General features: G+C 71.9%; 52 protein-coding genes and 1 pseudogene. 19 read left to right on the top strand and 34 right to left on the bottom strand.

The genetic code is table 11. The features are described 5' to 3' along the window. Window positions 1-4 precede the first annotated feature (4 nt). The 3 genes from ACZ3KP_RS36515 (at window position 5) to ACZ3KP_RS36505 (ending at window position 2,270) form a co-directional block, all read left to right on the top strand. A complete protein-coding gene (locus tag ACZ3KP_RS36515) occupies window positions 5-1,045 on the top strand; it encodes a hypothetical protein (RefSeq protein ID WP_467504947.1) in 1,041 nt (346 codons plus the stop codon). 63 nt (window positions 1,046-1,108) lie between these two features. Then, the gene (locus ACZ3KP_RS36510) at window positions 1,109-1,534 is read left to right on the top strand and encodes an SsgA family sporulation/cell division regulator (RefSeq protein ID WP_358982085.1); all 426 of its coding nucleotides are present in this window, start codon (window positions 1,109-1,111) and stop codon (window positions 1,532-1,534) included. Between the two features lie 67 nt (window positions 1,535-1,601). Next, window positions 1,602-2,270: a DUF2238 domain-containing protein gene (locus ACZ3KP_RS36505; protein WP_467504945.1), complete on the top strand. Its 669-nt coding sequence runs from the start codon at window positions 1,602-1,604 to the stop codon at window positions 2,268-2,270. Here the strand turns inward: ACZ3KP_RS36505 and ACZ3KP_RS36500 are convergent. The 5 genes from ACZ3KP_RS36500 to ACZ3KP_RS36480 form a co-directional block, all read right to left on the bottom strand. After that, a complete protein-coding gene (locus tag ACZ3KP_RS36500; protein WP_467504943.1) occupies window positions 2,255-2,740 on the bottom strand; it encodes a DUF6328 family protein in 486 nt (161 codons plus the stop codon). The genes ACZ3KP_RS36505 and ACZ3KP_RS36500 overlap by 16 nt on opposite strands. Before the next feature lie 82 nt (window positions 2,741-2,822). Continuing rightward, window positions 2,823-3,806, bottom strand: a complete 984-nt coding sequence (locus ACZ3KP_RS36495) for an aldo/keto reductase (RefSeq protein ID WP_467504941.1) — start codon at window positions 3,804-3,806, stop codon at window positions 2,823-2,825. A 59-nt stretch (window positions 3,807-3,865) separates the two neighbouring features. After that, the gene (locus ACZ3KP_RS36490; RefSeq protein WP_467504940.1) at window positions 3,866-4,453 is read right to left on the bottom strand and encodes a TetR/AcrR family transcriptional regulator; all 588 of its coding nucleotides are present in this window, start codon (window positions 4,451-4,453) and stop codon (window positions 3,866-3,868) included. Beyond that, complete coding sequence (locus ACZ3KP_RS36485) at window positions 4,450-5,964, bottom strand: MFS transporter (RefSeq protein ID WP_467504939.1); 1,515 nt, start codon at window positions 5,962-5,964, stop codon at window positions 4,450-4,452. Before ACZ3KP_RS36485 ends, ACZ3KP_RS36490 begins: the two co-directional genes overlap by 4 nt. A gap of 98 nt (window positions 5,965-6,062) precedes the next feature. Beyond that, the gene (locus tag ACZ3KP_RS36480) at window positions 6,063-7,253 is read right to left on the bottom strand and encodes an FAD-dependent monooxygenase (protein ID WP_467504937.1); all 1,191 of its coding nucleotides are present in this window, start codon (window positions 7,251-7,253) and stop codon (window positions 6,063-6,065) included. Between the two features lie 345 nt (window positions 7,254-7,598). Here ACZ3KP_RS36480 and melC1 point away from each other — a divergent pair, with 345 nt between their 5' ends. Next, the gene (gene melC1 / locus ACZ3KP_RS36475) at window positions 7,599-8,012 is read left to right on the top strand and encodes an apotyrosinase chaperone MelC1 (protein ID WP_467504936.1); all 414 of its coding nucleotides are present in this window, start codon (window positions 7,599-7,601) and stop codon (window positions 8,010-8,012) included. 36 nt (window positions 8,013-8,048) lie between these two features. Beyond that, window positions 8,049-8,879, top strand: a complete 831-nt coding sequence (gene melC2 / locus ACZ3KP_RS36470; protein WP_467504934.1) for a tyrosinase MelC2 — start codon at window positions 8,049-8,051, stop codon at window positions 8,877-8,879. Window positions 8,880-8,892: 13 nt separating this feature from the next. Here melC2 and ACZ3KP_RS36465 read toward each other — a convergent pair whose 3' ends face one another. Both ACZ3KP_RS36465 and ACZ3KP_RS36460 read right to left on the bottom strand, forming a co-directional pair. Next, a complete protein-coding gene (locus ACZ3KP_RS36465; RefSeq protein ID WP_467504932.1) occupies window positions 8,893-9,597 on the bottom strand; it encodes a ribonuclease H family protein in 705 nt (234 codons plus the stop codon). A gap of 47 nt (window positions 9,598-9,644) precedes the next feature. Further along, window positions 9,645-10,439: a VOC family protein gene (locus ACZ3KP_RS36460; RefSeq protein ID WP_467504931.1), complete on the bottom strand. Its 795-nt coding sequence runs from the start codon at window positions 10,437-10,439 to the stop codon at window positions 9,645-9,647. Between the two features lie 199 nt (window positions 10,440-10,638). Between ACZ3KP_RS36460 and ACZ3KP_RS36455 the strand changes: the two genes are divergently transcribed. The 4 genes from ACZ3KP_RS36455 (at window position 10,639) to ACZ3KP_RS36440 (ending at window position 15,329) form a co-directional block, all read left to right on the top strand. Next, entirely contained in the window at window positions 10,639-11,646 is a 1,008-nt protein-coding gene (locus tag ACZ3KP_RS36455) for a zinc-binding alcohol dehydrogenase family protein (protein ID WP_467505048.1), read from the top strand. A gap of 228 nt (window positions 11,647-11,874) precedes the next feature. Further along, a complete protein-coding gene (locus ACZ3KP_RS36450) occupies window positions 11,875-13,317 on the top strand; it encodes a family 2B encapsulin nanocompartment shell protein (RefSeq protein WP_467504929.1) in 1,443 nt (480 codons plus the stop codon). Window positions 13,318-13,334: 17 nt separating this feature from the next. Then, window positions 13,335-14,387 (top strand): family 2 encapsulin nanocompartment cargo protein terpene cyclase, encoded by a 1,053-nt coding sequence (locus ACZ3KP_RS36445; protein WP_467504927.1) that lies wholly within the window; start codon window positions 13,335-13,337, stop codon window positions 14,385-14,387. 57 nt (window positions 14,388-14,444) lie between these two features. Then, window positions 14,445-15,329: a geranyl diphosphate 2-C-methyltransferase gene (locus ACZ3KP_RS36440; RefSeq protein WP_132894044.1), complete on the top strand. Its 885-nt coding sequence runs from the start codon at window positions 14,445-14,447 to the stop codon at window positions 15,327-15,329. Between the two features lie 54 nt (window positions 15,330-15,383). Here ACZ3KP_RS36440 and ACZ3KP_RS36435 read toward each other — a convergent pair whose 3' ends face one another. Both ACZ3KP_RS36435 and ACZ3KP_RS36430 read right to left on the bottom strand, forming a co-directional pair. Beyond that, a complete protein-coding gene (locus tag ACZ3KP_RS36435; RefSeq protein WP_132894046.1) occupies window positions 15,384-15,866 on the bottom strand; it encodes a VOC family protein in 483 nt (160 codons plus the stop codon). Between the two features lie 105 nt (window positions 15,867-15,971). Continuing rightward, window positions 15,972-16,325: a helix-turn-helix domain-containing protein gene (locus ACZ3KP_RS36430; protein WP_358982100.1), complete on the bottom strand. Its 354-nt coding sequence runs from the start codon at window positions 16,323-16,325 to the stop codon at window positions 15,972-15,974. A 47-nt stretch (window positions 16,326-16,372) separates the two neighbouring features. Here ACZ3KP_RS36430 and ACZ3KP_RS36425 point away from each other — a divergent pair, with 47 nt between their 5' ends. Together ACZ3KP_RS36425 and ACZ3KP_RS36420 are read left to right on the top strand one after the other, a co-directional pair. After that, window positions 16,373-17,194, top strand: a complete 822-nt coding sequence (locus ACZ3KP_RS36425) for a class I SAM-dependent methyltransferase (protein ID WP_467505046.1) — start codon at window positions 16,373-16,375, stop codon at window positions 17,192-17,194. A gap of 204 nt (window positions 17,195-17,398) precedes the next feature. Continuing rightward, window positions 17,399-18,283 (top strand): RNA polymerase sigma factor SigF, encoded by an 885-nt coding sequence (locus ACZ3KP_RS36420; RefSeq protein ID WP_358982103.1) that lies wholly within the window; start codon window positions 17,399-17,401, stop codon window positions 18,281-18,283. An 89-nt stretch (window positions 18,284-18,372) separates the two neighbouring features. Here ACZ3KP_RS36420 and ACZ3KP_RS36415 read toward each other — a convergent pair whose 3' ends face one another. Next, the gene (locus ACZ3KP_RS36415; protein WP_467504923.1) at window positions 18,373-18,825 is read right to left on the bottom strand and encodes an ATP-binding protein; all 453 of its coding nucleotides are present in this window, start codon (window positions 18,823-18,825) and stop codon (window positions 18,373-18,375) included. Window positions 18,826-18,967: 142 nt separating this feature from the next. After that, a complete protein-coding gene (locus ACZ3KP_RS36410; RefSeq protein ID WP_467504922.1) occupies window positions 18,968-20,323 on the bottom strand; it encodes a DUF6777 domain-containing protein in 1,356 nt (451 codons plus the stop codon). Between the two features lie 178 nt (window positions 20,324-20,501). Here ACZ3KP_RS36410 and ACZ3KP_RS36405 point away from each other — a divergent pair, with 178 nt between their 5' ends. Beyond that, entirely contained in the window at window positions 20,502-21,800 is a 1,299-nt protein-coding gene (locus ACZ3KP_RS36405; RefSeq protein WP_467504920.1) for a streptophobe family protein, read from the top strand. 15 nt (window positions 21,801-21,815) lie between these two features. On the opposite strand, the gene ACZ3KP_RS36400 is transcribed toward ACZ3KP_RS36405, so the two are convergent. The 4 genes from ACZ3KP_RS36400 to mgrA all read right to left on the bottom strand — a co-directional run bounded on the left by ACZ3KP_RS36400 (window position 21,816) and on the right by mgrA (window position 26,511). Then, the gene (locus ACZ3KP_RS36400) at window positions 21,816-22,361 is read right to left on the bottom strand and encodes a hypothetical protein (RefSeq protein ID WP_467504918.1); all 546 of its coding nucleotides are present in this window, start codon (window positions 22,359-22,361) and stop codon (window positions 21,816-21,818) included. Between the two features lie 8 nt (window positions 22,362-22,369). After that, window positions 22,370-24,709, bottom strand: a complete 2,340-nt coding sequence (locus ACZ3KP_RS36395; RefSeq protein ID WP_467504916.1) for an FHA domain-containing protein — start codon at window positions 24,707-24,709, stop codon at window positions 22,370-22,372. Between the two features lie 67 nt (window positions 24,710-24,776). Beyond that, window positions 24,777-25,187, bottom strand: coding sequence for a hypothetical protein (locus ACZ3KP_RS36390; protein ID WP_132894060.1), 411 nt, complete (start codon window positions 25,185-25,187; stop codon window positions 24,777-24,779). A gap of 331 nt (window positions 25,188-25,518) precedes the next feature. Then, window positions 25,519-26,511: an L-glyceraldehyde 3-phosphate reductase gene (mgrA, locus tag ACZ3KP_RS36385; RefSeq protein WP_467504914.1), complete on the bottom strand. Its 993-nt coding sequence runs from the start codon at window positions 26,509-26,511 to the stop codon at window positions 25,519-25,521. Window positions 26,512-26,622: 111 nt separating this feature from the next. Here mgrA and ACZ3KP_RS36380 point away from each other — a divergent pair, with 111 nt between their 5' ends. Further along, a complete protein-coding gene (locus ACZ3KP_RS36380; RefSeq protein ID WP_467504912.1) occupies window positions 26,623-27,501 on the top strand; it encodes a LysR family transcriptional regulator in 879 nt (292 codons plus the stop codon). A gap of 45 nt (window positions 27,502-27,546) precedes the next feature. Continuing rightward, window positions 27,547-28,062 (top strand): mycothiol transferase, encoded by a 516-nt coding sequence (locus tag ACZ3KP_RS36375; RefSeq protein WP_132894065.1) that lies wholly within the window; start codon window positions 27,547-27,549, stop codon window positions 28,060-28,062. On the opposite strand, the gene ACZ3KP_RS36370 is transcribed toward ACZ3KP_RS36375, so the two are convergent. The 5 genes from ACZ3KP_RS36370 to ACZ3KP_RS36350 all read right to left on the bottom strand — a co-directional run bounded on the left by ACZ3KP_RS36370 (window position 28,044) and on the right by ACZ3KP_RS36350 (window position 31,963). Further along, window positions 28,044-29,114, bottom strand: a complete 1,071-nt coding sequence (locus tag ACZ3KP_RS36370) for an adenosine deaminase (RefSeq protein ID WP_467504910.1) — start codon at window positions 29,112-29,114, stop codon at window positions 28,044-28,046. The genes ACZ3KP_RS36375 and ACZ3KP_RS36370 overlap by 19 nt on opposite strands. Window positions 29,115-29,151: 37 nt before the next feature. Then, complete coding sequence (locus ACZ3KP_RS36365) at window positions 29,152-29,544, bottom strand: VOC family protein (protein ID WP_467504908.1); 393 nt, start codon at window positions 29,542-29,544, stop codon at window positions 29,152-29,154. Between the two features lie 94 nt (window positions 29,545-29,638). Then, window positions 29,639-30,571 (bottom strand): M56 family metallopeptidase, encoded by a 933-nt coding sequence (locus ACZ3KP_RS36360; protein ID WP_467504906.1) that lies wholly within the window; start codon window positions 30,569-30,571, stop codon window positions 29,639-29,641. Continuing rightward, window positions 30,568-30,951 carry a BlaI/MecI/CopY family transcriptional regulator gene (locus tag ACZ3KP_RS36355; RefSeq protein ID WP_132894072.1) on the bottom strand — a complete coding sequence of 128 codons (384 nt, stop codon included), beginning with the start codon at window positions 30,949-30,951 and terminating at the stop codon, window positions 30,568-30,570. Before ACZ3KP_RS36355 ends, ACZ3KP_RS36360 begins: the two co-directional genes overlap by 4 nt. A gap of 109 nt (window positions 30,952-31,060) precedes the next feature. After that, on the bottom strand, window positions 31,061-31,963 hold the full coding sequence (locus ACZ3KP_RS36350; protein ID WP_467504904.1) for an aldo/keto reductase: 903 nt from the start codon (window positions 31,961-31,963) through the stop codon (window positions 31,061-31,063). 153 nt (window positions 31,964-32,116) lie between these two features. Between ACZ3KP_RS36350 and ACZ3KP_RS36345 the strand changes: the two genes are divergently transcribed. Then, window positions 32,117-33,157, top strand: a complete 1,041-nt coding sequence (locus ACZ3KP_RS36345; RefSeq protein WP_467504902.1) for an acyl-CoA dehydrogenase family protein — start codon at window positions 32,117-32,119, stop codon at window positions 33,155-33,157. A gap of 47 nt (window positions 33,158-33,204) precedes the next feature. Here the strand turns inward: ACZ3KP_RS36345 and ACZ3KP_RS36340 are convergent, their stop codons facing one another. The 6 genes from ACZ3KP_RS36340 to betA form a co-directional block, all read right to left on the bottom strand. After that, window positions 33,205-35,643 carry a GcvT family protein gene (locus tag ACZ3KP_RS36340; protein ID WP_467504900.1) on the bottom strand — a complete coding sequence of 813 codons (2,439 nt, stop codon included), beginning with the start codon at window positions 35,641-35,643 and terminating at the stop codon, window positions 33,205-33,207. 221 nt (window positions 35,644-35,864) lie between these two features. Beyond that, window positions 35,865-36,830 carry an ABC transporter substrate-binding protein gene (locus ACZ3KP_RS36335; RefSeq protein WP_358982124.1) on the bottom strand — a complete coding sequence of 322 codons (966 nt, stop codon included), beginning with the start codon at window positions 36,828-36,830 and terminating at the stop codon, window positions 35,865-35,867. 13 nt (window positions 36,831-36,843) lie between these two features. After that, complete coding sequence (locus tag ACZ3KP_RS36330; protein ID WP_467504899.1) at window positions 36,844-38,820, bottom strand: ABC transporter permease; 1,977 nt, start codon at window positions 38,818-38,820, stop codon at window positions 36,844-36,846. After that, a complete protein-coding gene (locus ACZ3KP_RS36325; protein ID WP_467504898.1) occupies window positions 38,820-39,911 on the bottom strand; it encodes a quaternary amine ABC transporter ATP-binding protein in 1,092 nt (363 codons plus the stop codon). Before ACZ3KP_RS36325 ends, ACZ3KP_RS36330 begins: the two co-directional genes overlap by 1 nt. Window positions 39,912-39,930: 19 nt before the next feature. Continuing rightward, entirely contained in the window at window positions 39,931-41,400 is a 1,470-nt protein-coding gene (locus ACZ3KP_RS36320) for an aldehyde dehydrogenase family protein (protein WP_467504897.1), read from the bottom strand. A gap of 165 nt (window positions 41,401-41,565) precedes the next feature. After that, the gene (betA, locus tag ACZ3KP_RS36315) at window positions 41,566-43,236 is read right to left on the bottom strand and encodes a choline dehydrogenase (protein ID WP_467504896.1); all 1,671 of its coding nucleotides are present in this window, start codon (window positions 43,234-43,236) and stop codon (window positions 41,566-41,568) included. A 150-nt stretch (window positions 43,237-43,386) separates the two neighbouring features. Between betA and ACZ3KP_RS36310 the strand changes: the two genes are divergently transcribed. Then, window positions 43,387-44,184: an IclR family transcriptional regulator gene (locus tag ACZ3KP_RS36310; RefSeq protein WP_467504894.1), complete on the top strand. Its 798-nt coding sequence runs from the start codon at window positions 43,387-43,389 to the stop codon at window positions 44,182-44,184. Between the two features lie 59 nt (window positions 44,185-44,243). Here the strand turns inward: ACZ3KP_RS36310 and ACZ3KP_RS36305 are convergent, their stop codons facing one another. The 5 genes from ACZ3KP_RS36305 to ACZ3KP_RS36285 form a co-directional block, all read right to left on the bottom strand. Then, entirely contained in the window at window positions 44,244-45,374 is a 1,131-nt protein-coding gene (locus ACZ3KP_RS36305) for an aromatic ring-hydroxylating oxygenase subunit alpha (protein WP_467504892.1), read from the bottom strand. Between the two features lie 52 nt (window positions 45,375-45,426). Further along, window positions 45,427-46,590 (bottom strand): NAD(P)/FAD-dependent oxidoreductase, encoded by a 1,164-nt coding sequence (locus ACZ3KP_RS36300; RefSeq protein ID WP_467504891.1) that lies wholly within the window; start codon window positions 46,588-46,590, stop codon window positions 45,427-45,429. Beyond that, window positions 46,587-46,949: a bifunctional 3-phenylpropionate/cinnamic acid dioxygenase ferredoxin subunit gene (locus tag ACZ3KP_RS36295; protein ID WP_467504890.1), complete on the bottom strand. Its 363-nt coding sequence runs from the start codon at window positions 46,947-46,949 to the stop codon at window positions 46,587-46,589. Before ACZ3KP_RS36295 ends, ACZ3KP_RS36300 begins: the two co-directional genes overlap by 4 nt. Window positions 46,950-47,244: 295 nt before the next feature. Continuing rightward, window positions 47,245-48,330, bottom strand: coding sequence for an S-(hydroxymethyl)mycothiol dehydrogenase (locus tag ACZ3KP_RS36290; protein ID WP_467504888.1), 1,086 nt, complete (start codon window positions 48,328-48,330; stop codon window positions 47,245-47,247). Between the two features lie 225 nt (window positions 48,331-48,555). Next, window positions 48,556-48,723, bottom strand: a complete 168-nt coding sequence (locus ACZ3KP_RS36285; RefSeq protein WP_358982135.1) for a hypothetical protein — start codon at window positions 48,721-48,723, stop codon at window positions 48,556-48,558. A 243-nt stretch (window positions 48,724-48,966) separates the two neighbouring features. Between ACZ3KP_RS36285 and ACZ3KP_RS36280 the strand changes: the two genes are divergently transcribed. Then, complete coding sequence (locus ACZ3KP_RS36280; protein WP_467504886.1) at window positions 48,967-49,407, top strand: SPW repeat protein; 441 nt, start codon at window positions 48,967-48,969, stop codon at window positions 49,405-49,407. Window positions 49,408-49,477: 70 nt separating this feature from the next. Here ACZ3KP_RS36280 and ACZ3KP_RS36275 read toward each other — a convergent pair whose 3' ends face one another. Continuing rightward, on the bottom strand, window positions 49,478-50,032 hold the full coding sequence (locus ACZ3KP_RS36275; protein WP_467504884.1) for a GNAT family N-acetyltransferase: 555 nt from the start codon (window positions 50,030-50,032) through the stop codon (window positions 49,478-49,480). 63 nt (window positions 50,033-50,095) lie between these two features. Continuing rightward, window positions 50,096-51,574, bottom strand: coding sequence for an APC family permease (locus ACZ3KP_RS36270; protein WP_467504882.1), 1,479 nt, complete (start codon window positions 51,572-51,574; stop codon window positions 50,096-50,098). Between the two features lie 119 nt (window positions 51,575-51,693). Here ACZ3KP_RS36270 and ACZ3KP_RS36265 point away from each other — a divergent pair, with 119 nt between their 5' ends. Both ACZ3KP_RS36265 and ACZ3KP_RS36260 read left to right on the top strand, forming a co-directional pair. Then, entirely contained in the window at window positions 51,694-52,878 is a 1,185-nt protein-coding gene (locus ACZ3KP_RS36265) for an ROK family protein (RefSeq protein WP_467504880.1), read from the top strand. Between the two features lie 112 nt (window positions 52,879-52,990). Beyond that, complete coding sequence (locus ACZ3KP_RS36260; RefSeq protein ID WP_467504878.1) at window positions 52,991-55,762, top strand: glycoside hydrolase family 2 protein; 2,772 nt, start codon at window positions 52,991-52,993, stop codon at window positions 55,760-55,762. Here ACZ3KP_RS36260 and ACZ3KP_RS36255 read toward each other — a convergent pair. After that, window positions 55,749-56,344, bottom strand: a pseudogene (locus tag ACZ3KP_RS36255) (hydrolase); the annotation flags it as partial. The gene ACZ3KP_RS36260 and the pseudogene ACZ3KP_RS36255 sit on opposite strands and share 14 nt — an antisense overlap.

Below are 56,344 nucleotides of genomic sequence, written 5' to 3'. Positions count from 1 at the left end.
CTCCGTGACCCTGGCGATCGACCCGTCCGCGACGTCCGGCGCGTCCCCGGCACCCCTTTCCGACCTCGTGGCCCGGGACGCGCGCGAGTTCGGCGCCTACGTGCGCACGGGAAGCTGGACGTTCGGGCTGATGGTGGCGCGCAGTGTGCGGCCGGGCGGGCAGGGCGCGGAGGGGACGCCGAAGATCTCGGCGAAGGAGTTCGCCGAGCTGGCCGGCTGCTCCTCGGAACGCGTGATGCGGTACTACAAGGCCTGGGACCGGGCCGCCGACGACGGTCTGGTGCCGCACTTCGAGGCACTCGCCCCGGGCCAGGAGGTCGAACTCCCCGACTCCGACGTGTGGCTGGACTACTACGTCTCCCGCAACAGCGCCACCTCGGAGCGCGGCACCGCCATCGCCGCGGCCGCCGAGGCGGAGGGCATCCGCCCCACCAAGGCCCTGGAGGTGGCCGAGAACCCCACCGCGCTGCGCGCCGCGATCCTCGCCGACCCCTCCACGGCGCGCGCCGCCCGTTCCGCGCTCCTGGACCGCATCAAGGAGGACCCGGACCTCGGGACCGTGCTGGCCCGGGACGTGGTCCGCACCGACGACCTGAAGAAGGCCGTCGCCACCGAGAGCCGCTCCGCCGACCGTATCGGCTACGTCCGGCAGATCGCCGAGTCCGGCCGGATCAGGACCCCGGCCGGGCAGACCCTCGACGCGCCGGCCGAGCTGCGCCAGGAGGCCGAGCGCCACCTGTCCCTCCTCGACGAACTGGACGAGGACGAGGACACCGGCGAGTGGGCGACCGAGGCCTACGACACGATGAAGAACCTGATCGTCGAGGCGGTCGAGGCCGATCCCGGCCTGCGCGTCCAGGAGCGGCGCACCAGGTTCTACAGCAGCCTGCAGAAGGCGACCAGGGCGTTCGAGGAGCTGACCTTCGACGACGCCCAGGACTTCTACGAGGACGACATGCTCCAGCGCCTGGAGGAACTCCAGCAGGCCATCGGCTCCTGCCTGGCCGCGCTGCGCGGTGCGAAGGGCAATTCCGCCTCGGATTGAGCGTTTTTCCTGTGAGAGGGGTACTAGAGGGCACCAAGCCGATCGTTCTCGGAGGCCTCTCGCGTGAACCCCATCGTGCACAGGACCCTGGTGGTACAGCTCCGGACGGAGGGGACGGGCCGCTGTCCCGTCCTCGCCCATCTCTCCTACGACGCCGGTGACCCGTTCGCCGTCACCGCGGTGTTCACCCTGGACGGCCGGGTGCTCGCCCGGTGGCGGCTGGACCGCGAAATGCTGAACGACGGCCTGCGGGAGCCGGTCGGGGTCGGGGACATCCGGCTGCGTCCCGAGCGGCAGGGGCGCTGGAGGGAAGTGCGGATGGAGTTCCTCGGCGATCCGCTGCCCGGCGGCGAGCGCCACCACGCGGTGGTCTTCGTGTGGGCACCCGCCCTGGCCGCGTTCCTGAGCGACACGTTCCTGGCGGTGCCGCCCGGCCGCGAAGAGGTACGGGTGGACGACGTACTCGCGGAGATCCTCGCCACCGGCTGAGTAGCCGTACTCATGTGACTCCCGGGCGGCGCGGCCACGATGGGACGCCCACGACGAGGAGTCCGCCATGACCGCAGTGCACCCCGCCCCGCGACCCGCCCCGCAGCACGTGCCTCGCCGTGTGCCACCCGTCCTGTTCGCCGGGGTCGTGGTGGCGGGCACGGTTGTCTCGGCCTGGGGCGCACGGGACCGCACGACGTGGTTCCTGGAGACGGTGTGGGTGCTCGTCGGCCTCCCGCTGGCGGTGCTGACCTGGCGCCGCTTCCCGTTGACGGGTCTGCTGGCCGGGCTGCTCACGGCGCACGCCCTGGTGCTCGCCGTCGGCGGCCACTACACCTACGCCGAGGTCCCGGTCGGCGACTGGGTGCGGGACACCTTCGGCCTGGACCGCAACCCGTACGACCGCTTCGGCCACCTCATGCAGGGGTTCGTGCCGGCGGTGCTGGTCCGGGAGCTGCTCAGCCGTACCTCCCCGCTGCGCGGAAGCCGGTGGCTGGCGCCGCTCACGGTGTGCGCGTGCCTCGCGTTCAGTGCCTGCTTCGAGCTGCTGGAGTGGCTGGCGGCCGAGATCGGCGGCCACGGCGCGGACGCCTTCCTCGCCACACAGGGCGATGTCTGGGACACCCAGTGGGACATGTTCTGCGCGCTGATCGGGGCCACGCTGTCGGTGCTGCTGCTCAGCCGGGTGCACGACCGGCAGCTGCGGAGCCTGGAGGCGGCTCAGCGGGCGCTGTGACGGCGCCGCGCCCACAGCGGCACGGCGTACCAGCACAGCAGGTACCAGACGAGCACGGCGGCGACCACCCAGGTGACATACCCACCGCTGGTGGCCACCCGGAGGATGAGCACCAGGGACGCCGTCATGGTGGCCAGCAGCAGGAACAGCCCGATCGAGGTGAGCCGGGAGGCGAGGCGGACCGCCTCCGGCTTGACCCTGCGGCCGGAGACCAGCCGGTGCAGGGAGACCGGACCGATGAGGGCGCCGGTCGCCGATGCGCCGAGGACGACGGTGACGATGTAGATGGTCTTGTCCACGTGGGACAGGTGGGCGTACTTCTGCTGGAAGACCACGGTGAGCAGGAAGCCGAAGAGGATCTGGACACCGGTCTGGGCGACCCGCACCTCCTGGATCAGGTCGGTCCACATCCGGTCGGCGCGCTCGTCCTCCGTCTCGTGGCGCCCTCTCCGCGTCTCCTCGTCCGTCATGGGGAGCGTGTAACCCTCCGCCGGTTCGTTCAAACGGCCGAGGCCGGGAGCCGCGCGGCGGCCGCTCCCGGCCCCGCGGGCCCTACCAGCGGCTCTCCACCTGGTCCTTGATACGGCGGTCGTACAGCTCCCGGATCGCGGTGACCGTGTCCGCGGGCAGCGGCGGCAGCTTGGCGGCGGCCGCGTTGGCGCGGGCCTGCTCCGGGTTGCGGGCACCGGGGATCACCGTGGTCACGCCGGGCTGCTCGATGATCCAGCGCAGGGCGAGCTGGGCCGGGGAGTAGCCCTCGGGGGCGAGGGCGGCGAACTCGGCGGCGGCCTCCACGCCCGTCGCGTAGTCCACGCCGGAGAAGGTCTCGCCCTGGTCGAAGGCCTCGCCGTGCCGGTTGTAGGTGCGGTGGTCGTCGGCCGCGAAGACGGTGTCCTTGGTGTACTTGCCGGACAGCAGACCGGAGGCGAGCGGCACCCGCGCGATGATGCCGACACCGGCCTCCCGGGCGGCCGGCAGGACCTCGCGCAGGGGCTTCATGCGGAACGGGTTGAGGATGATCTGCACACTGGCCACGCCCGGACGGGCGATCGCGGTGAGCGCCTCGGCGCAGGTCTCGACGCTGACCCCGTAGGCCGCGACACGCTCCTCCTCGACCAGGGTGTCGAGGGCGTCGAACACCTCGTCGGTGGAGTACACCGGGGTGGGCGGGCAGTGCAGCTGGACCAGGTCGAGCCGGTCGACGCCGAGGTTGCGGCGCGACCGGTCGTTCCACGCGCGGAAGTTGTCCAGGACGTAGTTCTGCGGGATCTGGTCGACCCGGCGGCCCATCTTGGTGGCCACCAGGACGTGCAGGTCCTGCCTGCTGCGCAGGAAGGTCGCGATGGTCTGCTCGCTGCGGCCGTCGCCGTACACGTCGGCGGTGTCGAAGAAGGTCACCCCGGACTCGGCCGCCGTCTCCAGGACGGCCAGCGCCTCCTTGTCGTCCACCTCGCCCCAGTCGGCACCGAGCTGCCATGTGCCGAGGCCGACGACCGATGCCCACTGTCCCGACCTGTCGATTACACGTTCGTCCATGGCGACAGTCTGTCATCCGCCGCCGACAACGGTGTCACGGGCCGAGCACCGGCGCCGGGCTATGGCGTCAGCTGTGCCTGGACCGCCGGGCCGTAGCGGTCGGCCAGGTCGGCGATCGTGTTCTCGCGCAGGCGTGGGCCGCGGGCGATGCCGTACATGACGCCCAGGCCGATGAGCTGGGCGACGGCCAGTTCGGCGCGCAGGCCGGGGTCGGGGCCGGTCAGCCTGGCGGCGAGGGCGTCGACCACGTGGGCGCGGAAGTTGGCGCGCAGCACGTCGCCCTGGTCCCCGTGCAGGGGGGCGAAGACGATCCGGAGCAGGGGGTCGGCGCCCCGGTCGCGCTGGCTCTCCAGGACGTGCCGGACCATGTGCCGGCCGAGTTCCTCCAGGGGTGCGGCGAGGAGGGCGTCCGCGTCCGCGTCGAAGGACATCACGCGGGCGAAGAGGCGCTCCTTGTTGCCGAAGTACTTGAGGACCAGCGGTGCGCTGACCCCGGCGCGTTCGGCGACGTCCTTGAGGGTGATGTCGGCGTGCGCGTGCCGGGCGAGGAGGTGGCGGGCGGCCTTGAGGATGGCCGCCTTGGTGGCCGCCGCGTCCCGGCGGGCGGGCACGGCCGGGGCACCGGGCCGACTGCTCACGGCGCTCACGCTCCCTCCAGCGCGCCGCCGCGGGTGCCCTCGGCCTGGCGCCCGGCGGACAGGTCGGCGGTGGACGTGCCGCTGCCGCTGTCCCGGGCCCTGTCGCCGGGGATGGAGAGGGCCGCGGCGCTGGCCGCCAGGGCGACGGCGCAGGCCATCGCGAAGGCCAGCAGGTAACCGTGCAGGGTGGGGACCGGGGCACCGCCGACGAGGCTGGTGTGATGGGTGAGGACGGCGGCCACGGCGGCGCTCGAGGTGGCCTGCCCGATGGTGCGCATCAGGACGTTGACGCCGTTGGCGGAGGCGGTCTGGCTCGCCGGGACGGCCCGCAGGATGAGGGTGGGCAGGGCCGAGTAGGCCAGGGTGGTGCCGGTGGCGACGACGGTGGCGCCCAGGATGATCATCCAGAGGTCGCGGCTGTCGGCGATGCGCAGCACGTAGCCGCAGGCGATGACGGCGGCGCCGAGGGCGAGGGTGACGCGCGGGCCGCGGGCGGCGGAGATCCGTGCGGAGACCGGGGAGAACAGCAGCATGGTGACGCCACCGGGGAGCAGACACAGGCCGGTGGCCACGATCGACAGGCCGAGGCCGTATCCGGTGGCCTTGGGCGCCTGCACCAGTTGGGCGGTGACCAGGGAGTTGGCGTAGAAGGCGAATCCGGTGAGCAGGGCGGCGACATGGGACAGGCCGACCCGGGGCCGCGCCACCAGGTGCAGGTCGACCAGCGGTCGCTCGGTGCGCAGTTGCTGCCACCACCACAGGGCCAGCACCAGGACGGCGGCGGCGAACAGGCCCAGCACCCGCGGGCTGCCCCAGCCCCACTGGCCGCCCTGGGAGACGCCGAGCAGCAGACAGGTCAGGGCGACGGCCAGCCCGAGCGCGCCGAGCACGTCGAACCGGCCGGGTTCGCGCACCGGGGACTCCCGGACCGCCCACCACACCGCGGCCACGCCGAGCGCGCCGAGGAGGCTGGTGAGCCAGAACATGGTGTGCCAGTCGTAGTACTGCACCACCAGCGCGGCCAGTGGCAGGCCCAGCGCGGCGCCGATGCCGACCGTCGAGCTCATCAGCGCGACCGCCGATCCCCGCCGCTCGGGCGGCAGTTCGTCGCGCAGGATGCTGATCGACAGCGGTACGACGGAGGCGGCGGCACCCTGCAGGGCGCGGGCGGCGATGAGCACGGCGATGTCCGAGGACAGGGCGCACATGACGGAGCCCACGGTCATCAGGGCGAGGGCCCCGGTGAGGACCCGCCGCTTGCCGTACATGTCGCCGGCCCGGCCGAGCACGGGGGTGAGGACGGCCCCGGAGAGCAGGGTCGCGGTGACCGTCCAGGAGACGGCGCCGGCCGAGGAGTGGGTGAGCCGGGGCAGGTCCGGCAGGAGCGGGACGACCACCGTCTGCATGACGGCCATCAGGATCCCGCCGAAGGCCAGGACCGGGATCGTCAGCCGCCGCCGCAGCGGGGGCGGTGCGGCGGACGACTCCGACGGACCGGCTGTGGGGACGGGCTGGTCCATCGGCACTCCTGCGGGCGACGCGACGTGACAGGTGAATATGAATTCACCCTATCGGGTGAATGGTTTTTCACCTACGCAGGCCCGGGACCGTCCGGCTGCTACGACCGCGTGTACAGGGCGCGCGCGGCCCGTGGTCCGAGCCACCGCTTGAACCGGCGCAGCACCTCCAGCCGCCCGGCCGCCCTGTCGAGGCCGTAGTAGAGCTGCGGGGGCACGTAGGGCAGCAGTGGTGAGTGGCGCTGGCCGAGCAGGGCGAACATGCGGTGCGGGGGCAGGCCGATGTAGCGGGGCAGGTTCTCGTACCACTGGGCGCTCAGCCGGGCGGCACTCTGGGCGGAGAGCAGTTCGGAGCGGCGCTGCCGCTCGTAGGCGGCGAGGGCCTGCGGCACGGCACCGTGCTCGCGCAGGGCGCCGGCGAGGCACATCGCGTCCTCCAGGGCGAGGGTGGTGCCGGCGCCGATGGAGTAGTGGGTGGTGTGGGCGGCGTCGCCGAGCAGGACCAGGTTGCCGTGGTACCAGCTGCGGTTGGTGACGGTGCGGAAGGCGGGCCAGGCGGCGGCGGAGCCGCCGATCAGCGGACAGCCGTCCAGGACTCCGGCGAACAGCTTCTCCAGCAGGGCCAGTTGACCTGTCTCGTCCATCGCGTCCAGACCCAGGCCGACCAGGGTCTCGGGGGCGCACTCGATGACGCAGGTGCTGTGCTCGGCGTCGTACGGGTAGCCGTAGCACCAGACCCAGCCGTGGGCGGTCTCGGCGAAGGCGAAGGTGAAGGAGTCGAAGACCCGGGTGGTGCCGAGCCAGACGTAGGGGTTGCGGCCCTCGGTGGCCCGGGTCCCGAAGTGGTCGGCGTGCCGGGTGCGCAGGGCGCTGTGGATGCCGTCGGCGGCGACCACCAGGTCGGCGTCGGGGAGGTTCTCGGGCGTGATCTCCGCCTCGAACTCCAGCCGTACTCCGAGCGAGCGGGCGCGGTCGGCGAGGATCTCCAGCATCCGGTGGCGGCCGATGCCGTGACCCAGGTCGCCGGGCTGCCGGGCGATCCGTTCGCCGACGTGGGCGACGCCCTGGTTCCAGCGCACCGAGCTCTCCTCGATCGCGCGCGCCGACTCGGGGTCGTGCGCGTGCAGCCGGTCGAGCAGGGCGCGCCAGTACGTGACGCCCCAGCCGTAGGTCGAGCCCTCGGGGTTCCGTTCATGGACGGTGATGTCATGGGCCGGGTTTTGCCGCTTGAGCAGGATCGCGAGATACAGGCCCGCGGGCCCGCCTCCGACGCAGTCGACCTTCACGCACACACCCCTGGGATTCACCGAACGTGGCCAATTGGCACCGCAGGGTAGCAGCGCGCCCGGCGTCCGGCCGGGTTTGCGAATCGCGCCAGATTGACGCCGTGAGCCACGCCACCCGGACGGCGGACCGCCGCCAAAGATCGACGGGAACCGCCCCGCCCGAGCAAGGAATTCGCCGTTCCGGAATCGCCGATCCCTCCACTCCGGCAAGATCATCTTCGTTAAATCTTGTATGACATGTAGTCAATTGTCCTGATCGTGGCCAACCCGATCCGGGCGATTTCCCCCGCCGGGAAACCGGCGGATAGGCATACGGAGTCATCACCCGCACCCACCACAGGAGGCGTCCGTATGCCCGGACTCACCCGCCGTCGCGCACTCACCGCAGGGGCCCTGCTGGCCACCGCCGCCGGTACCCAGACACTCCTCGCGCCCGGCGCACCGGCCGCATCCCACTCGCACGGGGGACCCCTCGAACCCTTCGACGAGATCTACAAGGGCCGCCGCATACAAGGCCGTCCGGGCGCCATGGGCGGCGGCATGGGCGGTATGGGCGGCGGTATGGGTGGCGGCCGTCGCCACGGTCACGGCGGCGGATACGCGGTGTTCGTGGACGGGGTGGAGCTGCACGTGATGCGGAACGCCGACGGCAGCTGGATCAGCGTGGTCAGTCACTACGACCCGGTCGCCACTCCGCGCGCCGCCGCCCGCGCGGCGGTCGACGAGCTGCAGGGCGCCGCGTTGCTGCCCTTCCCCGCCAACTGACCGCCCCCCGCACAGAATTCCGGAGCCCCGAGCCACATGACCGTACGCAAGAACCAGGCCGCCCTGACCGCCGACGAGAAGCGGCGGTTCGTCGCCGCCGTCATCGAGCTGAAGCGCAGCGGGCGTTACGACGACTACGTGCGCACGCACAACGCCTTCATCATGTCCGACACCGACGACTCCGAGCGCACGGGCCACCGTTCGCCGTCGTTCCTGCCCTGGCACCGCAGATTCCTGCTCGACTTCGAGCGGGCCCTCCAGTCGGTGGACCCCTCGGTGGCGCTCCCCTACTGGGACTGGAGCGCCGACCGGACCGTCCGCTCCTCGCTGTGGGCGCCGGACTTCCTGGGCGGTACCGGACGCGCCTCCGACGGGCGGGTGACGGACGGCCCGTTCGCCGCGTCCGCCGGCAACTGGCCGATCAACGTGCGGGTGGACGCCCGTACTTATCTGCGCAGGTCGCTCGGGGCCGGCGTGCGCGAGCTGCCCACCCGGGCCGAGGTCGACTCGGTGCTGTCCATCGCGACCTACGACATGGCTCCCTGGAACAGCGCCTCGGACGGCTTCCGGAACCACCTGGAGGGCTGGCGCGGGGTCAACCTGCACAACCGGGTCCACGTCTGGGTCGGCGGCCAGATGGCCACCGGTGTCTCCCCCAACGACCCGGTGTTCTGGCTGCACCACGCCTTCGTCGACAAACTGTGGGCCGAGTGGCAGCGCCGGCATCCGCAGGCGGCGTACGTCCCGGGTGGCGGCACACCGGACGTGGTGGACCTGGACGAGACCATGAAGCCGTGGAACGACGTGCGTCCTGCCGATCTGCTCGACCACACGCGGTTCTACACGTTCGACACCGCCGCGGCCTGACCCGGCGGCCCGATCAGGCGTCCGCGGTACGGCACTCCGGGTGGCCCCAGCCCTGCGCGTTCTTGGCGATGGGCTCGCCGGCCGCGTAGGAACGCCCGCACAGGCAGCGGCCGGGGAACTTCGCCTTGATCGTGCGGGCGCCGGCGGCGGACCCGGCCGTCTTCTTGCGCGGGGCCGCCTTGCGGCGCGGGGCCGCGGCGGAGGCGGCGGGCGTCGGGGACGGCGGCGGCACCGGGGAGCCGAGGGCGCTGCCCGCGGCCTCCTGGACCGTGGCCGCCTGGCTGGCCGCGCGGTCGGCGAAGTCGTTGAGCGGGTCGCCGTCGACCTGGTGGGCGGGGACGTAGCGGAAGTCGACCGTGCGGCCGTCGAGGAGTTCGTCGATGCGGACGACCAGGTCCTGGTTGGCGACCGGCTTGCCGGCGGAGGTCTTCCAGCCGTTGCGCTTCCAGCCGGGCAGCCAGGTGGTGACCGCCTTCATGGCGTACTGCGAGTCCATCCGGACTTCCAGCGGCACGTCCGGTTCCACGGCCGTGAGCAGCCGTTCCAGGGCGGTCAGTTCGGCGACGTTGTTGGTGGCCCTGCCGAGCGGTCCCGCCTCCCAGCGGGCCGGGGTCGCCGCGTCGTCGGACACCACCCAGGCCCAGCCGGCCGGTCCTGGGTTTCCCTTAGAAGCCCCGTCGCACGCGGCCACCACTCGTTCACGCATGGCCCCGATCATGCCACGGCCCGCCGGACCGGCCGGCCGTGGCCCGGTGTGCGCGCTGCTCAGTCGTCCTTGAGTGACGGGAGTTCGCCCTCGGTGGTGTTGATGTCGATCACCGAGAAGCCGGCGCCCTGCGGATCGCTGAGCGCCGCGAACCGGCCGAAGGGCATGCTCAGCGGACCGAAGCGGAGCACCCCGCCGAGCTCGGTGGCCCTGGCGACGGCCTCGTCGCAGTCTGCGACGGTGAAGTACACGTTCACGTACGACGGCACCTCGGGCGGGAACTCGTCGCCCATCCGCATCCGCCCGAGGACGGTGTTCCCGTCCACGTCGAACATCCGGAAGTCGACCTTGTCGTCCTCGATCCGCCTGGCCGTGTAGGGGAAGACGGCGGTGAGGAAGGGGTCGGTCCTCTCGGGCTCGCGGGTGAAGACCTCCGCCCAGCAGTAGGCGCCGGGCACGGCCGTGGCCTCGAAGCCCTCGTGGTCACCGCCCTGCCAGATGCCGAACACCGCGCCGCCGGGTTCCCGGGCCAGGCACATCGTGCCCGCCTCGCCGACCCGCAGCGGCTCCATCAGCACCTCGCCACCGTGCTCCCGGATCCGCGCGGCGGCGGCCACGGCGTCCGGTGAGGCGAAGTACAGGCACCACTGCGGCTGGCCCTCCTGACCGGGCATGGGCGGTACGACGGCGGCGACGGCCTTGCCGTCCGCGTAGGCCTGGGTGTAGCCGCCGTGCTCCGACGACGACTCGCCGAAGGTCCACCCGAGGACGGCGCCGTAGAAACTCTTGGCCCCCTCCAGGTCGCCGAACATCGCGTCGGCCCAGCAAGGGGTGCCTTCAGCTTGTACCGCCATGGCCACGGCCCTTCCGATCGTGCCGGATTGTCCCGGCTCCTCACGCTAGCCATCCGACGGTCCGCCCGCGCGCCGAACCGCGGGCTCCGGCGGACACTGGGAGGGACGGCGGACCGGGACGGCCGACCGGGACGGAGAGCGCGGCCGGGCCGGGAAGGGTGGCGGGGTTCGGCGGACGGGGTGCGGTATGACGGACATGATGCGGGCGTGGTCGGTGGTGCGGCCCGGGCCGGTCGAGGCGGATCCGCTGCGGCTCGTCGAACGGCCGGTGCCGGTGCCCGGTCCGGACGAGCTGCTGGTCCGGGTGCGGGCCTGCGGGGTGTGCCGCACCGACCTGCACGTCACGGAGGGCGATCTGCCGGTGCGCAGGCCCGGGGTGACGCCGGGGCACGAGGTGGTCGGCGAGGTGGCGGGCCTGGGCTCCGGGGTGGCCGACTTCACCGTCGGCGACCGGGTCGGGGTGGCCTGGCTGCGGCGCACGGACGGGGAGTGCGCGTACTGCCTGCGGGGCGCCGAGAACCTGTGCCCGCGCTCGCGGTACACCGGCTGGGACGCCGACGGCGGGTACGCGCAGTACACGACGGTACCGGCGGGGTTCGCGTACCGGCTGTCCGGGACCCTGGACGACGTGGCGCTCGCGCCGCTGCTGTGCGCGGGGATCATCGGCTACCGCGCGCTGCGCCGGGCCTCGCTCCCTCCGGGCGGCCGGCTCGGCCTCTACGGCTTCGGCGGCAGCGCCCATCTGTGCGCCCAGCTGGCGGTGGCGCAGGGCGCGCGGGTGCATGTGGTCACCCGGGGTGCCGAGGCCCGGCGACTGGCCCTGGCGCTGGGCGCGGCCTCGGCCCGGGACCTCGCCGAGCCGCCGCCCGAGCCGCTGGACAGCGCCGTCCTGTTCGCTCCCGTCGGCGATCTCGTGCCGGTCGCGCTGCGCGCCCTGGACCGGGGCGGCGTGCTGGCGGTCGCGGGCATCCACCTCAGCGACGTGCCGCCGCTGAACTACGAGCGTGAGCTGTTCTACGAGCGGGAGCTGCGCAGCGTCACCTCCAACACCCGGTCCGACGGACGGGAGTTCCTGGACCTCGCCGAGCGGCACCGGATCCGCGCCACCACGCACACCTACCCGCTGTCCGAGGCTCCGCGGGCGCTGCGGGACCTGAAGGCCGGGCGCTTCGACGGGGCCGCGGTGCTGGTGGACGACCTTTCCTGAGTCCAACCCCAGCCCGGCCAGGGCACGAGAGCGGGCCACCGGCGCATGATCGACGAACGCAACCTTTTCCGCCCCGGCCTCCAGGTTTGCGCAACCACAGCCCGCAGCCGCCCCTTTCACGCCGTACCCGTAGATCACCACGGCTGTTTGGCTAGGCCGTGCGCACCACCACCTCGCACACCACCGACCCTTCGGGTCACCGTCGTTCAGCTCTCTGCTGGAGGGAATGTGTCCACACCGGACAGCGTCATCGGTTCCGCCGTCGACGAGCCCGAGCCGGATCCGACCACCGACGGGCAGCTCACCAGTCTGAGCACCCGGGCGGCACGCCAGCTCGCCACGACCACCAAGTCAGAGCCGCAGATGCAGGCCATCACCTCGCGGTGGCTGCTGAAGACACTGCCGTGGGTGGACGTCAAGGGCGGCACCTACCGGGTGAACCGGCGCCTGCAACTGCGCACCGGGCGCGGTCGGGTGAGCTTCGAGCAGAACGGCGGGGACGACATCCGGGTCATCCCGGGGACCCTCACCGAACTGCCCATCCTGCGCGGCTACGACAACCCCGACGTGCTGGCCGAGCTCGCCGCCCGCTTCCAGCCCCGCGAAGTGCGCGCCGGGCAGCTGCTGTTCGAGGCCGGACAGCCGGTCACCGAAACGTACCTGGTGGTGCACGGGCGGTTCACCAGGTACGCGGCCGGCAAGTACGGCGACGAGGAGGTCGTCGGGGTCGTCACCGACGGCGACCAGATGGGCGACGAGGCGGTCGGCCAGACCGACCCGCTCTGGCTCACCTCGGTCCGCGCGGAGACCGCGGGGGTGGTGCTGGCGCTGCCCTGGGCGGTCGCCGAGGAGATCATGGACCGGGAGCCGTCGCTGGGCGCCCACCTCCGGGCGTTCGTCGACCGGCAGCGGCTGCCGATGAACCGCAAGGGCGAGGCCGAGGTGCCGGTGCAGGCGGGCCACGTCGGTGAGGAGACCCTGCGCGGCGGCTTCGTGGACTACGACCTGACGCCGCGCGAGTACGAACTGTCGCTGACCCAGACGGTGCTGCGGGTGCACTCCCGGGTGGCCGACCTCTACAACCACCCGATGGACCAGACCCAGCAGCAGCTGCGCCTGACCGTCGAGGAGATCCGCGAGCGCCAGGAATGGGAGCTGGTCAACAACCGCGAGTTCGGGCTGCTGCACAACATCGACTACGGGCAGCGGATCAGCTCCTTCACCGGGCCGCCGACCCCGGACGACATGGACGAGCTGATCTCCATGCGCCGCAAGACCAAGGTGATCCTGGCCCATCCGAAGGCGATCGCGGCCTTCTTCCGGCAGTGCAACCGGCGCGGCCTGGTACCGCCCAGCGTGAACATCGACGGGCACGAGATCCCGGCCTGGCGCGGGGTCCCGATCTACCCGTGCAGCAAGATCCCGATCAGCGACGACCACACCAGCAGCATCATCGCGCTGCGCACCGGCGAGGCCGACCAGGGGGTCATCGGCCTCTACCAGACCGGTATCCCCGAGGAGTTCCAGCCCGGCCTGAACGTCCGCTTCATGGGCATCAACGAGCAGGCCGTCGTCAACTACCTGGTCACCGCCTACTACTCGATGGCCATCCTCGTCCCCGACGCGGCCGGGATCCTGGAGAACGTCCAGCTCGGCCGCACCGCCGACTGACGGCCCGGAGCACAGCCATGAGCACAGCCACCACGTCCTACGCCCTGCCCGGCCCGCCGAACCTCGCGCGGAGTCTGCGCCCGGGCCGGCGCACCGGGGCGGTCCCCGGACTCCACTACCGGCCCGCCGTGCCCGCCGACCCGGAGAAGGCCGCCGAGCTCGACCGGCGCCTGGAGGCCTGGGCCCGGGAACTCGACCTGTTCCCCGAGGCCTGGAAGGGGGACTTCTCCGGCTTCCAGTTCGGCCGGGCCGTCGTCCTCCAGCATCCGGGCGGTCTCGACCTGGACCGCCTCACCGCCGCCGGCAAGCTGCTGCTGGCCGAGAACATCGTGGACTCCTGTTACTGCGAGGAGGACGAAGGGCGCGGCGGATCCAGGCGCGGGCTCGGCGGTCCGCTGATCATCGCCCAGTCGGCGCTCGACCCCTACCACGGCATCCCCGAGCTGGAGGAGGAGTGGCGCGCGGGCATCGCGGCCGACGGCCCGCTGCGCTCCTACCACTTCGCCCTCGCGGACTTCGCCGCCTTCGCCACCCCGAGCCAGACCGACCGGTTCGTCCACGACATCGCCCGGCTGCACCTCGGGTACCTCGGGGAGGCCGCCTGGATGGAGACCGGGTACATGCCGCGGGTCTGGGAGTACCTGGTGATGCGGCAGTTCAACAACTTCCGGCCCTGTCTGTCGATCGTCGACGCGGTGGACGGCTACGAACTGCCCGAGCAGCTCTACGCCCGCCCGGAGATCCAGCGGATCACGGCGCTCGCCTGCAACGCCACCACGATCGTCAACGACCTGTACTCCTTCACCAAGGAGCTGGCGAGCGACCCGGACCACCTCAATCTGCCCCAGGTGGTGGCGGCCAACGACCGGTGCGGGCTGAAGGCGGCCTATCTGAAGTCGGTCGGCATCCACAACCGGATCATGGAGGCCTTCGAGGCGGAGTCGGCCGCCCTGTCCGCGGGATCGCCGCTGGTCGCGCGCTACGCCGAGGGACTGGCCGCCTGGGTCTCCGGCAACCACGAGTGGCACGCCACCAACACCAACCGCTACCACCTGCCCGACTACTGGTAGCACCGAGCCACCTTCGAAGAACCGATACACCGTCAGAGACACGTCGAGGAGAACCTGTTGACCACCGCCCCTGTCACTCGGAAGACCACCACGTCAGCCCCGGTGCCGACGCAGTCCAGGTACCAGAACAGCGTCGCGGAGTACTGGAACGCCGAGGAGAACCCGGTCAACCTCGAACTCGGAAAGATCGACGACCTGTACCACCACCACTACGGCATCGGTGAGGCCGACTGGTCGGTGCTCGACGAGCCCGACCCCGAGTTGCGCAAGGAGCGCGTCACCAGCGAGCTGCACCGCCTGGAGCACGCCCAGGCCGAGCTGCTGGCCGGCCATCTCGGCGCCCTCACCCCCGCCGACCGGGTCTTCGACGCCGGCTGTGGCCGGGGCGGCGGCAGCATCGTGGCGAACCTCCGCTACGGCTGCCACTCCGACGGCGTCACCATCTCAGCGAAGCAGGCGGACTTCGCCAACGCGATGGCCCGCAAGCGGGGGGTCGGCGACAAGGTCCGCTACCACCACCGGAACATGCTGGACACCGGCTTCGAGACGGGCGCGTACGCGGCGTCGTGGAACAACGAGTCGACGATGTACGTCGAGCTGGAGCTGCTGTTCGCCGAGCACGCCCGGCTGCTGCGCCGCGGCGGACGCTACGTGACGATCACCGGCTGCTACAACGACACCTATGGCCGGGCCTCCCGTGAGGTGTCGCTGATCAACGCGCACTACATCTGCGACATCCACCCGAGGTCGGAGTATTTCCGGGCGATGGCCAAGAACCGGCTGGTCCCCGTCCACGTGGAGGACCTCACCCAGGCGACGATCCCGTACTGGGAACTGCGCAAGCAGGCCGATCACCTGGTCACGGGCATCGAGGACGCGTTCCTCGACGCGTACAAGAACGGCAGCTTCCAGTATCTGCTGATCGCGGCCGACCGGGTCTGACCGTGGTGGGGACGGGGGCGGTGTCCACGGACACCGCCCCCGTCCCCGTGCGGGTCACTCCCCCGCGTACGCCTTGCGCAGCGCGGCGATGTCGAGCTTGCCCATGGCGTACATCGCCCGGGTGGTGCGCGCCGCCTTCTCCGGGTCCGGGTCGCCGATCATCTCGATCAGCCCCTCCGGGACGACCTGCCAGGACACTCCGTACCTGTCCTTGAGCCAGCCGCACGGGCCGGGCTCGCCGCCGTTCTCCGTGAGCTTCGCCCAGTAGTGGTCGACCTCCTCCTGGCCGTCGCAGTAGATCTGGAAGGAGATCGCCTCGTTGAACGTGAACTGGGGGCCGCCGTTGAGCGCGACGAACCGGTGCCCGTTGGCCGTGAAGTCGACGGCGATCACCGAGCCCGCGGGCCCCGGCCCGGCCTCGGTGTAGCGGCCGACCCGGCCGATGCTGGAGTTCTTGAAGATCGACACGTAGTAGTGGGCGGCTTCCTCGGCCTGGCCGTCGAACCAGAGACACGTGGTGAATCCGTCGGTGGTCATGGGCACCTCCTGGAGCGTGGAACGCGGTCATGTGTACCGACCGCCGCACGCCGGAAAACTCATCGGCCGTGCCGCGATCCGCGCGGGACGGGGGCAGAACCGCGGTCAGGCGGCCAGGCACATGCCCCGGTGGCTGTTCGACGCGGCCCGCCGCCGGGTGAACTCCGTCTGCACCAGGGTGAGCAGACCCCCGAGGTCGAGGCCGAGCGCCCGGGCGGCGGCCCCGAGCACCTCCGAGGAGGCCTCCTTGCGGCCGCGCTCGATCTCGGAGAGGTACGGCAGGGAGATCCGGGCCGTCTCGGCGACCTCCTTGAGGGTGCGCTCCTGGGCCAGCCGCTCCTGGCGCAGCACGTCTCCGAGGAGGTCGCGCCAGAGCGGCTCCCTGGGCTCGGGGGCCGGCTCCGGCTCCTGCGGGCGCAGCGGGATGACACGGGCGTGGTTCTGCGATGGGCTGGTCACCCCCTCACCCTAAAAGCAGTGGCGCGTGGAAGGCAGGGATCGGCATTCTGCCCTGCGTGGACGCACGGGAATTGCGGGCGGGTGATCCGCGGTTGCGGGACATCTTCGACCAGGACGCCGAGCGGTACGACCGGGCGCGGCCCCGATATCCCGCCTCCCTGACCGAGCGGCTGATCCGGGCGACGGGGGCCGCGCCGGGGATGCGGACCCTGGAGATCGCCCCGGGCACCGGGCAGCTCACCGTCGATCTGGCCGGCTCCGGATGTGCGATCACCGCCGTGGAGGTCGGTCCGCGCATGGCAGCGGCGGCCCGCCGACGGCTGGCGGCCTTCGCGGACGTGGAGGTGGTGGTCGCGGCCTTCGAAGAGTGGGAGCCGCCGGCGGAGCCCTTCGACGCTGCGGTCTGCGCGACCGCCTTCCACTGGATCGACCCGGCCGTGCGGCTGCCGAAGACGGCCGGGGTGCTGCGCCCCGGCGGAGTGCTCGCTGTCATCGCCACCCACCACGTGGCGGGCGGCACCGAGGACTTCTTCGCCGAGGTCCAGGAATGTTACGAACGCTGGGATCCGGCCACTCCGCCCGGGTTGCGCCCGACCCGTGAGTCCGACCTCGCGACCGACACGGGAGAGTTCACCGGCTCCCCGTACTTCACCGACGTCACCGTGCACGGTCACGCCCAGGAGATCACGTACACCGCCGACCGGTACCTGGACGTGCTCCTGACCTACTCGAACCATCGCGCGCTCCCCGAGGCCGCGCGGAACGGGCTGCTGGCGGACATCCGGGAGCTGATCGAGTCGCGGTACGACGGTGTCGTCACCAAGCGGTACTGGCACGAGCTGATCACCGCGGTGCGCGTCGTGGGGTGAGCGTCGGCGCCACGGACACCACCGGATGTTTTCCGCCAGTCGTGGGAACAGGGTGCATGCGTCGCGTCACCCGGGGTACCCGATCGGCGAGAGACGCATGGCACGTCCGATTCCGGGTATCCGGGCGAGGACAAAAGCAGGTCAGGGCCGGTGCGACGCAGTCGAACCGGCAGCCGTGGCATCTTGACTCACGTGGGAGAGGGAATGAACACCGCCGGGATCCGGTCGGAAGCAGTGGACACCGCTCAGCCCGTCGAGGCGTGGACGGACGCAGCCCTGCCGGGAATCGAGGACCCGAAGAGTGTCGCGCCCCGCGACGCGCGGGGGCTTTCCCGCCAGTTCTTCCAGCGGCTCGGCGAGCTGGAGGAGGGTACGCCCGAGTACCAGTACGCCCGCAACACGCTCATCGAGATGAACATGTCGCTCGTCAGGTTCGCGGCCGGCCGGTTCCGCAACCGGGGCGACGACATGGAGGACATCGTCCAGACCGGGATGATCGGCCTGATCAAGGCCATCGACCGGTTCGAGCTGTCGCGGGAGGTCGAGTTCACCTCCTTCGCGTTGCCGTACATCGTGGGCGAGATCAAGCGGTTCTTCCGCGACACCACCTGGGCGGTGCACGTACCGCGGCGGCTCCAGGAACTGCGCGTGGAGCTGGCCAAGGCCCGTGAGGAACTCTCCAGCCGGCTGGACCGGGACCCGACGGTCGCCGAGCTGGCCACGCTGATGAACCTGTCCGAGGAGGAGGTGGTCGAGGGCCAGCTGGCCTCCAACGGCTACAACTCCTCCTCCCTGGACGCCGCCCTCACCGGGGACGGCCCGGAGGACGGCGAGGCGGTGCTGGCCGACTTCATCGGTGTCGAGGAGCACGGGCTGACGCTCGTCGAGGACTTCCAGTCGCTGGCCCCGCTCATGGCCGAGCTGAGCGACCGGGACCGGGAGATCATCCACCTGAGGTTCGTCGAGGAGGCCACCCAGGCGGAGATCGGCGAGCGGCTCGGCTGCTCCCAGATGCATGTCTCCCGCCTGATCAAGCGGATCATCACCCGCCTGCGCCAGGGGATGCTGGGCGAACTCGGCTGCGCCTGAGGGCGGGGTTCCCGGGCGCTGCCCCGCACCGGCGCGTCGGGCGGCGCCCGCGGTGGTCCTTCAGTTCACGGTTCGGCTCAGGGCGGCGTTCAGCCGGGGAAACGCACCACGGCACGCACCCGCTTGCCGACCGGCACCAGCTCGGCGGTGACCTCGCTGGCCACGGCGTGCACGATCTCCAGGCCGTGACGGCCGATCCGCTCGGGATCCTTGGGGAAGCGCCGGGGCAGGGCGTCGCTGCTGTCGTAGACACAGACCTGGACCGCCCTGTCCGTGCCCTCCAGTTCCAGGATGTACGGGCCGTTGCTGTGCCGGTCGGCGTTGGTGATCAGCTCGCTGACCACGAGGAGCAGCTCGCCGTCGACCCTGGGATCGATCGTCGCGCACCACTCCGTCCTGAGCTGCTCCAGGAAACGGGCTGCGAAATCCCGCGCCTCGGCGATGCATCCCGGCTCACCGGTGTAGTGCGCGGACCGCCGCAGCGGTTCCACGGGTACGTCGAAGCCAGTCGATATCACTGCCCCGCCCAGGTGTTCGATCATGCGTTTCTCTCTCGGAGGCCGGCCCCGCCGGTCGCTGTTACCACCATGCTCGTACCCCGAGTGTGCCCCCGCAGTCCACCGGAACGTTCGCCGACCGCGCACAAACGGCGTCACGCCGGTCACACGGCCGGGAACCGGCGAGTCAGGACGCCGGGGCCGCGGGGGACACCGCGGACTCGGGGCCGGGGGACGGCGGGGAGGCCGGGGACTCGGAGGCCGGTGCCTCGGACTTCGGGGACTGCGGTGACGGCGGTCCGGACCGCGGGGACTGCGGCTCCTGCGACTTCGACGACGGCGACTCGCTCTTGGACGACTCGCTCTTGGGCGACTCGCTCTTCGGCGACTCCGACGTGTGGGAGTGCGACGAGGACGGCGGCTTCGACCCGGGCGGCTGCGACGACGGGGCGTTCGGCGAGGACTGGTTCGACGCCGGGGGGTTCGAGCCGCCGCCCGGGCTGGCCGGGGTCGAGGGACCGGGGGAGGCGGGCGGGTTCATGGGGTTGGGGTGAGCCGGGGGCTTCGCCGGGCGGTCGTGCTGTCCGGTGTGGTCGCCCCGGTGGCGGTCGAACCAGTCGTGGTGCTCGTGGTCGAAGAGCACGAAGACGTCGACGACCCGTGCGGCGGGAGCGACGGCGACCACGTCCCCCGGCCGGTACCCGGGCCACGCGGCGCCCACGGTCCGCGGCGCGGTCCGCTGCGCGACCGGCGGGGTCAGCGGGTTTCCGCAGGCGCAGCGCACCCGGGGCACGCCGTGCGCGTCGACCAGGACCGCGGTGCCCGCCTGCAGGACGGCCTGGTAGGTGGTGGCGCCGCCGTCGCGGTAGCCGTGGCCGGTGACCCGGGTGTCCGCGCGCAGCTGCACGGGAGTGAGGGAGCGCAGATAAGCCGGGACGCCGGCCGGCTGGACGCCGACCTGCGCGGCGAACACCTTGTTGCGCGGGGGCGAGGCCTGGAAGTACCTGATCTGCTGCTCGACGTCGCAGCTGCTGCTGTTCTTGGTGCCGCTGTAGAGGCCGGGGGCGCCGCCGTCCACCCCGCGCACCTCGTTCGCGGGGGCCGTCGCCGCGCCCGACGCAGCCGGGGCGGCGGAGGCGCTGACGGTCTTCGTGGCGGTGGACCGGGTGAACGGGTCCTGGCCGGAGCTGTTGGCGGACTGCAGGAACACCTCGCCCGGTCTGCCGGACCCCGCCGTGCGGGTGAGGACCACGGCCAGGGCCGCGACGACCACGACGGCGGTGGTGAGCATCGCGATCCGGGGCGCGGACCGCCACCACGCCCCGGGCGGCCCGCCGCCCCGGCCGTCGCCCGGACCACCGCCGTGGCTGTCGCCGGGACCGCCGCCATGGCGGTCGCCCCGCCCGCCGCCGGGACCGCCGCCGTGGCCCGCGTCGCCCTCCGGCGGCTGGGGCGGGGGTCCGGCGGGTGGCCTGGAGGGCCCGGACAGCGGGCCGGAAGGTGGCCCCGTGGGGCGGCCGGACGACGGCGGTTCGACACTCACGCGCTCATCTCCCGTGGCAGTGAACCGAGCAAAGCGCACCGCAGCAAGCGGCATTCACGAAAAATGCCCCATATGAGGAGCAATGAGCCCAATGTGCGCCGGTCCCGTGCCGTCCGCAAGCCGACGCGAACGGCCCACCCGGAGGGCGGGGCGACCGCGTGTTGCCTAGCGTGACGGTGTGAGCCCCCGCATCGTCCGCGACCGGCCGGTGGCCGCGCCGGCCCGCCGCGGTGTGGTTCGGCACGGCTGGCCCCCGGCCCTGGCCGTGGTCCTGGCCGCCCTGCTCGGCATGGCCGTGGTGGCCGCCGGGGGACTGTGGGCGGCCGGCGCGACGGACCTGCCCGGGGACGCGTTCGCGCCGGTGGTGTGCGCGACCGTGGTGACGGCCGTCGGCGGCACCGTGGAGCTGTCCGGGAACGCGGGCGCGCTGGCCCGGACCAACGCCGGGCTGACCGTCGTACCGCTGTCCGTGACGCTGGTCGGGGCGCTGGTCGTCGCCGGGGGTTTCCTGCGGCCGTTGCGGCACCGCGCCGTGGCCGCGGCCGGGGAGCTGGCCGGGTGGGCGGCCCGGATCGGGGTGCTGTGGCTGCTCGGGCTGGTCGGCCTCGCCCTCGGCGCCCGCCACACCTTCGCGGTCGACGTGGGCGACGGGACGCTCAGCGACCTCACCGGGCTGCTGGACACGGCACCGCGGGTGGGGTTCACCACGGACGTGCCGCTGACGGCCGGGTACGGACTGCTGTGGCTCGCCGGAATCCTGGTGCTGGCGCTGCTGGTCGCACCCGGGGCGCCGCTGCCCGGACGGCTGCTGCGCTTCCAGGCGTCGGTGCGCCCCGCCGCGTATGCCATGGTCGTGCTGGTGCTGGCGTACGTGGCGCTGGCTCTGCTGGTCGCGGTGGTCGCGATGATCACGCGCGGGCACGCCAGGGGGACCCTCGCCGTGATCCTGCTCGGGCTGCCCAACCTGGCCTGGACGGCCCTCACCCTGGGTCTCGGCGTCACCTGGGACGGCAGGGTCGAAGGCCCGTTCGGGCTGCCGGTGCCGCGGGTGCTCGCCGAGGTGCTGCGCACCCCGGACGTCTCGGCCCTGAACCTGCGCACCGTCGCCGCACACGACGGCCGCTGGTGGTGGCTGGCCGTGATCGCCGCGGTGCTGCTGCTCGCGGTGGCCTTCCTGATGGCGGCCCGCTCCCCCGCCCGGATCCGCGCCTGGCAGCACGCCGTGCACCTGGGGGTCGCCCTGGCCCTGACGATGCTGACGCTCTGTCTGGCCGGACGGGTCAGGGCGCACTACGGTCTGTCCCTGCTCGGCATCGGCGACGTGGGCGGCAACCTGTCCGGTGAGCTGCTGCTGAGGCCGAGGCTGTGGTCGGCGGTGGGCCTGGGCGCGCTGTGGGGGCTGATCGCCGGGTTCCTGGGGGCCTGGCCGGCCCGCGCCGTGCCCCGGCGGGGCGAGGTGGCGGCCCGCAGGCCCTGAGGCGGCCGACCGCGGTCAGCGGTCGCCGTCGCGGCTGACCACCCGGGTCGCGTCGTGCCGGGGGACGGCCTCGCCCGGCACGGACCGGTCGGTGACGTACGTGGCGAGCCGCCGTCCGTCGCCGTACAGCCAGCGCCCCTCCCCCGGGTCGTACAGCCACATGGACTCCCCGTCGACCACCACCCCGATGCGCACCCCCTGGGTGCGGCTTCGGAACGACTCCCCGTCGAGGCCGTCGGCCAGCGCCTCGACGGCGGCCCGGTAGTCGGCGAGGGCCCGTGCCGCGCGGTCCAGCAGGGGACGCGGGTCGGCGGCCGCGTCGGGCGGCCCGCCGGGCAGGGGCGGGTCCTGGGGCACGGCGACGAGGTACCGGCCGTCGACCCAGGCGGCCCAGCCGTTGGCACAGCTGATGTGGGCCCAGTCGCCGCGCCGTTCCACGAGCCGGACCGGCAGCAGCGGGTCGAGGGGGAAGGTGGGCCGGCCCGGGTCGGGGGCCTCCCAGGCGGCCATGCCGTCGGCCGGCACCACATGGGTGGGCCTGAACGCCGGTGCGGTGGTCATCGTGTCGCCTACTTCCCCATCACGGCGGGTTCGTGCCGGCGCAGCAGCCGGGCCAGCACCCAGCCGAAGACGGCCGACAGCACCAGCAGCATGACCATGTTGCGCAGCCAGACGTGCGCCGAGTGCCGGAAGTACGGATCGGCGGTGAGGGTGCCCGGCATGATGCGGTGCAGTTCGACGGTGCCCGCCATGGCGCCCAGCGCCCACCGGGAGGGCACCAGCCAGGCCAGCTGTTCGAGGCCGGGTACGCCGTGCAGTTTCAGCAGGGTGCCGCAGAAGACCACCTGGACGACGGTGAGCAGCACCAGCAGCGGCATCGTCACCTCCTCCTTGCGGACCAGGGCGGAGACCAGCAGACCGAGCATCATCGCGGTGAAGGAGAGCACCGCCACGGCGACGGTGATCTCCAGCAGGGGCGGCATCAGCACGCCCTCGCCGCCGGGCGCGTTCAGGTCGACGCCGGCCAGGCCCACCTGGGTGAGCACGATCGCCTGGAGCACGGTGATGGTGCCGAGAACGACGACCTTCGACATCACGTACGCGGACCTGGGCAGGCCGACGGCTCTCTCCCGCTGGTAGATGACCCGTTCCTTGACCAGCTCGCGCACCGCGTTCGCGGCGCCGGTCAGCACTCCGCCCACGCACAGGGTGAGCAGCGCGTTGGTGGCGGTGTCGAAGGTGAGTCGGTTCCCGGCGACGGCCCGGGCCATCGCGCCCATCACGAACGGCAGCCCGATCATGATGGCGAGGAAGGTCCGGTCGGCGAGAAGCGCGGCCGTGTACCGCCGCACCAGGGTGGAGAACTGGGCGCCCCAGCTGCGCGGCCGGGGCGGCGGGGCCGTGGCCGTCGGCCCGGTGCGCGGCACCACCGGCTGGGCGCTGGAGTTCACGACGTACTTCCGGTGGTACGACGAGGCGCGGTACTCCTGCGCCCAGTCCCGGCCGGTGTCGCGTTCGAACGCCTCGAAGGCCTCGGGCCACTCGTCGAACGCGAAGAAGCCGAGGGCCTCGCCCGGCGGTCCGAAGTAGGCGGTCCGCCCGCCCGGCGCGAGGACCAGCAGCCGGTCGCAGACGTCGAGGCTGAGCACGCTGTGGGTGACCACGATGACGGTACGGCCGTCGTCGGCCAGGCCGCGCAGCGTGTTCATGACCGAGCGGTCCATGCCGGGGTCGAGCCCGGAGGTCGGTTCGTCGAGGAAGAGCAGGGACGGTTTCGTGAGCAGTTCCAGGGCTACGCTGACCCGCTTGCGCTGCCCGCCGGAGAGGCTGTGCACGGGCTGGTCGGCGCGCTGTTCGAGGCCGAGTTCCCGGATGACCTCGTCGACCCGGTGGCGGCGCTCGGTCTTCGCGGTGTCCTCGGGGAAGCGCAGTTCGGCGGCGTAGCCGAGGGCGCCGCGCACGGTCAGCTGGACGTGCAGGATGTCGTCCTGCGGGACCAGGCCGATGCGCTGGCGCAGCTCGGCGTAGTCGCGGTAGAGGTCGCGGCCGTCGTAGAGGACGGTGCCGTGTTCGGCGGGGCGCTGGCCGGTGAGGGCGCCGAGCAGGGTGGACTTGCCGGCACCGCTGGGTCCGACCACGGCGAGCAGGCACTTCTCCCCCACCGGGAAGGAGACGTGGTCCAGCAGGACCTTGCGGCCGCGGTCGACGGCGACGGTGAGTTCCTGTACGTCCAGGGAGACCTCGCCGGTGTCGACGTACTCCTGGAGCTGACCGTCGACCAGGCAGAAGGCCGAGTGGCCGACGCCGACGACGTCGCGGGGGCCGAGCGGCGCACGGGTGACCGCGCGGCCGTTGAGGTAGGTGCCGTTGTGGCTGTCGAGGTCGACGATCTCGTAGCCGCCGTCGGGGTGGGCGCGCAGTTCGGCGTGGTGGCGGGAGACGACGAGGTCGTCCACGACCACGTCGTTGTCCGGGGCGCGGCCGATGCGGACGCTGCGGGCACGCAGCGGCCGTACCGAGGAGGGCTGCCGGAAGGTGCCGGTACGGCTGGGCGTCGAGACGGCGAAGGGGCGGTCCGGTGCGGGCGGGGCGCGGCCGACGAGGACGCCGCTCGGGCCGCCGGCGGCGCTGCCGAAGCCGATGACCGTGCCGGGGCCCACCTCCCATTCCCGGATGCGGCGGCCGTCGGCGTAGGTGCCGTTGGTGCTGTTCTCGTCCGCCAGCGTCCAGTGGCCGTCAGCGGGCCGCAGCACCGCGTGATGCCAGGAGACCCGGGTGTCGTCGATGCAGATGTCGCTCAACGGGTCGCGCCCGACGTGGTAGTCACGGCCCGGGCTCATCACCGTGGAGCCCGTGTCGGTCTCCAGGACGAGTTCGGGCGCAGTCGAGGCGACCGGCCACTCCGCCATGGCCAGAATTCTACCGATCCGGTCACCGGTGTGCCCGGTCGTGGCCGCCGGGCGGGGGCACGGGGTGTCAGGCGACGGGGACGACGAGTGCGGGGATGGTGCGCTGCATGCGGAGGGCGTCGACGGATTCGGCGAGCAGTTCGTACTCGGTGGTCTCGTCCTGGACGGCGATCCGCACCAGCCGGCCGTCGGCCAGTTCGTCGGCGACGAGTTCCTGCCGGACGACGTCGGCGCACCAGGCGCGGAGCAGGCCGGGCACGTCGGGGACGGTCCCGGCGACCGGGACCAGCGAACCGTGGGGGTACCGGGGGTTCTCGGGTAACGGATCCAGCCGCTCGGCGATCCAGGAGGCCCGGTCCCGTAACCACCACAACGCCAGGGCCAGGGTCGGCGCACGGTAGGTGCCGAGGGGAACGCCGATGCGCTGCCCTCCGCAGACACCGTATGCCGTCACATGGCACAGGAATTCGTCGTGCACGATCACTCCCCCGTAGCTCGCCCGGTGTGCCGTCGCGGGCAGGTTCCGTGCGGCTCCTGTGCGGTGAAGTGCTCCTGACATTCGAGTATGTTCACTTTCGAAACACTGTCACCATGCCTTTTTGGCCAGTCTCTTGGCATATTCGCCCTGCGAATTGGCCGAAATGCACGTGCTGTACCGCGTCGCCTGCGAGACCTGAGGGATGGCCGCCCTGGAGGGGAAAGGTTCCGCCCCGGTGGCCGGTTCTGACGTGTCCGCCCCCGAAAGCCGAGGGGGGACGCGCGGGCGCGTCCCCCCTCGGCGACGGCTCAGCGGCCGACGGCCACGTCCGTCACCGGCTGACGATCGCGTCGATCCGGGCCAGCTCCTCCGCCTCGAAGTCGAGGTTGCCGATGGCCCCGACGCAGTCCTCGACCTGCTGCGGGCTGCTGGCGCCGATCAGCGCGGAGGTGACCCGGCCGCCGCGCAGCACCCAGGACAGGGCGAGCTGGGCCAGGGTCTGGCCGCGGTCCTTGGCGATCTCGTCGAGGGCGCGCAGCCGGCCCACCAGGTCCTCGGTGACCGCGTCCGAGTTCAGGAACGGGCTGTCGCTCGCGGCCCGGGAGCCCTCGGGGATGCCGTCCAGGTAGCGGCCGGTGAGCAGCCCCTGCTCCAGCGGGGAGAAGACGATGGAGCCGACCCGGAGCTCGTCGAGCGCGTCGAGGACGCCCTCGGTCTCCGGGCGCCGGTCGAGCATCGAGTAGCGCGGCTGGTGGATGAGGAGCGGGGTGCCGAGATCGCCGAGGATCCGGGCGGCCTCCCGCGTCTGCTCCGCCGAGTAGTTGGAGATGCCGACGTACAGCGCCTTGCCCTGCTGGACCGCCGAGTGCAGGGCGCCCATCGTCTCCTCCAGGGGAGTCTCCGGGTCCGGGCGGTGCGAGTAGAAGATGTCGACGTACTCCAGGCCCATCCGGGTCAGCGACTGGTCCAGCGAGGACAGCAGGTACTTGCGCGAACCCCACTCGCCGTACGGCCCCGGCCACATCAGGTAGCCGGCCTTGGTGGAGATGACCAGCTCGTCGCGGTACCCGGCGAAGTCCGCCCGGAGCGCCTCGCCGAACGCGGACTCGGCGGCACCGGGCGGCGGGCCGTAGTTGTTGGCCAGGTCGAAGTGGGTGATGCCGAGGTCGAAGGCGCGGCGCAGGATGGCGCGCTGGGTCGTCACGGGCCGGTCGGGCCCGAAGTTGTGCCACAGGCCGAGCGACAGCGCGGGGAGCTTGAGGCCGCTGCGGCCGCTGCGGCGGTACGGCATGTCGGCGTAGCGGTCGGGGTGTGGGGTGTACAACGCGACTCCAGAGGGGTTGGCACACGAGCTACCGATGCCACTCTTTCCCGAGCCGCGGGCAGCGGTCCAACAGAAGAATCCGATGGAATTGTGCGGTTAGGCTTCTCAATCATGGAACTGCGCCACCTCCAGCACTTCGTCGCGGTCGCCGAGGACCAGCACTTCACCCGGGCCGCGGAGCGGCTGATGGTGTCCCAGTCGGGGCTGTCCGCGTCCATCCGGGCCCTGGAGCGGGAACTGCGGGCGCCGCTGTTCGTGCGGACGACCCGCCGGGTGACGCTGACGGAGGCGGGCCGGGCGCTGCTGGGTGAGGCGGAACGCGTCCTCGCCCAGGTGCGGTCGGCGCACGAGGCGGTGGCCGCCGTGCAGGGCGTGCTGCGCGGGACGCTGGCGCTGGGCACCGAGCAGTGCATCGCCGGGGTGCACGTGGCGGGGCTGCTCGCCGCGTTCCGGCGCCGGCACCCGGACGTCGAGATCCGGCTGCGGCAGGCGGGCTCCGGCGCGCTGGCCGAGGAGGTGGCGGCCGGCCGGCTCGACCTGGCCTTCGCCTACCGCACCCAGGACGACACCGACCAGCTGCGCTCGGTGGCCCTCACCGGCGAGCCGATGACCGTGCTGTGCCATCCCAGCCACCGGCTGGCCACCGCGGGCGTGGCGGTGGCCCCCCAGGACCTCGACGGGGAGGTGTTCGTCGACTTCCACCCCGACTGGGGCCCGCGCCGCACCACCGACGCGGCCTTCGCCGCGGCGGGCGTGCGGCGTACGGTCGCCCTGGAGGTCAACGACGTGCACAGCCTCCTCGACCTGGTCGACGAGAACCTCGGCATCGCCGTCGTACCCCGCCACTTCCGGCACAAGCGGCCGGCGCTCACCGCGCTCGCGCTCAAGGGCACGGACGAGACGGCGTACGAGACGGTCGCCCTGCTGCCGCCGCCGACGGCCACCAGCCCGGCGGCCCGGGCCCTGATCACCCTCCTCGAAACCGGTTGACCGATTCCGGACGCAGGACGACCGGTGATGCGCGATCGTGGTCGTATGCATGCAAGGGACATCCTCATCGACGGCTTCGGCCGCATCCAGGAAGAAGTCCATGCCGCCCTCGACGGCCTCGATCCCGACCTGCTCAACAGGCGCCCGGCCGCCGGCGCCAACTCCGTCACCTGGCTGGTCTGGCACCTCACCCGGGTGCAGGACGACCACGTGGCCGACGCCTTCGGCCTGGAGCAGGTGTGGACGGCCCAGGGCTGGGCGAAGCGCTTCGGCCTCGACCTGCCGGTCCGGGACCACGGCTACGGCCACACCGCCGCGCAGGTCGCGAAGGTCACCGTGGACTCCGGTGACCTGCTGACCGGCTATCACGACGCGGTGCACGAGCAGACCCTCGGGGCCCTGCGCGGGCTTGCCGCCAAGGATCTCGAACGCGTCGTGGACGAGCGCTGGGATCCGCCGGTCACGTTGGGCGTACGGCTGGTGAGCGTCCTGGCCGACGACCTGCAGCACGTCGGGCAGGCCGCCTACCTGCGGGGACTGCTTCAGAGCGCGGAGGCGTAACCCGGCAGGACGACGTCCTCGATGAGGGCCCTGCGCTCGTCGAACGGGATGAACGCGCTCTTCACGGCGTTCAGGGTGACCGCGCGCAGGTCCTCGACGGTCCAGCCGGCCTGCTCGACCAGCAGGGTCATCTCGCGGGTCATCGTCGTGCCCGAGACCAGCCGGTTGTCGGTGTTGAGGGTGACCCGGAAGCCCAGCTCCTTCAGCATGCTGATCGGGTGCTCGGCGATGGAGCTGGCGCAGCCGGTCTGGAGGTTGGAGGTGGGGCACATCTCCAGGGCGATCCGGCGATCGCGCACCCAGCCGGCGAGGCGGCCGAGCTTGCCGTCCACGATGTCCTCGGTGATCCGCACCCCGTGCCCGATGCGCTGGGCGCCGCAGGTCTGGACCGCCTGGTGGATGCTGGGCAGCCCGTAGGCCTCGCCGGCGTGGATGGTGAACGGCACGCTCTCGCCGCGCAGCAGTTCGAAGGCGTCCAGGTGGTCGGCGGCCGGGAAGCCGTCCTCGGCACCGGCGATGTCGAAACCGACGACACCGGCGTCCCGGAAGGCGACGGCCAGTTCGGCGGCCTCCCGGACCCGGTCGAACATCCGCATGCCGCAGAGCAGGGTGCCGACGCGCACCGGCGTGCCGGCGGCGGCGGCCTTGGCCATGCCCGCGGCGAGCCCCTCCTGCACGGCCGCCACGACCTCGCCCATCGAGAGCCCGCCCCGGACGTTCAGCTCGGGGGCGTAGCGCACCTCGCCGTACACGACGCCGTCGGCGGCGAGGTCGAGGACGTACTCCTCGGCGACGCGCTGCAGCCCCTCCCGGGTCTGCAGCACGGCGAGGGTGTGCTCGAAGGTGGCTATGTAGCGGACCAGGTCACCGGAGTCGGCGGCCTCGACGTACCAGGCCGCCAGCTCGTCGGGGTCGGTGGTGGGCAGGGTGTGGCCGACCTCGGCGGCGAGGTCGACGAGGGTGGCGGGGCGCAGGCCGCCGTCGAGGTGGTCGTGCAGGACGGCCTTCGGGAGGCGGCGGATCACATCTGCGTCTACGCGCGTAGCGGTCATGGTGGGCTGTCCTCGGCAGGTGGTTGGAAGTGATCGGTCAGACGGCGGGCTGGAGCAGGTCCCAGCGGTTTCCGTACAGGTCCTGGAAGACGGCGACGGTTCCGTACGGCTCGTGCCGCGGCTGCTCCAGGAAGGTCACACCGGCGGCGGTCATCCGGGCGTGGTCGCGGGCGAAGTCGTCGGTGTGCAGGAAGAACCCGACGCGCCCGCCGGTCTGGTCGCCGACCCGGGCCCGCTGGCCGTCGTCCTTGGCGCGGGCGAGCAGCAGTCCGGTGCCCCCGCCCTCCGCTCCGGGTTCCACGACGACCCAGCGGGAGCCGTCCGGGCGGGGCGCGTCCTCGACGAGCCGGAATCCGAGGGCCTCGGTGTAGAAGCGGATCGCCTCGTCGTAGTCGCCGACGACGAGGGTGACCAGGGCGACGCGTCGCATGGGGGCCTTTCGGGTGGGGCGGTTAGCGGGAGAGGTTATACGTAAAACTTCACCGCCGCCACCCAGGGCCTCTCCGGGGGCGCCTCCCGGCGGACTACTTCCCCGCTTCCCCTTGCGCGACCTCGACGCGGTGGTGGAAGTCGACCATGCCGGTCACCGACGCGACGCACGACAGGCCGGCACTGGCCGCCAGGAGCAGCGCGATCCATGCCCCGGCCCGGCGCTCCCTGCGCGGCGCCGCCAGCAGCGCGTGCACCCGGCGCGGCACCGGCCCCGAGGCGACCCCGGGGACGAACGCCGGCCGCTCGACGCCGCCCTCACCCTGTCCCGCCAGCGCGGCCCGGGCGATCGCGCGGGCCGTCAGCCGCCGGTCACCCACCGCACGGGCCGCGGCCTCGTCGGCCACCCGCTCCACGGCCAGCCGGATGACGTCCCGGACCCGGCGCAGCGCCGGGTGACAGTGCGCGGCGAACTCGGCCGCGGCGAGGAAGTAGTGGTGGCCGCCCGCGTTGTGCGCCCGCTCGTGCGCGAACAGCGCCTCCCGCTCGCCCCCGTCGAGGGTGCGCAGCATCCCCGTGGTGACGACGATCCGGTGCGGCCGGCCGGGCAGCGCGTACGCGTCGGGACACGGCGAGTCCACCACGCACAGGTCACCCGCGGCCGGTCCCGCCCCCGCCTCGGTACGGGCCGTGCGGAAGGCACGCGTCTGCCGGAGCGCCGACCGTACGAGGGTCCAGACGAACACGGCCAGAGCACCGACCGACAGCGCGGCCAGCGGCAGGACGAAGCGGTCGGAGGCGGTGTGCAACGGCCGGATCAGCTCGCCGAGCGAGGCGAAGAACGGCAGTCTGAGCAGCCCGGTGAGGACGAACGCGCCGAGCGCGGCGAGCGCGCAGCCCGCTAGGGCGACGGCCGAGACGGCGACCGCCCACAGCGCGACGGCGGGCGCGAGCCTTTCGAGGGCCCGCCGGGACAGCGCCGGCAGGGCGAACGGCACCAGCAGGGGGAGGATCAGCAGGGCGATCACGTGGCACCGGACTGCTCGTCGGCTTCGAGGAGCGTGCGCAGGACGCGCTCGTCGTCGGGGCTGAGCTGGGCGACGAAGCGGGCGAGCACGGTCTCGCGGTCGCCGTCGCGGTCGAGTTCGCTGTGCATCCGTCGCGCGGTGAGACCCTGGGCGTCCTGGACGGGGACGTAGGCGTAGCCGCGGCCCCGGCGGTGCCGGTCGACCACGCCCTTGTCGTGGAGCCGGGTGAGGATGGTCGTCACGGTGGTGCGGGCCAGGTCCGTGCCGAGGCTGCGCTGCACCTCGCCGGGGGTCTGGGGGGCGCCGGCCGCCCACAGGGCCGCCATGACGCTCGCCTCGAGTTCGCCGGCGGGCCGGCGTTCGTCCTTCCCGTCGGCCATGGAAGGCTCCTCACCCCTTCTTCGTCCTCGGTCCGGCAGATCGTCTACGCCAGTGTAGTCAGCCGGGCCCGGTCACGCCCATGACTTCGTCGCGCGGGTGGGGCCGGAGTCAGGGACCGGTGTGCAGCGCGTTCAGGCGGGCCAGCTCCTCGTCGGTGAGCCGGACGGCGCCCGCCGCGACGTTCTCGGCCAGGTGGTCCGGGTTGCCGGTGCCGGGGATGGCGAGCACGTGCGGGCCCTGGTGCAGGGTCCAGGCGAGGCGGATCTGGGCAGGGGTGGCGTGGTGCGCCCGGGCGACGGCGAGGACCTCGTCGTCGTGGTCCTGGGTGGCGCCGTGCGGCCCGGCGTCGCCCGCGACGGCGAAGAACGGAACGAAGGCGATGCCGCGTTCGCCGCAGCTGAGGACCACTTCGTCGGTGGCCGGGTTCGTGCTGTCGAGTCCCCAGCGGTTCTGCACGCACACCACGGGCGCGATGGCGAGCGCCTCGTCGAGGTGGCGCGGTTCGACGTCGGAGACGCCGAGGTGCCGGACCAGTCCGGCCTCGCGCAGTTCGGCGAGGGCACCGAAGTGCTCGCTGATCGACTCCTGCCCCGTCCGGCGCAGGTTGACGACGTCGAGGTGGTCGCGGCCGAGCTGGCGCAGGTTCTCCTCGACGTGCCCGCGCAACTGGTCGGGGCGGGCCGGCTCGGCCCAGTTCCCGCAGTGGTCGCGGAACGGACCGACCTTGGTGACGATGACGAGGTCGTCCGGGTACGGGGCAAGGGCGGTGTTGATGAGTTCGTTGGCGGAGCGCAGGGCGGAGAAGTAGAAGGCCGCCGTGTCGATGTGGTTCACGCCGAGCTCGACGGCCCTGCGCAGCACGGCGATCGAGCGGGTGCGGTCGCTCGGGACGCCGTGGTGGAACGCGGCGCTGCCCGTCAGCCGCATCGCGCCGAAGCCGAGGCGGCGGACGGGCAGGTCGCCGAGTTCCCAGGTGCCGGAGGCGGCCGCGGTGATCGTTTCGGAGGTCATCGACGGAGTCTGGCACATCACCCGCACGCCGGTCCTGGCAATGGTGAGCAAGGTCGGACGGCGAGCAGGGTCGGGTCGGCCGGTGGGCTCGCGGCAAGGGGCGCGGGTCGGCGTGCCTGCGGCGCGGCGGACGGAAGCGGAAGAATCCTGTTCATGACCGTTGCCGTACATCCGCTCGTCGCCCGCGCCCGCGAACTCGCCGACGGCCTCCTGGCGCCCGCCGCCGAGCGCGTCGACCAGGAAGGTGTCCCCCTCGGGCACATCGCGGCGATCAAGCGCTCGGGGCTGCTGGGGGTGGCCGCGCCGGTGGCCTACGGCGGCTCGGCGGCGCCCGCGGCGGTCGTACGGGAGACGGCCGAGATCCTGGCCGGGGCGTGCTGCTCGACCTGGTTCGTGCAGACGCAGCATCACACGCCGGTACGGACCCTGGTCACGTCCGCGCTCCCGGTGCGGGAGCGGCTGCTGGGTCCGCTGGCGCGCGGTGAGCTGCTGTCCGGGGTGGCGTACGCGCACCTGCGCTCGTACCCGCGGGTCCCGGTGCGGGTCCGGGCCGAGGCGGGTGGCCGGCGCTTCCACGGCACCGTGCCCTGGTACACGGGCTGGGGCCTGAACGACGTGCTGCTGCTCGCCGGCGTGACCGAGGACGACGAGGCGCTGTTCGCGTTCGTCGAGGCGCGGGAGCAACCGGGGCTGCGGGCGTCGGAGCCGATGCGGCTGGCGGCGCTGACCGCGGCCCGGACGGTCTCCCTGGACCTGGACGGCCTGTGGGTGCCGGAGGAGTCGGTGGCACTGCGGACGCCGTACGAGGACTGGGCGGCGGCGGACCGCCCGAAGACCCGCAACGCCAACCCGGCGGTCTTCGGGATCACCCGGGCGGCCCTCGCGCTGGTCGAGGAGGCGTACGCCGCTCCCCTGCGGGTCCGCCTCGAAGAGGTGCGCCGCCGGGCCTACGCGCTCGCCGACCATCCGGTGCCGCAGGAGCACACCGGCGAACGCCTCGCGCTGCGGGCCGAGGCGTTCACGCTGATGCGCACGGCGACGGCGGCGGCCGTGGTGGCGGGCGGCGGCCGGGCGACGGCCCTGGACAGCCGCGCCCAACGGCTGGCGCGGGAGGCGCTGTTCCTGCTGGTCCAGGGCCAGACGGCAGAGTCGCGCGCGGCGCACCTGGGGAAGCTGGCGGAGCAACCCGGCTGACCTCCGGCACCGCGGTCGTCCGCCCGCGCCTGCGTGCGGTTCCTCCCTCAGCCCCGGAGCCGGGACATCGCCGGGTCGAACAACGGCTCCTCGGCCACCACCGCCGCCACGCGCTGGTCGAAGTACCCGATCCGCACCGCCGTCCCGGGTACCGCAAGCTCCGCGGGCAGCCACGCGTAGGCGATCCCCTTGCCGACCGTGTAGCCGTAGGCGGCGCTGGTGACATGGCCGACGGCGCGATCCCCGTCGTAGACCGGCTCCTTGCCCATGACCACGGCCCGCGGGTCGTCGACGGTGAGGCAGGTCAGCTTCCGCCGGACGTCCGCCGCGCGCCGCTCCAGCGCGGCCTTGCCGACGAAGTCGCCCTTGTCGAGCCGGACGGCGAAACCGACGCCGGCCTCGTAGGGGTCGTGCTCGAAGGTCATGTCGGTGCCGAAGGAGCGGTAACCCTTCTCCAGGCGGAGGCTGTTGAAGGCGCCGCGCCCCGCGATGATCCCGCCGAGCGGCCGGGCCGCGGCCCACAGGGTGTCCCAGAGTTTCTGTCCCTGGTCGGCGGTGGTGTACAGCTCCCAGCCGAGTTCGCCGACGTACGACAGGCGCATCGCGGTGACCGGCACCGAGCCGATGTGGGCGCGCTTGGCGCGGAAGTACTTGAGGCCGTCGCCCGAGAAGTCCTCGTCGGTGAGGGGCTGGAGGACCTGGCGGGCGAGCGGGCCCCACAGGCCGATGCAGCAGGTGCCGGGGGTGATGTCGCGGACCTGGACCCGGCCGTCCGCCGGGAGGTGGCGGGTGAACCAGTCGAGGTCGAGGTTGCCGTTGGCGCCGACCTGGAAGAGGTCGCGGCCGAGGCGGGCCACGGTGATGTCGCTGCGGATGCCGCCGTCGTGGTCGAGCAGCAGGGTGTACGTGACCGAGCCGACGGACTTGGCGACCTTGCCGGTGACCAGACCCTCGAGGAAGTCGGCGGCGCCCGGACCGGTGACCTCCAGGCGTTTGAGGGCCGTCATGTCGTACATCGCGACGGTCTCGCGGGTGACCTGCGCCTCGGCGCCGACGATCGGCGACCAGTAGCGGGCCGCCCAGTCGTTGGGGGTGGGGATCGAACGGCCTTCGAGCAGGCCGGCGTTCGCCTCGTACCACTGGGGGCGCTCCCAGCCGTTCGCCTCCAGGAAGAACGCGCCGTGTTCCTGCTGGCGGGCGTGGAAGGGGCTGGTGCGGATCGGGCGCGGCTTCCCGCTCGGCTGGAGGGGATGGAGGATGTCGTACACCTCGGCGAAGTTCTGGCAGCCGCGGGCCAGGACGTACTCGGGGGCCAGTTGGTGCGGCTCGAAGCGGTTGACGTCGCACTCGTGCAGGTCGAACGAGGAGCAGTGACCGTCGACCAGCCATTCGGCGACCGCGCGTCCGACGCCCGCGGAGTGGGTGACCCAGACGGCCTCGGCCACCCAGAAGCCCTTGACGTCCGGGGACTCGCCGAGCAGCGGGTAGCCGTCGGTGGTGAAGGAGAACAGGCCGTTGATGCCCTCCTCGACCTTGGCCTCGCGGGTGGCGGGCAGGAGGGACTGCGTCTCGGTCCAGGCGTCCGCGAAGTCGTCCTCGGTGAACTTGAGGACCGAGGGCATCCGGTCGGCCTCGTCGACGGAGAGGATGTCGTCGGCGGAGATCGGCATCGGGCGGTGGCCGTAGGAGCCGATGCCGATGGCGTCGAAGCGGTCGCGGTAGTAGAGGTCGGCGTCCTGGTGGCGCAGGATGGGTCGGACGGCCTCCTCGGTCTGGCCGGCCAGGGCGGGCACCGGACCGGTCCAGGCGAGCTGGTGGGCGAGCGGCGTGAGCGGCAGGTTCATGCCGACCATGCGGGCGATCCGCGGGCCCCAGATGCCGGCGCAGCAGACGACGATGTCGGCGGGGATCTCGCCCCGGTCGGTCACCACGGCGGTGACGGCGCCTTCGTTCTGCCGTACCTCGAGGACCTCGTGGCGGGCCAGGAAGCGCACGCCGCGTCCGGTGGCCCGGCGGATCTGGGCCTCGACGGCGAGGACGGCCTTGGCGAGGCCGTCGGTGGGGACGAGGAGGCCGCCGAGGACCCGGTCGCGGTCGACCAGCGGGTGCTGCGCCACGCACTCGTCCGGGTCGAGCAGGCGGGCCTCGATGCCCCAGGCGGTGATCCAGCCGTGCCGGCGGTGGAGTTCGGCGAGCCGCTCGGGGCTGGTGGCCACTTCGAGGCCGCCGACCTGGAGGAAGCAGGGCTCGCCGTCGACGTCGAGGGAGCAGAACTTCTCGACGGTGTAGCGCGCCAGTTCCGTCATCGTCTTCGAGGGGTTCGTCTGGAAGACCAGGCCCGGCGCGTGCGAGGAGGAACCCCCGGTCGCCGGCAGGGGGCCCTGGTCGACCACGGTCACCTCGGTCCAGCCGCGTGCGGAGATCTCGTCCGCGAGGGCGGCCCCCACGACGCCCGCTCCGATGATGACCACTCGGGGTCCCGCCATCGCCCAACCTCCGAACTTGAGACCGGTGCAGTTGCTCTTTACGCAACATGATTCAGGCTGCGCAACTCAATGTGCCCGTCGCCGAGGAGGGGTGTCAAGGGGGCGGTGACGTCCGGGAACGGTCGTGACGGCGGCCCGGAAAAGGGCAGCGCCCGGCGGGCGGCGCGCACAGCCGCGCACCGCCCGCCGGGCGTCCTGGACCAGTTCGTCGGCGACCCGGGCTACTTCAGCCAGGCCTTGACCTTGTCGGGGTTGGCGTCGACCCACTTCTTCGCCGCCGCGTCGTCCGACAGCTTGTCCACGGCGATGTACTTGGCCACGGTGTTCTGGTCGTCGTTGGTCCAGTGGAAGTTCTTCACGAGCTTGTAGGCGGGACTGCCCGACTTGGCGAAGCCCGCACTGACGATCTTGTCCAGGTCGTAGACGGGGTAGTCGCAGGCGACCTTCGCCGCGTCGGCGTCGCAACCCGTCGTGTACTTCGGCAGGTTCACCTTCACCAGCGGCACCTCGGACAGGAACCACTGCGGCTCGTAGAAGTAGCCGATCAGCCACTGCTTGTTCTTCTCGGCCGTCCGGTAGGCCTGGATGAGCGCGGTCTCGCTGCCCGCGTACACCACCTTGAAGTCCAGCTTCAGATTCGTCACCAGGGCGGCGTCGTTGGTCACGTAGGAGGGGTCGCCGTCGAGCAGCTGCCCCTTGCCGCCCGACTCGGACGTCTTGAAGTTCGCGGCGTACTTGTTCAGGTTCTTCCAGTCGGTGATGTCGGGGTGCGCCTTGGCCAGCCACGGCGGGACGTACCAGCCGATGATGCCCTTGTTGCCGGTGGAGCCGGCCTCGACGGCCGTCTTCTGCCCGGTGATGTACTTCTTCTTCAGGTCGTCGTGGCCCCAGTTCTCCAGGACCGCGTCCACCTCACCGGTCCCGAAGCCCTGCCAGGCGATCTCCTCCTTGAGGTCCTTCTTCTTGACGGTGCAGCCGAGGTCGTGCTGCGCGACGTAGGCGACGACCGCCGCGTCCGCCTCGTAGCCGACCCAGGGGTTGACGGCCAGGTTGAAGGTGCCGCACTTGCCGCCCGACGACGTCGAGCCGGCCGAGCTGCTGTCGCCGACCTTCGCGCCGCCGCAGGCCGTGAGGGTGAGTCCGAGGACGGCCAGGCCGGCCGCGCCGGCTCGCCAGTGTTGTGCCATGGTGTAGTGCTCCTTATGCCCGGGCGCGTCGTGCCGCAGCCTGAGTGATCCGGTCGAACATGACTCCGAGCAGTACGATGGCGAGCCCCGCCGCCAGCCCCTTGCCGTACAGCTCACCCTGCGAGAAACCGGCCACGACGTCGTAGCCGAGGGCGCCCGCCCCCACCAGGCCGCCCACCACAACCATCGACAGCACGTAGATGAGGCCCTGGTTGGTCGCGAGGGTCAGGGCGCCGCGTGCCATCGGCAGCTGGACCTTGGTGATGATCTGCCAGGTGTCGCACCCGGCCGAGGTGGCCGCCTCCACGGTGGACTCCGGGACGTTCCGCACGCCGTCCGCGATGATCTTGATGGCGACGGGTGCCGCGTAGACGACGGCCGCGACGATCGCCGTGAAGCGGGTGGCGCCGAAGAGCGCCAGGAACGGCACCAGGTAGACGAACGGCGGCATGACCTGGGCGGCGTCCAGGGTGGGCCGGATCAGCCGGTCGACCAGGGCGCTGCGGCCCATCCACACGCCGAAGACCGCGCCGAGCAGCATCACCAGGACGGTGGCCACGGCGGTCGAGGCGAGCGTGGTCATGCTGTCCGACCACAGCCCCGTGCCGACCAGCAGCCCCACGCACACCGCGGCCGTCAGCGCCGCCCAGCGGCCGCCGAGCAGCGCCCCGAGCGCGACGAGGACGGCGCCGACCAGCCACCACGGGGAGTCGGTGAGCAGCGTCTGGAAGGGGTTGAGCAGCCCGTTGGTGAGGGTGTCGCGCAGCGCGTTGGTCAGGCCGGAGACATGGTCCTGGAGCCAGCCGGTCGTGGTGTCGGCGGCGCTCGCGATGTGACTGCCGACGGCGCCGTCACCGGGGAATTCGGCCGCCCAGACGTAGGTGTGGGAGAGGTAGACCAGGACGAGGGCCGCGATCCCGCCCGCCCCCAGCAGCGGGCGGCGCCACCTGAGGAAGCGGTCGCCGCCGGTGCGGCGGGCCTCGGTGCGGGCGGCGGCGGCCGTGGTGACCCGGTCCAGCACGATCGCCATGACGACGATGGCGAGCCCGGCGTTGAACGCGGTGCCGACGTCGAGGGACTGCAGGGCCTGCACGACGGTCTTGCCGAGTCCCGGCGCGTCGATCAGGGCCGCGATGGTCACCATGGCCAGGGCGGCCATGATGGTCTGGTTGACCCCCATCACCACGGTGCGCTTCGACATCGGCAGCAGCACCTTCACCAGTTGCTGGGTGCGGGTGGTGCCGAGCGAGTCGGCCGCCTCGACGGTGGTCTCGGGGACGGACCGGATGGCGTGCGCGGTGATGCGGATGGCGGGCGGCGCCGCGTAGATCACGGTGGTGATCACGGCGGACGCCCCGCCGATGAGGAAGATCAGGGTCAGTGGGGCGAGGTAGACGAAGGTCGGCATCGTCTGCATGAAGTCCAGGAACGGGGTCATGATCCGGTTGAACCGGTCGGAGAGCCCGGCCCAGACGCCCAGCGGGATGCCGATGAGCAGGGCGACGAGGACCGCCGACAGGGTCAGCGCCAGGGTGTCCATGCTCTCCTGCCACAGGCCCTGCAGCCCGAAGAAGGTGAACCCGGCCACGGCCAGCAGCGCGACCCGCCAGTTCCCGACGGCCCAGGAGGCGTAGCCGGCGAGTCCGACCACTCCCAGCCAGCCGATCTGCGGGACCGGGCGGGAGCCGGTGGGCTGGGAGATCAGCGACTGGACGAAGGTGACCAGGTTGTCGATGACGAGGCGGATCTCGTTGAAGAAGTAGAGGAAGACCGGGTTGGAGTTGCGGTGGGCGCCGATGCTGTCGTTGACGTCGTTGAGCCGGCGGTGCAGACCGGTGAGGTCGGCGGCGGCCAGGGTCAGCGTCTGCCGCCCGCGGAACACGGCGAAGAGCAGCAGCCACACCACGAGGATCGCCGCCACCACCAGGGGGCGGCTGACCCTCTGCCGTATCGAGGCGACCGGCGCGGTCGCGTCGGCGACGGCGGCCATCAGGCGCCCCCGTCCTGCCCGGCGACGACGGACAGGATCTCCTCGTCGCCCACGATGCCGAGCAGCTTGCCGTGCTCGACGACCTTGACCGGCTTCTCGGCGGCGAGCACCGCCCGGGTGGCCTCGCGCACCACGACGTCCGGTCCCAGCTCGGGGCCGTCCAGGGCGTCGCCGGGCTCGGCGGGCCGCATGATCCAGCGCAGGGTGAGGACGTCACCGCGTGGCACGTCCTTCACGAAGTCCCGTACGTAGTCGTCGGCGGGTGCGCCCACCAGTTCGTCGCCGGTGCCGCACTGGACCATCTTGCCGTCCCGCATGATCAGGATGCGGTCGCCCAGCTTGAGGGCCTCGGCGAGGTCGTGGGTGATGAACACCATGGTCTTGCCGACCTCGTGGTGCAGGCGGATGACCTCGCTCTGCATGTCCCGGCGGATGAGCGGGTCGAGCGCGGAGAACGGCTCGTCGAAGAAGAGCACGTCCGGGTCGCCGGCCAGGGCGCGGGCGAGGCCGACGCGCTGCTGCATACCGCCGGAGAGCTGGTCGGGGTAGGAGTTCTCATAACCCGCCAGGCCCACGAGTTCGACCGTCTCCAGGGCCCGCTTCATCCGTTCGGCCCTGCTCATGCCCCGGATCTCCAGGCCGAAGGCCACGTTGTCCACGACCTTGCGGTGCGGCAGCAGACCGAAGTGCTGGAAGACCATGGAGAACTTGCTGCGCCGCAGCTCGCGCAGGCGCCGGGCGTCGGCGCCCCGGATGTCCTCGCCCTCGAAGACGACCTCGCCCGCGGTGGGTTCGATCAGCCGGGTCAGACATCGCACCAGGGTGGACTTGCCGGACCCGGACAGGCCCATCACGACGAAGACCTCGCCGTTCGACACCTCGAAGTTCACGTCCCGGACGGCGGCGGTACAGCCGGTGCGGTCCATGAGTTCGCGGCGGGTGAGGCCGCACAACTCCTCGGAGCCCGGGACCTCGTCGGCCTTCGGACCGAACACCTTCCACAGCCGGCGCACGGAGATGACCGGGGTGCGATCCCCGGGGTCCTGGGACGTGCCGCGCCGCTGCGACACCTCGGTCTGGGCTGGGGTCATGATCGGCCTCTTTTCGGCGTCAGCCGCGGAACCAGTGCTGCGGCCGGGGTTGGATGTTCTGCCAGACATGCTTGGGCTCCCGGTACTCGTCCAGGCCGGTCGGTCCCAGCTCACGGCCCACGCCCGAATGCCCGAACCCACCCCACTCCGCCTGCGGCACGTAGGGGTGGTAGTCGTTGATCCACACGGTGCCGTGGCGCAGTCGCCGGGCGACCCGCTGGGCCTTGCCCGCGTCCTGGGTCCAGACGGCTCCGGCGAGGCCGTACTCCGTGTCGTTGGCGATGCGCACGGCGTCGTCCTCGTCGTGGAAACGCTCGACAGTGAGCACCGGCCCGAAGGACTCCTCGTGCACCACCCGCATGTCCTGCCGGCACTCGTCGAGAACGGTGGGCGGGTAGTAGTGCCCGCCCGCGAGCGCGGGGTCGTCGGGTCGGGCGCCCCCGCAGCGCAGTACGGCGCCCTCGGCGAGACCGGCGGCCACGTACGCCTCGACCTTCTCGCGGTGCTGTGCGGAGATCAGCGCCCCGGTCTCGGCCTCGGGGTCGAAGGGGCCGCCGAGACGGATCAGCCGGGCCCGGCGCACGACCTCGTCGACGAAGGCGTCGTGGATCGAGTCCTCGACGATCAGCCGGGCGCCGGCCGAGCAGACCTGGCCGGAGTGCAGGAAGACGGCGGTGAGCGCGAAGTCCACGGCGGTGTCGAAGTCGGCGTCGGCGAAGACCACGTTCGGGTTCTTGCCGCCGAGTTCGAGGGCGACCTTCTTCACGGTGGCGGCGGCGGTGGCCATGAGGCGCCGGCCGGTGTCCAGTCCGCCGGTGAAGGACACCATGTCGACGCCGGGGTGCTCGGCCAGCGGTGCGCCGGCTTCGGGCCCGGCGCCCAGGACGAGGTTGGCGGCGCCGGCCGGGAGGCCCGCCTCCGCCAGTGCCCTCATCAGCAGGATCGAGGTGGAGGGGGTGAGCTCGCTCGGCTTGAGGACGATCGTGTTGCCCGCGAGCAGGGCCGGGGCGACCTTCCAGGAGGCCTGCAACAGCGGGTAGTTCCACGGGGTGATCAGTGCGCAGACGCCGACGGGTTCGTAGGTGACCCGGCTGAGCGCGTCGTCCCGGCCGGTGTCGACCACCCGGCCGGCGTCCGTCCCGGCGATGCCACCGTAGTAGCGGAAGCAGGAGACGACGTCGGCGATGTCGTACTCGCTCTCCACCAGGCGCTTGCCGGTGTCCAGGGACTCGGCGCGGGCGAACTCCTTCGCGTCGCGCTCGATGACGCCCGCGGTGCGCAGCAGCAGGGCACCGCGCTCCCGCTCGGCGGTGCGCGGCCAGGGTCCCTCGTCGAAAGCGCGCCGGGCGGCGGTGATCGCGGCCTCGGTGTCGGGGCGGGTGGCCTCCGAGACCGTGGCGACGAGGGTGCCGTCCGCCGGGCAGCGGATCTCCCGGCGGCCGCCGGCCACCGCGCCGCGCCATTCACCGTCCACGTACAGATCTGCCACGGCCGCGCCCTTCGAGCCCGAACTTCGCGTTGCGTATTGCGCATTGGATTGCTTGTGGTGGAACACCCTGGCCGAACAGGCTGACGAACGTCAAGGGGTCCGCGTATCCCGATTCGGCCGCGAAAGGGGCACGCCGCCGCACGGCCGCACGGCGGCGCCCAGCGGCTACCCGGCCTGCTTCTGGGCGTCGCGGTGCCGGTAGTACGCGGCCTTCGACGGCGCGAGCGGCTCCTTGCCGAGGATCAGGTCGGCCGCCTTCTCGGCGATCATCATCACCGGGGCGTAGATGTTGCCGTTGGTGACGTAGGGCATCACCGAGGCGTCCACCACCCGCAGTCCGTCCACGCCGTGCACCCGCATGCTCGTCGGGTCGACGACGGACATCTCGTCGGTGCCCATCTTGCACGTGCAGGACGGATGCAGCGCCGTCTCGCCGTCCTTGGCGACCCAGGCGAGGATCTCCTCGTCGGTCGCCACGGACGGGCCGGGTGAGATCTCGCCGCCGTTGTAGGGGGCGAGGGCGGGCTGGTTGAGGAGGTGGCGGGCGACCCGGACCGCCTCGACCCACTCGCGGCGGTCCTGCTCGGTGGAGAGGTAGTTGAAGCGCAGCGCCGGGTGTTCGCGCGGGTCCCTGCTCCTGATCTTCACCGAGCCGAGGGCGTCGGAGTACATGGGTCCGACGTGGACCTGGTAGCCGTGACCGCCGGCCGGCACCGAGCCGTCGTAGCGGACCGCGATGGGCAGGAAGTGGAACATCAGGTTGGGGTAGTCCACGTCGTCGTTGCTGCGGCAGAAGCCGCCGGCCTCGAAGTGGTTGGTGGCGGCCGGCCCCTTGCGGAAGAGCCACTGCAGGCCGATGAGGGGGGCGCGCCACTTCGCCAGGTACGGCTGGACGGAGACGGGCTGCTTGCAGGCGTACTGGATGTACACCTCCAGGTGGTCCTGGAGGTTCTCGCCGACGCCCGGCAGGTCGTGCACGACGTCGATGCCGAGGGCGCGCAGCTCCTTCGCGTTGCCGATGCCGGAGAGCTGGAGCAACTGCGGGGAGTTGATGGCGCCGCCGCAGAGGACGACCTCCCTGGCGTGGACCTGCTGGAGGGGGCCCCTGCCGCGCCGGTACTCGACACCGACGGCCTTCTTGTCCTCGAAGAGGACGCGGGTGACCAGGGCGCGGGTCCGCACGGTGAGGTTGGGGCGCTTCCGGGCGGGCTTGAGGTACGCCTTGGACGCCGACAGGCGCCGGCCGCGGTGGACGTTGCGGTCGAACTTGGCGAAGCCCTCCTGCCGGTAGCCGTTGACGTCGTCGGTGGGCGCGTACCCCGCCTCCTCGGTGGCCTTCAGGAAGGCGGTGAAGAGCGGGTTGGTGGCCGGGCCGCGCTCCAGCACCAGCGGGCCGTCGTGGCCGCGGAACTCGTCGTCCGGGTCGGCGGCCAGGCAGTTCTCCATCCGGCGGAAGTACGGCAGGCAGTGGGCGTAGTCCCAGGTCTCCATGCCGGGGTCGGCGGCCCAGCGCTCGTAGTCCATGGGGTTTCCGCGCTGGAAGATCATGCCGTTGATGCTGCTGGAGCCGCCCAGCACCTTGCCGCGTGCGTGGTAGACCCGGCGGCCGCCCATGTGGGGCTCCGGCTCGGACTCGTACTTCCAGTCGTAGAAGCGGCTGCCGATGGGGTAGGTCAGCGCGGCGGGCATGTGGATGAACACGTCCCACGGGTAGTCGGGCCGGCCCGCCTCCAGGACGAGCACCCGATTGCCGGGGTCGGCCGAGAGCCGGTTGGCCAGCGCGCTGCCGGCCGAGCCGCCGCCGACGATGACGAAGTCGTACTGCAAGGGAGCCATGGTGCCTCGTCTCGCTCGCGCCGTCGATGTGCGCGGCATGCTAGTACGGGTAGCGCTATACGCACTAGGTTGCGAACAACGCAACTTGTAAGATCTTTGTTCACATCGCGTTACTTGGAACGTGTTGTTTACTGCGCGTATAGTTTCGCCATGAGCAACTACAGTCCGGATACCGAATCGAACGGCTCATCTTCTGGGGGCGTGCAGTCCGTGGACCGCGCCATCAGCGTCCTGGAGATCCTGGCTCAGCGCGGTGAGGCGGGTGTGAGCGAGGTGGCGGCCGAGATCGATGTTCACAAGTCGACCGCGTTCCGCCTGCTCGGCGCCCTGGAGGCGCGCGGCCTGGTGGAGCAGGCGGGCGAGCGCGGCAAGTACGCGCTCGGCTTCGGCATCGTACGCCTGGCGGGGGCCGTCACGGGCCGTATCGACGTCACCCAGCAGGGCCGGCAGGTGTGTGAGCGGCTGGCCGAGGAGATCGGCGAGACGGTCAACCTCGCGGTGATGCAGGAGCACTACGCGATCAACCTGTACCAGGTGCGGGGTACGGCCGCGGTCAGCGCGCACAACTGGGTCGGCCAGCTCACCCCGCTGCACGCCACCTCCAGCGGCAAGATCATGCTGGCCCACCTGCCCGCCAAGGAGCGGGCCGCGCTGGTCTCGGAGGCCGGGCTGAAGAAGGTGACCCCGCACACCATCTCCTCGAAGGTGAAGCTGGAGAAGAACCTCGCCGAGGCCCGGGAGCGCGGTTACGCCTGGACGCTGGAGGAGCTGGAGATCGGGCTGCACGCGATGGCCGCGCCGATCCGGGACCGTGAGGGCCGGGTCATCGCGTCCATCAGCGCATCCGGGCCGTCCTACCGGTTCACCGAGGAGCGGATGCACGAGCTGGCCCCGGTGCTGGTCAAGGGTGCGGAGGAGATCAGTTACCGCATGGGGTACCTGGGCTGAGCGCCCGCAGGACGACCGCCGCAGGGCCCGCGTTCAGCTCCTCGCGCGGGCCGCGGGCGTCACCGCGGCGCCGTGCCGAGCCGCTCGTGCACCCAGTCGTGGAACGCGCCGATGTGGTGCTCGCTGGGGACCAGCACACCTCCCTTGGCGTACAGCCGTGAGCCCATGCCGGGCTGGGTCCGTTCGCAGGCGTCGAAGTCCTGGCGGTTGACCCGGTCGAAGAGCTCCACCGACCGGCTGACGTCCTTGCCGCTCGCCACGACGTGCGGGAGATAGAGCCAGTCGCACTCCACGACCGTCCGGTCGACGGCGACCGGGTACATCCGGTGGAAGATCACGTGGTCGGGCACGAGGTTGATGAACACCTGCGGTTTGACGGTGATCGCGTAGTAGCGCCGGTCCTGGTCCTCGGAGACGCCGGGGATGCGGTCGAGTCCCTCGGAGCCGTCCACGGTGAACCCCTGGATGTCCGTGCCGAACTCGGCGCCGTGGCCGACGTAGTACTGCGCCGCGTAGCCGTCGGCGAACTCGGGCAGCACCTCGGTGAGTTCGGGGTGGATGGTGGCGCAGTGGTAGCACTCCATGAAGTTCTCGATGATGAGCTTCCAGTTGGCCCGCACGTCGTAGACGATCCGCCGGCCCACCGACAGGTTGTCGATGTCGTAGCGCTCGATCGACGCGACGTCGCCGAGGCGCTCGACGACGGCCCCGATCACGTCCTCCTCGAAGGCGGGCGGATCCTCCGCGAGGCACACCCACACATAGCCGAGCCATTCCCGCACCGCCACCGGGACCAGGCCGTACTCGGTGCGGCCGACGTCGGGCATCTTGGTGAGGTTGGGAGCCGCTACCAGCTTGCCGTCCAGGTCGTAGGTCCAGGCGTGGTACGGGCACTGGAAGGCGCGCCTGACCTCGCCGGACTCCTCGGTGCAGACGCGGGCCCCGCGGTGCCGGCAGACGTTGAACCAGGCGCGGACCGAGCGGTCCCTGGACCGGGTGACGAGGATGGACTCGCGGCCCACGTCGACGGTGCGGAAGGCGCCGGGCTTCGGCAGGTCCGCGGCGCGGGCGACGCAGAACCACATCCTCTCGAAGATGCGCTCCTGCTCCTGGGCGAAGATCCCGGGATCCGTGTAGGCGGAACCGGGGAGGGTGGCGATCAGGCTGTCCGGCAGGCTGGTCGAGGTCACGGTGAACTCCTCGGAGAACGTCGCGGATCGATGGGGTGGCGCGGTCGCCGGGTCAGGACGCGGCGGTGCCGAACTGCTTGCGGGCGCGGGTGAAGAGCCGCGGCTGGTTCATGCCGAGCACGGCGACCGGACGGCCCGCCCGCCGGTAGACGGCGAGGAAACTGCGGTCGTCGGTGGAGCCCTCCTCGACCGTCACGCTGTCGGCTCCGGCGGCGTGCCCGACGAACTGGATCTTCACGCCGTACTGGTCGGACCAGAAGTACGGGGGCCTGGGCGTCCCCGGATCGGTCGCGCCGTGGGCGAGCAGCGCGGCGACGGCCGCGGCCGGCCGTTCGAGTGCGCCGGTCCAGTGCTCGACCCTGCGGTGGCCGCCGGTACCCGGGTCGTACCAGTTGGCGCAGTCACCGACCGCGACCACCCCGGCCAGGCTGGTGCGCCCGTCGGCGCCGCACTTCACGCCGTTGTCGAGCGTGACGCCGGAGCCTTCGAGCCAGTCGACACAGGGGCGTGCGCCGACTCCGACGACGACGGTGTCGGCGGGCACGCTGCGCCCGTCCTCCAGCAGGACGGACTCCACCCGGTGCTCGCCGCCGAGCCCTTTGACGCCCACCCCGCACAGCAGCCGCACGCCGTGGTCCGCGTGCAGGGCGGAGACGACCGCGCCCATGACCGGTCCGAGCGGTCCGGCCAGCGGGGTCGGCGCAGCCTCGACCACGGTGACGTCAAGGCCGAGGGCGTACGCGGTGGAGGCGACCTCGGCGCCGACGAAGCCGCCGCCGATCACCACGAGACGGCCGCCCCGGGCGAGGTCGGCGCGCAGCGCGCGGGCGTCGTCGAGGGTACGCAGCGCATGGACCCCGGCGAGGCCGTCGGTGCCCGGCAGGGTGCGGGCACTCGCGCCGGTCGCGACGACCACGCCGTCGGCGCGGACCTCCCGGCCGTCGGCGAGCCCGATCGTCCGGGTGCTGCGGTCCAGGCCGGTGGCGCGGGTCCCGAGCAGCCACTCGGCGCCCAGGTCCTCGTCGTCCCGCTCCAGCGCCAGGTCCGCCTCGCCGACGGTGCCGGCCAGGAACTCCTTGGACAACGGCGGCCGGTCGTAAGGACGGTGGGGTTCGTCGCCGATCACGACCAGCCGGCCGTCGTACCCCCGCTGCCGCAGCGAGCGCGCGGCCGACAGTCCGGCCAGCGAGGCGCCGACCACGGCCACGGTCCTCACGCGGCTCCTCCGGCCAGGCGGGCGCTGACGCAGGGCGGCAGGTTGGGCGCGTCGGTGGACAGCCGGACGTGGATCATTCCGTCCTCCACCACGATCTCGTGGGTGCGGACGGGGAGTCTGGCCGGGGGCGCGTCGACGGCACCGGTGCGCAGGTCGAACGTCGAGGCGTGCAGGGGGCATTCCACCTCGCAGCCCTCCAGCCAGCCGTCGGCGAGCGAGGCGTCCTGGTGGGTGCAGGTGTCGTCGATGGCGAAGAGTTCGCCGTCGTCGGTGTGGAAGACCGACACGGGCGGGTCGATGTCGAGCCGGTGGGCCTCGCCTCGCGGCAGATCCTCGAGACGGCACGCGGGAATCATCATGACACCTCGGTGCGTATAGCGAAACGGATTGCGATGAGCGCAACGCCAGTGTGGGGGCGGCTCCGAAGCGTTGTCAAGGAGTTCACGCGCCGGTCCCCGCGGGCCGCCGGCACGTTGCCCAGGGCTCGCCGAAGCACCCGGAATACCCATCTGAGCTGGGCAGACGATGGCGCCTTCGGAGACGGCGACGGCCCCGCCCGATGCCGCCCGAGGGGGCCGTCACCGAGGCAGGACCGTGCTGTGCCGTGCTGTGGGGTGCTGTGTTGTGGCGGGAGCGGTCAGCCGCCGCCGTCCGTCACAGGAGAACCACCGAGCGCAGGACGTCCCCGTGGTGCATGCGCTCGAAGGCCTTCTCCACCTCGTTCAGGGCGATGGTCTCGGTGACGAAGGCGTCCAGGTCGAGACGGCCCTGGAGGTACAGGTCGATGAGCATGGGGAAGTCACGGGAGGGCAGGCAGTCGCCGTACCAGGACGACTTCAGCGCCCCGCCCCGGCCGAAGACGTCCAGCAGGGGCAGTTCCAGCTTCATCTCCGGGGTGGGCACACCGACGAGCACCACGGTTCCGGCCAGGTCGCGGGCGTAGAAGGCCTGCTGGTAGGTCTCCGGCCGGCCCACCGCCTCGATCACGACGTCCGCACCGAAGCCGCCGGTCAGTTCGCGCACCGCCGCGACCGCGTCGGCCTCCTTGGAGTTGACCGTGTGGGTCGCGCCGAGTCCCCGCGCCGTCTCCAGCTTGCGGTCGTCGACATCCACCGCGATCACCCTCGCCGCGCCGGCCAGGTGCGAGCCGAGCACCGCCGCCGCGCCCACGCCACCGCAGCCGATCACCGCGACGCTGTCCCCGCGTCCGACGCCGCCGGTGTTGAGGGCGGCGCCGATGCCCGCCATCACCCCGCAGCCCAGCAGGCCGGCGACGGCCGGGGAGGCGGCGCGGTCGACCTTGGTGCACTGTCCGGCCGCCACCAGGGTCTTCTCGGCGAAGGCTCCGATCCCGAGGGCGGGCGCCAGCTCGGTGCCGTCGGCGAGCGTCATCTTCTGCTTCGCGTTGTGGGTGTCGAAGCAGTACCACGGCCGCCCGCGCAGACAGGCCCGACACTGGCCGCACACGGCACGCCAGTTGAGGATGACGAAGTCACCGGGCGCGACGTCGGTGACGCCGTCGCCGACCGCCTCCACGACCCCCGCGGCCTCGTGTCCCAGCAGGAAGGGGAAGTCGTCGCCGATCCCGCCCTCGCGGTAGTGCAGGTCGGTATGACAGACGCCGCACGCCTCGACCCTGACCAGCGCCTCCCCCGGACCCGGATCGGGCACGACGATGGCCTCCAGGCTGACAGGGGCGCCCTTGCCCCGCGCGACGACACCACGGACCTGCTGGGACATGGCCACTCCTCGGCTCACTGAGCTGGCGAGACGCCACCGGAACACGTGTTGCCTATCACGGCACGCATCTCGCGGTTCGCAACACAGCATCGCGGAGCCCGGGGCGCCGGTCAAGAATCCGTCGCGGCACCCGGATCCGAGAACGACTGCCGCCGGGTCACCGGGCCGGCCATGGCGGCCGTGCCGGTGACCCGGCGGCAGTCGTGCCGGGCTCAGCCGAGCGGGTCAGTCCTCGTCCGGGGCGCGGACCACCACCAGGAACGCGTCCGTCTTCAGGTCCATCACCACCGTCGCCGGTTCACCCTCGGCCCGGCGCTTCGCCGCGTACTCCTCGGCCGGCCACGAACCCCGGGGAGACCCCGCGGGAAATCGCTCCAAAACCATCGCACCCATGACGGCCCGTCACCTCCTGAGTCGCTGTCCGCCGTACCGTTCGGCTGCCCCGCATCAACGCGGACATGCCCGAAACGCCGGACACCGTTCACCGAAGCGCGGGCGCACCCGCCGGAGCGGGCCACCGGCCTCACACAGCCACCAGAGCTACACATAAGGAAGAAATAAGAGCAGAATACTCCTAGGCGGCGCATACCGCGCGCACCGGGCGCGGTTCGGCCTGCAAGTCAAAGGAGACGAGTCATGGCCAACGTCTCGCACGGCAGAAGTGACATGACCAGCCACCCCGATGTCTTCGAAATGCGGGAACGCTACGCCCGCATGCTCGGCGGCCGTGATGTGGCGCTCGTGGACGGACCGGTGTTCCTGCTCGGTCTGTACTGCGCGGCGTCCCCGTGGATCGTCCACTACGCGGCCAGTCAACCCGCGCTCATGACCCACAACCTGATCATGGGCATAGCGATAGGCCTGCTGGCCCTCGGCTTCACCCGGGCCCCGGAACGCATGTACGGCCTCAGCTGGGCCATGTGCGCCATGGGCATCTGGATGATCATCGCGCCCTGGATCGTCGGCAGCGGCCCGGACGCGGGCGTCATCATCAACAACATCGTCATCGGCGGGCTCGCCCTCTGCCTCGGACTGCTGTGCGCCATGACGACGGCCAGGCGAGCGCCCATGACCTAGGCACACCGAGCGCCTCCTGAAGGGAGGACACGGGGCCGGCCCGGCGCTTCGGACCGGCCCCGTCACCGGCCTAGAAGGCTCGTGACGTACCCCGGACGTCCGCCCGGTCCGGCGCCGCGAAGGAGATCCACACGTCCGGCGGCAGCTCCGGGCGCCCCGGCACCGGGCGGGTCTCCTCCGTCCAGGCGTCGCCCGCGGCCGTGGCCGCGACCCGGCGCCAGAAGGCGACCGCGCCGGGGTTCTCGTACTGGAACGCGATCTCCCAGCGGCCCGGGTGCCGGGCGAGGACCTCGCGGACGGCACGCGACCCGACACCCGAGCGGCGCACGCCGCGCGCCACGAAGAAGCTGTTGAGCACCCGCAGGGGCGCGTCGGTTCCCCGGACGAACGCGAAGCCGACGGGGTGGCCGCCCAGGACGAACAGATAGGGCGCCCAGCCGGGCGCGGCGAAGGCGTCCTCGACGCGCTCGCTGCGGAAGGTGCCGTCGGGACTGGGCAGGATCCCGCGGAACTCGGACAGGTCGTGGCGGAACATCAGCCACAGCCGCTCGACGACGGGGCGGTCCTCCGTGCGGGCCTCGCGGACGACGAGGTCCGCCCTCTCGGTGTTCTCGGTGTCAGACATGAAAAAAGCCTCACCCGGCGGGAGTTGCTACCGCAGGGCGAGGCTGACGTCGTACGACGGAGACTACACCACGGCCGGTTCCCCGGGTGCCAGGTACTCCTCGCTCACCTCCCGCGGGCCGAACGGCCACACCTTCTCGAAGCGCGCCCACAGCACGAACGCCACACAGCCGAGGGCGAGCCAGGCCAGGGACCACTCGATGGGGTGGCGGCCCGGGGAGTTCTTGTCGGCGTAGCCGTAGATCACGCACCAGCCGGCGAAGGCGACGATGCTGGGCACGGGGTAGAGCCACATGCGGTACGGCCGCTTCAGGGCCGGCTGCCTGCGGCGCAACACCGTGAGCGCCACGATCTGCGCCAGCGCCTGGACGATCACCATCACCGTGGTGAGCAGCTGGATCAGCGTGGCGAGGTCGGTGTGGCGGCCGATCAGGAAGCCGATGGCGGTGATCACGCCCATGGTCGCGAGGCCCAGGGTCGGGAAGCGGTGCCGGGGGTGCAGCTTCTCGTAGGGCCGGAAGAAGACGCGGTCGCGGGCCGCGTCGTAGGGCACCCGGGAGCCGCCGAGCAGACCGGTGAAGACCGAGGCGAAGGCCGTGACCAGGATCAGCACGGTCACGGTGTCGGCGGCCCCCTTGCCCCAGGTCTTCTCCAGGACCGCCGAGGCCACGGAGGTCGACGCGATGTCCGCCGGGTGCGTCATGCGGTGCCAGTCGATGACGCCGAGGGTGCCGATCTGGAGCAGCAGGTAGATCGCCATGATGCCGAGGATCGAGAAGAGGATGGAGCGCGGCAGGATCCGGCCGGGGTCCTTGATCTCGGCGCCCATGTAGGCGGTGGTGTTGTAGCCGAGGTAGTCGTAGATGCCGATGGTCAGGCCCGCGGCGAAGCCGAGCCAGAAGTGGTCGCTCGTCAGGTCGAAGGCGCGCGCCGGGTAGGTGAAGGCCAGGTGCGGGCTGAAGTCGGAGGCCGCGGCGACGATCACCAGCAGCACCGAGGCGATCATCACCGTCCACATCACGGCCGTGATCCGGGCGATGTGCTCGATGCCCCGCCAGAGCAGGAGCACCACCAGGGCGATGACACCGAGCCCGACCAGGTCGCCGGAGGTCTGGCCCAGGCCGGGGGCGAGGTACCCCAGGTACTGGACGAAGCCGACCACGCCGGTGGACATGATCAGCGGGATGAAGAGCATCGCCGTCCACACGAACAGGAACGGCACGAGGCGTCCGGTGCGGTACTGGAAGGCCTGGCGCAGATAGACGTAGCTGCCGCCGGAGCCGGGCATCGCGGCGCCCAGCTCGGCCCAGACCAGGCCGTCGCAGAGCGCGAGCAGCGCGCCCGCGACGAAGCCGATCACGGCCTGCGGGCCGCCGAACGCGGTGACCATGAGCGGGATGGTCACGAACGGGCCGATGCCGCACATCTGGCTCATGTTGATGGCGGTGGCCTGGAAGAGACCCACGCGGCGCACGAAGCCGCCTTCGGGTGGTGCGCTGCGGAGGTCGTCGGGAGTGGCGGGACGGCCGGGACTACCGGACATGGCGGGGCTCCTGAGGCGAGGAGGAGGGAACGTCGGCCGAGGAGGCGGGATGGCCGATAAAGTTAAGGAGCCTTACTAGATGCGTCAAGTATGCGCCGGGAATCGGTGAGAATGATGCGATGGCCGCCCGTGACGTCGTAGAGCAGCAGGACCAGCCCTGGAGCCGGCAGCGACTGCGCAGCACCAACGAGCGGCTGCTGCTGGCCCGGCTGCGCGCGCTGGGGTCCGCCTCCCGCGCCCAACTCGCCCGTGAGACCGGCCTGTCGAAGCCGACCGTGTCCAGTGCCCTGGCCGCGCTCGCGGCGGCGGGCCTGGTCCGCGAGGTCGGCACCCGCGCCCCGGAGCGGGGCCGCACCGCCGTGCTGTACGCGCCCGACCCGGCGGCGGGGCACGTCCTCGGCGTCGACGTGGGCCGGGGCTGGCTGCGGGTGGCGGTCGCCGACCTCGACGGCACCCTGGCCGCCCGCTCGGACGTGCGCAACCGGGCCCGCGGCTCGGCCGCCATGGCCGACCTGCTGGTCACCACGGCACGGCGGGCCGTGGCCGACTCGGGGGTCGACCCGGCCGAGGTGGTGCACGGGGTGGTGGGCACGCCGGGCGTGTACGACGAGCGGCAGCGGCGGGTGCGGTACGCGATGCATCTGCCCGGGTGGGGCCGCGCCGGGCTGTTCGACCGGATGCGCGAGGAGCTGGGCGTCCCGCTGGAGGTGCACAACGACGCCAACCTGGCGGCGCTCGGCGAGTACACGTACGGCGTCGGGGCGGGCAGCCGGCTGTTCGCGTACATCATGATCGGCACCGGCCTGGGCATGGGGGTGGTCAGTGAGGGACGGCTGTTCACCGGGGCGCACGGGCTCGCCGGGGAGATAGGGTTCCTGCCCTGGCCCGGGCAGCCCGAGCCGGAGCGGCTGGAGGACGCGGTGTCGGGGGAGGCCGTGGTCGGCGCGGCGCGGCGGTTCGGGATGAGCGGGCAGCTCACCGCGAAGTCCGTGTTCGACGCGGCACGGCAGGGCGACCCGGCCGCGGTGCGGGCGGTACGGCTCGAAGGCGAGCGGATCGCGCACACGGTGGCGGCGGCCGCGGCCGTGCTCGATCCCGACCTGGTGGTGCTGGGCGGCGGCGTCGGGCACAGCGTCGACCTGCTGCTGCGTCCCGTGCGCGAGCATCTGCGCGCGCTCACCCCGCTGCGCCCGAAGCTCGTGCCCGGCCGACTCGGCGAGGACGCGGTGCTGCTCGGGGCCGTGGCCACCGCGCTGGGCACCGCCCGTGACCTGGTCTTCGAGCGCCGGTCGGCGGCGTCCTGAATCCGACGGCGGCAACGCGCGCGACGGCGCCGATGATTGACACCCCCTCCTCGGGACCCTAGCTTGAGCCGAGTTAGTAAAGTTTCCTAACTTTACGAGCCTGGAGACCGCCGTGTTCCCTCGCCCCGCCCCCGGACGCCGCCTCGCCACCGCCGCCGTGGCCCTGGGCCTGCTCTGCTCACTCAACACGAGCGCGTGGGCGGGCGCCAGGAACCCGGCCGGTGCCACCGCCCACTCCCCCACGTACGGCCACCCGCGGACCACTCGGGTGCCGTCCGCCGCCGGATCCGAGACCCCGCTGTCCGGCTACGCGATCCGGTCGACGGCCGAGGTGGGCGACTCCGCGGCGGCGGTCTCCTCCCCCGGCTACCCGACGACGGGCTGGTACCCGGCGGGCCCGCGCTCCACGGTCCTGGCCGCGCTGCTCGCCGACGGCGTCTACGACGACCCGTTCGTCTCCACCCGTCTCCAGAAGATCCCCAAGACGCCCTTCCAGGTCCCCTGGTGGTTCCGCAGCGACTTCACGGTGACGGACCCCTCGCACCGCACCTATCTGGACTTCAGCGGGGTGATCTCGGCGGCCGACGTGTACGTCAACGGCCACCGGGTCGCCACGACCGACGAGGTCACCGGTGCCTACACCCGCCACGAACTGGACGTCACCTCCCTGGTGACGGCGGGCACGAACACGGTCGCCTTCCGCGTCCAGCCCAACGACCCGAACAAGAACCTCACCATGGGCTGGCTCGACTGGCTCCAGCCGCCGCCCGACCAGAACATGGGCATCGTCCGTGACGTGCTGGTCCGGCGCGGCGGTCCGGTCGCCCTGCGCGACGCCCACGTGGTGACGAAACTGGCGGTGCCGTCCCTCGCGACGGCCGACCTGACGGTGAAGGCGCAGGCTCGCAACGACTCCGACGCACCGGTCACCGCCGAGGTCTCCGGCACGGTCGCCGGTGTGGCCCTCTCCAGGTCGGTCACGCTCGCCGCGCACGAGACCAGGACCGTCACCTTCACCCCGGCGGACACCCCGGAACTGCACCTGGCCTCCCCCAAGGTGTGGTGGCCCGCGGGAATGGGCGGCCAGCCGCTGTACGACCTCGCTCTCACCGCCTCCGTCGCCGGCACGGTCTCGGACACCACACACGAGACCTTCGGCATCCGGGACGTGCGGGCCCCGCTGAACTCCGACGGCGCCCGCCAGTACTCGATCAACGGCCGCCGGCTGCTGATCAAGGGCGGCGGCTGGTCACCGGACGAGTTCCTGCGCTGGGACGACACCTACACCGAGGACCGCCTCAGGTACGCCCTCGACCTGGGCCTCAACGCCATCCGGCTGGAAGGCCACATCGAGCCCGACGAGTTCTTCGACCTCGCCGACCGCCTCGGCGTCCTCACCCTGCCCGGCTGGGAGTGCTGCGACAAGTGGGAGGGGCAGACCAACCCCGGCGAGAGCGGCGAGAAGTGGACCGCCGCCGACTACTCGGTCGCCCAGGCCTCGATGGCCGCCGAGGCCGCCCGGCTGCTCGACCACCCGAGCGTGATCTCCTTCCTGATCGGCAGCGACGCCGCGCCCGACGCGAAGACCGAGAAGAACTATCTGGACGCCCTGGGCGGCGCCGACTGGCCCGTCCCGGTGGTCCCCGCCGCCTCCGACAAATCCGCACCGCAGCTGGGCAGTTCGGGCATGAAGATGACCGGCCCCTACGACTGGGTCCCGCCGTCCTACTGGTACGCCAAGCGGGAGGGCGGCGCCGCCGGCTTCAACTCCGAGACCAGCGCCGGCCCGGACATCCCGACCCTGGACACCCTGCGCCGCATGATGACCCCGGCCGAACTCGACACCCTCTGGAAGAATCCGGACGCCAAGCAGTACCACCGCTCGCCGTCCTCGACCTTCGGCACCCTGAAGGTCTACGACACGGCCCTCACCGGCCGTTACGGCGCTCCGAAGAGCCTCGCCGACTACGTGCGCAAGGCCCAGCTCGCCCAGTACGAGAACGTCCGCGCCCAGTACGAGGCCTACGAGCGCAACCAGACCGACGCCTCCAAGCCGTCGACCGGTGTGATCTACTGGATGTTCAACAGCGGCTGGACGTCCCTGCACTGGCAGCTGATGGACCGTTACCTCGACCAGGGCGGCGCCTACTTCGGCGCGAAGAAGGCCAACGAACCCCTGCACGTGCAGTACTCCTACGACGACCGCTCGGTGGTCGTGGTGAACAACCGGCACGCGTCGGCGTCGGGCCTCACCGCACGGGCGACCCTGTTCGATCCGGACGGCACCCAGAAGTACGACCGGACCGTCACCGGTGTCACGGTCCAGGGCGACGGCGCGCACAGCACCGCGCTCACCCTGCCGGAGTCGGTGAGCGGACTGTCCTCCACCTATCTGGCGCGGCTGGTCCTCACGGACGCCGGCGGCAAGGAGGTCAGCCGCAACGTCTACTGGCTCTCCACCAAGGCCGACACCCTCGACTGGGCGAAGACCGACTGGTGGCACACGCCGACGACGAGCCACGCCGACCTGACCGGGCTGTCCTCGATGACCCAGGTGCCGGTGACGGCGACGGCGTCGACGACCGAGGCGGACGGCACGTCCACCACCACGGTCACCATCCGCGACGCGGGCACGGGAAGCACCCCGTCCCTGCTGACGGACGTCCATCTGGTCGACGCGAACGGCAGGCCCGTGCTGCCGGTCCGGTGGTCGGACAACGAGGTCACCCTGTGGCCGGGCGAGTCGGCGACCCTGACGGCCACCTACCGGACCGCCGATCTGCACGGCTCGGCCCCCCAGGTGCGGGTCTCCGGCTGGAACGCGGTGGAGCGGACGGTTCCGGCGGGCGCGCCGGAACCGTCCGCCGCGCTCAGCTCACGTTGAGCGCGGTGTCGTCGATGACGAAGGACGTCTGGAGGGTCGAGCCCTCGACACCGGTGAACTTGATGGTGGCCGTGGTGCCGGCCAGGGAGGAGACGTCGAAGCTCTTGAGGACGTATCCGGAGGCCGCGTCGAGGTTGGAGTACGTGGCCAGGGTGGTCGATCCGGCCGTGACCGTCAGTTTGTCGTAGGCCGTGCTCGTGGTGGTCTCCGCGGTGTCCACGTGCAGATAGAAGCTGAGCGTCGCGGAGCAGCCGGACGGAATGGTCACCGACTGGGACAGCGTGTCGGTGTGGGCGGAACCGTAGCCGTCGAGCCAGGCCTTGTAGGAGCCGGTCCGGGCCGCCTCACTGCTGGAGTTGGTGATGACCCCGCTGCCGGCGGTCCAGGTGGTGTTGCCGGACTCGAAGCCAGGGTTGCCGAGGAGCTGGGCGGAGGTGCAGGTGCCACCACCACCGCCGCCGCCTCCGCCACCACCGCCGCTGCCGCCGCTCGCGCCGGCCAGCCAGGCGGTGGCGTTCAGGGCGAGCGCCGCGTTGGTGGCGCCGGAGTCGTTCCAGCCGTCGTACAGCTTGTTGCCGGACT

Source organism: Streptomyces sp. NPDC020958 (assembly GCF_055562175.1).
This window is presented reverse-complemented; position numbering and strand designations above follow the sequence as displayed.

Coding starts and splice junctions, on each gene's coding strand:
- ACZ3KP_RS36265 (WP_467504880.1), top strand. CDS start 51,694: ATGGCCGCCCGTGACGTCGTAGAGCAGCAGGACCAGCCCTGGAGCCGG.
- ACZ3KP_RS36335 (WP_358982124.1), bottom strand. CDS start 36,830: ATGGCACAACACTGGCGAGCCGGCGCGGCCGGCCTGGCCGTCCTCGGA.
- ACZ3KP_RS36380 (WP_467504912.1), top strand. CDS start 26,623: ATGGAACTGCGCCACCTCCAGCACTTCGTCGCGGTCGCCGAGGACCAG.
- ACZ3KP_RS36290 (WP_467504888.1), bottom strand. CDS start 48,330: ATGTCCCAGCAGGTCCGTGGTGTCGTCGCGCGGGGCAAGGGCGCCCCT.
- ACZ3KP_RS36375 (WP_132894065.1), top strand. CDS start 27,547: ATGCATGCAAGGGACATCCTCATCGACGGCTTCGGCCGCATCCAGGAA.
- ACZ3KP_RS36395 (WP_467504916.1), bottom strand. CDS start 24,709: ATGGCGGAGTGGCCGGTCGCCTCGACTGCGCCCGAACTCGTCCTGGAG.
- ACZ3KP_RS36325 (WP_467504898.1), bottom strand. CDS start 39,911: ATGACCCCAGCCCAGACCGAGGTGTCGCAGCGGCGCGGCACGTCCCAG.
- ACZ3KP_RS36295 (WP_467504890.1), bottom strand. CDS start 46,949: ATGATGATTCCCGCGTGCCGTCTCGAGGATCTGCCGCGAGGCGAGGCC.
- ACZ3KP_RS36455 (WP_467505048.1), top strand. CDS start 10,639: ATGCGGGCGTGGTCGGTGGTGCGGCCCGGGCCGGTCGAGGCGGATCCG.
- ACZ3KP_RS36485 (WP_467504939.1), bottom strand. CDS start 5,964: ATGGACCAGCCCGTCCCCACAGCCGGTCCGTCGGAGTCGTCCGCCGCA.
- ACZ3KP_RS36310 (WP_467504894.1), top strand. CDS start 43,387: ATGAGCAACTACAGTCCGGATACCGAATCGAACGGCTCATCTTCTGGG.
- ACZ3KP_RS36280 (WP_467504886.1), top strand. CDS start 48,967: ATGGCCAACGTCTCGCACGGCAGAAGTGACATGACCAGCCACCCCGAT.
- ACZ3KP_RS36350 (WP_467504904.1), bottom strand. CDS start 31,963: ATGACCTCCGAAACGATCACCGCGGCCGCCTCCGGCACCTGGGAACTC.
- ACZ3KP_RS36500 (WP_467504943.1), bottom strand. CDS start 2,740: ATGACGGACGAGGAGACGCGGAGAGGGCGCCACGAGACGGAGGACGAG.
- ACZ3KP_RS36275 (WP_467504884.1), bottom strand. CDS start 50,032: ATGTCTGACACCGAGAACACCGAGAGGGCGGACCTCGTCGTCCGCGAG.
- melC1 (WP_467504936.1), top strand. CDS start 7,599: ATGCCCGGACTCACCCGCCGTCGCGCACTCACCGCAGGGGCCCTGCTG.
- melC2 (WP_467504934.1), top strand. CDS start 8,049: ATGACCGTACGCAAGAACCAGGCCGCCCTGACCGCCGACGAGAAGCGG.
- ACZ3KP_RS36345 (WP_467504902.1), top strand. CDS start 32,117: ATGACCGTTGCCGTACATCCGCTCGTCGCCCGCGCCCGCGAACTCGCC.
- ACZ3KP_RS36465 (WP_467504932.1), bottom strand. CDS start 9,597: ATGATCGGGGCCATGCGTGAACGAGTGGTGGCCGCGTGCGACGGGGCT.
- ACZ3KP_RS36370 (WP_467504910.1), bottom strand. CDS start 29,114: ATGACCGCTACGCGCGTAGACGCAGATGTGATCCGCCGCCTCCCGAAG.
- ACZ3KP_RS36435 (WP_132894046.1), bottom strand. CDS start 15,866: ATGACCACCGACGGATTCACCACGTGTCTCTGGTTCGACGGCCAGGCC.
- ACZ3KP_RS36400 (WP_467504918.1), bottom strand. CDS start 22,361: ATGACCACCGCACCGGCGTTCAGGCCCACCCATGTGGTGCCGGCCGAC.
- ACZ3KP_RS36285 (WP_358982135.1), bottom strand. CDS start 48,723: ATGGGTGCGATGGTTTTGGAGCGATTTCCCGCGGGGTCTCCCCGGGGT.
- betA (WP_467504896.1), bottom strand. CDS start 43,236: ATGGCTCCCTTGCAGTACGACTTCGTCATCGTCGGCGGCGGCTCGGCC.
- ACZ3KP_RS36330 (WP_467504899.1), bottom strand. CDS start 38,820: ATGGCCGCCGTCGCCGACGCGACCGCGCCGGTCGCCTCGATACGGCAG.
- ACZ3KP_RS36415 (WP_467504923.1), bottom strand. CDS start 18,825: ATGATCGAACACCTGGGCGGGGCAGTGATATCGACTGGCTTCGACGTA.
- ACZ3KP_RS36505 (WP_467504945.1), top strand. CDS start 1,602: ATGACCGCAGTGCACCCCGCCCCGCGACCCGCCCCGCAGCACGTGCCT.
- ACZ3KP_RS36460 (WP_467504931.1), bottom strand. CDS start 10,439: ATGGCGGTACAAGCTGAAGGCACCCCTTGCTGGGCCGACGCGATGTTC.
- ACZ3KP_RS36355 (WP_132894072.1), bottom strand. CDS start 30,951: ATGGCCGACGGGAAGGACGAACGCCGGCCCGCCGGCGAACTCGAGGCG.
- ACZ3KP_RS36365 (WP_467504908.1), bottom strand. CDS start 29,544: ATGCGACGCGTCGCCCTGGTCACCCTCGTCGTCGGCGACTACGACGAG.
- ACZ3KP_RS36445 (WP_467504927.1), top strand. CDS start 13,335: ATGAGCACAGCCACCACGTCCTACGCCCTGCCCGGCCCGCCGAACCTC.
- ACZ3KP_RS36340 (WP_467504900.1), bottom strand. CDS start 35,643: ATGGCGGGACCCCGAGTGGTCATCATCGGAGCGGGCGTCGTGGGGGCC.
- ACZ3KP_RS36270 (WP_467504882.1), bottom strand. CDS start 51,574: ATGTCCGGTAGTCCCGGCCGTCCCGCCACTCCCGACGACCTCCGCAGC.
- ACZ3KP_RS36495 (WP_467504941.1), bottom strand. CDS start 3,806: ATGGACGAACGTGTAATCGACAGGTCGGGACAGTGGGCATCGGTCGTC.
- ACZ3KP_RS36420 (WP_358982103.1), top strand. CDS start 17,399: ATGAACACCGCCGGGATCCGGTCGGAAGCAGTGGACACCGCTCAGCCC.